A 57,671-nucleotide genomic window follows, 5' to 3' on the forward strand; every position below is an offset into this window, starting at 1 on the left:
GTTTTTCGACGTACAGTGAATTACAAAAATTATTTATAGTTGCATAATAGTTAGTGAGAAATTTCTCATCTCATTTGATGTTAAGAAACTTTGTAACAGTACCTACAGAGATATATTTCTTAAGTTTTTAACACAACACATAATATACATTATGCGTTGTGTTTCTATTGATATTGCATTTAAACTCGTCGTATAATGTATAGGGGAGTGCTTATTTTTTATAAATTTGTTAACTTATAACTCAGCATATAATATAAGAAGGTGGGAAGATGCTACATAAATATCGTAATTATTTAATTGATAAAGGAAAATCTCAGAATACATTACTATCCTATATCAACGATTTGCAAATTTTCTTTCAAGAAATGAGATTAAATCCTGATAGTTATGTAATAAGTAATGATATTAAAAAATGGATAAGAGATATGTTAAATCCTCGAGAAGGTAAAGCATTGTCCGTAAGTACGATAAATCGTCGTTTAAATACTCTGAGGAGTTATTTTAGTTGGGCTGAAAGAGAACAGTATATTAAAGTAAATCCTATGACAGATATTAAAGATTTAAAAGTAGCAGATGAAGAATATGAAAAGATCATGTGGCTGACAGAGAAAGAGTTTGAAGCCTTATTGGAGCGAATGAGGAAGTATCCTGTAAAGACTAGAGGAGTAAACCCTGAAGAAAAGTATCGGAGAGATAGAGCTATTATTTATATTCTCACTTATGGAGGATTACGTGTGGAAGAGTTATCAAGTTTAAAGATTACAGATATAGATTTAGATTTAAAAAAGATTAGGGTAATTGGAAAGGGGACTAAGGTAAGAACCATACCAATGTCAAACTTTCTTTATAATGAAGTATTGGATTGGCTTCAATTCAGAAATAAGATAGCAAAGGACAAAGAGATAGTTAACCAATCACCATATGTTTTTTATAGTCAAAGATCTGAAAAATTTTCAATCCGTGGAATTCAGGCTATGATTGAAAATTACAGTACATCAGATAAAAAATTAACACCTCATATGTTTAGGCATACTTTTTGTAAATGGATGTTAAAGGCAACCAATAACGATATAGAGAAAGTTCGTCGTTTAGCAGGTCATAGCCATATTTCCACAACAACGAGATATTTAAAGAATTCTTTTGATGAATTGACAGATGCTGTAGAAGCAATGCCAATCTTTTAAATTTACTTACTTATATTATTTAGGAGGGATTCATTTTGAAGGCAGTAATTATAGCAGAGAAACCTTCCGTCGCTAAAAACATTGCTGATGCATTAAAGATTAGAAATAGAAATGATGGGTATTATGAGGGAGATAATTATATTGTCACTTGGGCATTTGGTCATTTGCTTCAATTATATGATGCAAAAGACTATGATGAAAAAATGGCTAAATGGCAAATGGATAACTTTCCTTTTATTCCAGAGAAGTTTCAATATAAAGTAAAAAGCAGTCCGAGAGATAGAGATAAGGCTGATAGTGGTGCGAAAAAACAGCTAAATATAATTCGCTCTTTACTTTTTAGAGAAGATGTTGATGCTATTATTTCAGCATGTGATTATGATCGTGAAGGGCAAGTAATTGGTGATAGTGTCATTTATAATATAAAAGCACCGAAACAAGTCTATCGTCTATTATTGAATGAATGGACACCAGATGAGGTAAACGCAGGGTTAAAACAAATTAGACCAAACTCGGATTTACGTCCGTTGCAAGATGCGGGAGTAAGTAGACAATGGGCAGACTGGGCGATTGGAATAAATTTAACTTCTGTTGCTACACTTAAGTATCAAAAAGGAAAAGGGCAAGCGTTAAATATTGGGCGCGTTTTATTGCCTACCTTGAAAATTATTTATGATCGAGATAAAGAAATCGAAACGTTTGTACCGGAGAACTATTACAAGTTAGTTGCTACATTTAAAACACAAAGGGAAGAAGAATTTGAAGCAACTTATCTGGAGGAGCAAGAGGAGAAGTTTAAAAATAAGGCTACCTTAGATGAAATATATAATATATTGCAACGTTCTTCAGGCGAAGTTATAGATAAACAGGTTGAACAGAAAAGAGAATATCCTCCTTTTCTATTTAATTTATCTAATTTACAAGGATATGTTACAAGTAAATACAAAGGGTGGACATCAGATAAAGTATTAAAAGTAGCTCAGTCTTTATATGAGAAAAAATATATTACTTATCCCCGTACAGGAAGTACAGCTTTAGAAGAAAGTTTAGTTGGACGAGCAGCTAAAGTATTAGAAGCAGTAAAAAAAGGATTACCATACGAAGATGAAATCTCTTTTGTTAAAACAAAACGAGTATTCAATAATGCAAAAGTTGAAAGTCATAGTGCTATCATGCCTACGTATGTGCTTCCTAAATCATTAACAAGTGACGAGCAAATTGTATATACAGCAATCAAGAATCGTTTTATCATGCAATTCATGCCTGTAGCAGAGCATGAGGAAACGCGTATTCAGATTAAAATTAGAGATTCTTCAATAAAAGGCTTATTTATTGCAAAAGGTCGTGTCCAAATTGTTGAAGGATGGCGCAAAGTCGAGAAAATTGAGTCAAAAGATAATATGTTACCATTTGTAGAAGTTAGAGAAGGCCTTGAAATTACAAATGCGGAAGTTACTTCTCATGTTACAAAGCCTCCAAAGCATCACACGGAGAAAACTTTATTACGTGTGATGGAGACTTGTGGGAAAAATTATGATGAAGAAGAAGCTGTGTTAAGTGGTTTTAGCATAGGAACCCCAGCTACCAGAGCAGAAACAATTAAGAAATTGAAAGATATTGGTTATATTTTTTCAAAGGATAAAAGTTTGTTGTGTAGTGATTTGGGGCGAAAGATTGTAGAAACTTTTCCTGTGAAAGAACTATTTGATTTGGAGTTTACGGGTAAATTGGAGAAAGCACTGTCGGATATGGAGAAAAAGATAGTGAGTAGAAGTGTCTTTCTAAACTTTATTTTTGATTTTACAAGAAAATCAGTCGAAATGATTAAAAATGATCAAGATGTTATCTTGCATCATGTTACGCAAGAACCGAAAAAGATAGAGGTTTTAGGGAAGTGTCCAATTTGTTCTAGCGCCATTGTGGAAGGACAAAAAGGTTTTGGATGTTCAGATTGGAAGAATGGGTGCAAGTTTGTTATTTGGAAAAATGATAAATTTTTAGCAACAATGAAGAAAAAGCCAACAAAGACAATGGTTAAAAAGTTGTTGAAAGATGGGGAAACATTAGTTAAAGGTTTAACAAGTAAAAAGGGAAATAAGTTTGATGCGATATTGAGATATGAAAAAAATCCTGAGAATGAATTTTTTAGTTGGAAAATGACATTTGCAGATAATATTTCTCAGAGTAATAAACAGGATGCATAAAATTAGCAGTGTAAATAATTAACTTATCTCTTTATGTGCGGTGCTATTAAAGTTGTTTAATTTTATTTCTAGAAATCCAGTAACCTTCTACCTGTTAATTTGGTAGGAGGTTATTAAAATTGTTGCTGTATTACTTAAAGGAATGACTTTATCATTTTAATGGACAATATGAATTATAATTATAGAGTAGGTTTTATTAAATTTAGAGCATAAATAAACTTTAACTAACAGGTGCTGCTGTCTATATCTTAAGTCTATTAAAGCCAAAGGAACTGTTTTTTGAACTAAAGATGGGGCTTGGTAAAGGAATTTTAACTTTGTTCCAAGTACTACACTCTATTTAGAAAGTAATAGAGTCATTTAAAAGGTAATATAGTTGTAAAAAAAGATGGTGTGACTTGGAATTTTGCACTGTCTTTTATTATTATTATGTATAATAATAATAATAATAAAAGTATTTCGATAGTTATTAAGTATAAATAAAGGTAGTTATTTGAAAGGAGTAATGTTTTGATGAATAAACAGAAAAAATAAAATTTGAGGTGAAAACAATTTGAGCATGCATATCATGCCTTTATAAACTATGATCGCTCAAAGGTAGGAAAGGTGCGTACATAGATAGAATAAATAACCGGAGGTTAGTATGGAGGAATTAGATTTATACTCTGAGTATATAGAAAGAATAGCTAAAATAAAAAAATGGGAATTAATCGATTTAGCTTATTTCTTTAAGGAAGAATTAAAAACTAATAATCAATTGAAAGATTCAATTATTCCAACTAGACAAATTTTAATAAGTGAAGATGATAGAAATGGTGTTTTTTTCTTTTTACAAAACAATATTCTTGAAGGAGATGAATACATACAATTAGTTGTTTCTTCTATAATTCAAGATGTACTATCGATTAGTAAAGAACATCATGCCTATCTATCATTTGAACAATATCATTCAGAACAAACGGTATTTAAGAAATTTCCTGAGTTATTAAATGAATTGCGTGAAAAATCAAACAGAAATAAAGATTTAGAATTAATTAAGTTAAATGTAATTAATTTTAATCCCATGCCTAATCTTCCTAAATATAGAACTTGTAAATATAAAGAGCATTTTTTATTTATAAATGAATATTTAGATAGTAGAATCCCAAGGTATTTGATTGATAAATATGGTACGGAGGATCTGTACATTCGTATAGAACCTTATATGCTAAGTAATGATGCACCACCAATGGCATTAGAAGAAGAGTTTTTAAGACCCCCAAATCCAAAATGGATAGAGAGGTTAAAAATCTATCCTGGGAAACATGAAGGGTGTGAAATATTTCTGCCGGATTTAAATGGTGAGGATATTGCAAAAGATGAGAAGAAAAAGATGCAATATTGGGAATACAACATCAAAAAGATAAGAAGATTAGAAACGAATGCTACTATGAAAAATGAGGGGATTCGGAAACATTTTAGTATGTCTTTAGAAGAGCTATCCGAAGAAAGTTTATCTGAAGGAATACTAGTCGGAAGAATGATTCATCTAGATGCTATAGATTCTTATGATACTTCATTCGATAAAATACGATTAAATCATTTAGATTTAGCAATTAACATTTATAAAAACGAAAAAATTAATGAAAGAAAGGAGAACAGCTTGGCCTCTGGTGGGGTTATAACTGATGCATCTTATAGAACGCACTTAATAAGGGCAGATAATATAATGTTTTCAGATTTATTGGATATAGCAAGATTATTTTTTAAATCTGAAACTATGGTAGAAGAATGGATTGATAAACAATTTGAATTTATGAAAAAATAAATTCAAATTGTTTATCAATGAAGAGTAAGAGCTTGGACTTCTTTATAAAAGTAGTGAATTTTTGATATTTATTAAATTTAAAAAAGACAGAAGTAAGAATAGGTGATTAAATGGATAAACTATATTTTGAAGGCAGAAATTTAAAACCAGGTATCTATAAAATTAGTGGACAAAGCTTTTTGGGGAATTTCGTTAATACTGAGTATAGGAAAAATTTCGAAAAAGCTATAACGGATATTTTTGATTTTGCTTATGAAACTAATGCAGAATACTTGTTTTTCGGTGGCTCGTTTGTAAGTCTTATTGATGAACCAAATGATATTGATTGTCTCATAGTTTATAAAAATAGTAATCTTATTCCTCAAAGGTCTGAAGTTTTGTTAATAGATGATGTAACAGTAGACATTATGTTTGCCTCTTTAGATTACAAAACGGCTGTTGACGCTTACGTACATTTATTTACACATAATCAATACAATAAAGAAAAAGGTGCAATACAAATAATTTTAAACAATACGAATGAGTGTTGGGAAGTTGTACATCCTAATAATGTAGATTATGAGCTAATAAAATTAGCTTATATAAATAGACATGTAAGAGTGCTAAAAGAACCCAAAGGAATAATTGTCACTATCCACGGTTTATTAAGTTCAGGTGTTTGGAACCGAGAGATTGCTCCGATTGTAAGTAACGATGGCTGGATTTTTGCACCGTACTTTTATGAAGAGAATACACCTATGTCACTGCTAGATAAAAAACAAAAAGATAAAGCTATAGATAATTTTAGATCATGGATTTTTGATTTATCGAAAAAGTATGGAAAAGACATCTCTGTAATAGCTCATTCATTTGGTACATATATTTTAACTAGCTACTTAGAAAAATTCGCTGATCCTCCAGTAAAATTTGATGTTATTATTTTAACTGGATCGATAATAAATGAAAAATTTGATTGGGAAAAACATAGAGGCAAGAACGTTGGGAAAGTTTTAAATGAAATAGCGCCTAATGATAACTGGGTATCAAAAATGGGGATAGGTAACCTAGTATTTAATGATCCTTTATTTGGAACTTCAGGGAAAATTGGATTTGCTAATCAATCAAGTATTTTGGAACAATCCTCAAATGAAATCTTTGATCATAATAATGTTATCAAAAAAGATGTTATTGAATATAAATGGTTACCATTTTTAAATGCAAATAGAAATGCTCTTCGTAAAGAATTTATTCTTGAGGCAATAAGGTCAATTGAAGTGATTGAATAAATTAGAGATAGTGAAGTAAGGTATCAAGTCGATAATACTTTTGATGATAGGATTAAATTTTGTAAACTTGTATTAAACATTGTGTAGTGCTTTACGAAAAAAGTCCCTATGGTACAGATGAAAAGTGGGGACTTTTTTTGCTTTTTAATAGACTTAGGAGAATTAATAATTTTTTTACTTATTTAAGAAAAGCACCTGTTAGTTGAACAAACAGTATATTAAAAGGTTTTCACAATCACTGATTTGCTTCTAGTAAGAAACAATAAATTAATATCATTTAAAAGGGTTAAACAAAAAAAATTTGTTCTCATAACCACAATTTTTTAGTTGAATTAAAAATCATATAGAATCATTTAATTGAAAAGGAATAAAATGGTGCAATGTTTTTGCAGACGGTATAACTTTCTTTAAAACGGTACGACTATATTTTAAATCACATCATTTATTTTAAATAAAGTATAAGATTACTATTAGAGAGAATAAAATAGTCAAAATTAGATATCTCTAAATTATTATAATAAAAAAGAGAAAGTATTTGTTTTTTAGGTATTTTGGTGCACTGTTTTACAGTGATATATAAATTGATGAATTTTAGTTAGAATATAGAAGCAATTTGATGTTTAATGATAAACGTACTTATATAAAAAGTATGTAATATTATGTATAAATGAGATGTCTTTACTTTGTACAAGGAGGCTTTACATATAGTATGGAAATTGAAAAGTTGTATCAAGAAAAATTAGATATGTATCCACATCTTAAAAATATACGTGCTAAACTGTGGGCAAGTGAAGGGAAAAGTCGTGTCTCACTTATGGTTGGTGCTGGCTTTAGTTTAAATGCGGAAAAAATTGAAGAATCTATGGAAGGGATGGCTGTTTGGAATGATTTAAAGAGAAGGTTAATACAAGATTTAAGTCATCATAAAGATATTGAAGAAAAAGATGTATTAGAAATTGGACAAATATACGTAAAAGAATATGGTAGATCGAGTTTAGATGAAATTTTGAAAAAAGCCATACCAGATGATAATTATGAGCCCAACGAATTACACAAAAATTTATTAAAGCTTCCTTGGACTGATATTTATACGACAAATTATGACACACTATTAGAACGAGCAAAAAAACATGTATATGAGCGCAATTACCAAGTTGTTTATGACATTAGTGATATTCCTAGCTCCGTTTCACCTCGAATAATCAAGCTTCACGGTAGCTTTCCTGCAAACAGACCGTTTGTTTTTACAGCGAATGATTACAAAGAATATCCAAAGAAATTTAGTCCTTTCGTTAATATGGTTCAACAATCTATCATGGAAACGGTTTTTGTTTTAATAGGTTTTTCCGGTGACGATCCGAATTTTGAAAGATGGACAACATGGGTGTCACAAAACTTAGGAGAACACATGCCAAAAATTTATATGATTGGCTATGGACAAAAAGATCGCAAGTCTAAACTTGCAGAAAAAGGGATTACATTAATTGATTTTGAATGTATTTATCATAAATATGAAAAACCATTTCATCAAATGTTTACAGATGTATTTAAGTTTTTTGAATATCAAGAAAGAGAAGAAAAAATGAAATGGCCTCATCGTACATATAGTGAATTTAATGGGAATATCGAAAATTTAAAGTATAATCGTGAAACATATCCAGGCTGGATAGTTATGCCTGATGAAATCAGAAGGGTACATGCGAAAAGGATTTGTGATTTTGGGAGAGATTTCTTATCCAATATCCAAGAAGAAACACCCGAAAGTGAAATCTTTGCTGATTTAAATGAATTTTTATGGTGTTATGAAAAATTTTCTGTTCCACTGGAGTATAATACACATAAAAAAATTCAAAGTTTAGTTGATAAACAAATGGAAAGTGAAATTGATAAAATACTATATCCATCAATCCTTCGATTACTTAAGGAAGCTAGATTAGATTGTGACCAAAAGAGTTTTGAGAAATACAAAAATATATTAGAAGCTCTATGTTTAGATAAAGAACAACAACATTATTTTACATATGAACAAGTACTTTACCACCTGAATTTTGGTGATATTGAAACCGTAGAAAAATTGATACAGGAATGGAATGTGGATTCAAAAGAAATAGAATGGGGCATTAAGAAAGCGGTAATCATTGCAAGAATAAATGGGGAAGACAAAGCAAAGAAAATGTTTGAAGAATATTTACAAATCATTCGAAGGTTACTATCTATTAAACCGGATGACTATCGTTTGCTTTCATTAGAAAGCATAGCACTCCATAATCGAAACAGAATTACAAGAGAATGGGATTATGGATATGATAGATTAAGATATTTAGCTGGAAAGTATTGTAATGCAAATAAGGAATTTGATCGAACAGTTATATCAATTAAAAAGTATGAATATACCTTTGGGACGAAAAAACAGAGAGGGTTTGATCCAGGAACAAAGAAGTCTACAACTAGCTATGGTGACTATATGAAACAAGAACTTTTAGATTCGTATGCTGTTTTACAGATGCAAGAGAAGTATGCTCTGACAATAAATGATATATCGCAGTATGACTTAGCTCTTAAAAATATTAAGTTATTTCATTCATGCTATTCACAAATTAAAAGAATGGCTCGTGCGACAGTAAAAAAGGTGGATGAAATATTTTCTAGAGAAGACATATATGCATTAGATAATCACAATCTGGATATTTTAGTATGTATACTAAAAAATGTAATTTCTCATAAGAATAAATCAAATATGGATATCGATGTAGCACTAGAAATTTTATCAAGAATTTATCTTGCTTTGTCATTAGAAACACAAAAAGAAATAGATAGCGAAGTATTAAAGTTTTTAGACAGTAAAGAAATCTATTGGGAAATTGATACAATAGTTTTGAAAAAACTTATTAAAAGAATTTTCTATGCTAAAAATAGGGAGCAATCTAAAATTTTTTGTGAAAAGTTGATAAATACTAAAATAAAAGTTCAAAGCTATGCTGATAAATCAATATATCTGAGAAGATTTTTTGAACCTTTATTAGAAATTTTGGATGAAAGAAAGGATATTTTTAATATAAGTGTTTCAGAAGAACAACTAGAACTATTATTTAAGTATCTTAATAATGAAGTGGATTATAGTTTACGAGAAAGTGCTTTAATTAGGCTAACATTTCTTGAATTAACTAGGAGCTTATCTGAAAAATATCGTAGTCAGTTCATATCTAATATTCAAAAGCTGTCAAAAAATAAAAAAAATGGGATTAGTGATTTTATATTTAGTATCACTTTTGATAAAATTGCTTATTCTAATGAATTACCAAGTAAAGAGGCACAAGAGGAGTTTTTGAAAAAAGCCATTCCACGATTTAATGGTAATGGTATAGGTATGGAAAGTTATTTTCAAGAGTTGACAGGGATTTTTATTGATTATATTGGCAGTAAAGAAAAACAAATACCTGAGAGTACAGTATATAAACACTGGTTAGAAAAATTTTATGTCTGGTGGGAAAGTCATAAAGATGGTCTGTTAAAAAATTATGATGCAGAAGATTTGTTTGTAGGGAATCCAGATTATTTAAAAACAGTCATTATTGTTCTTGGAAACAATATATGGGGCACTATACCTAAAGAATATTTAGATGTGAACGATAAAAATAAAGCAATTCAAATTTTTTATGAAATCTATGAGAGACGAGTGGATTTATCGCTTTACTTAATACCGTGTTTGCGAAGGTTAAGTATTAACATTGATTGCTCATTAGTAGACGTTTTAAACGGATTATGGGATAGCGATATTACTAGGGTAAAAGCATCAGTAAAAGTTTTATATGACTATTTAGTATTTATTGATAAAGGTGAAATTGTAGAAGATATTACTGCTATAAAGAAAGAATTGTTTAGTATGATGAAATATGGATCGAGAGAAGTACGAAAAGCGGCGTTCAATTCAATTTACTATATAATGAAAAATACAACGGCTATATTTGATGTCAATGATTATAAGATAATGATTCAATACGCTAATAATTATTTACAGAGATTTAAAGAAGGGCATGTTAAGGTTTCAACAAGAGATGACTTTGAATTAATTGCTAGTTTTGCTAATCTTGTTGCATATATGTGTAAAAGTAAAGTTGAAGTTGTGGGAGACAGTTTTGATGATTGGAAAGATTACATCTGTACTCATCGTTTACCAGAAGTACGAACCCACGCGGATTTGTTTGATGAGATTATAGGTGTTTAACATACTATATCTGTAAGGGTATACAAGAAGTAAGGGAAATATTAATTTTAAATCATGTAACGGTTAGTATAGTTACCGTTACATGATTTAAGAAAATGGATTATTATTTCATTTTAAAAAGATATTTGGAAACATCTTTTTAAAATTTAAACTTACTGCGCTTTCTTTATTATTATTATTGATAGTAAGTAGATTACTTTGAAGTTGGTTTTCTTCTCTATTATCTTTATATACACTTCCAGCTACAATGTCCTCATATTCCCTTAAAGTAATAGTCAGCTCTTTTATTTTGTTTTGTTGTTGTTCATTGTTTGATTTGTATTGTTCAATTTTTTTCCGTGATTGTAATAGATCATCGTAAAGGGATTGAATCACTTCATTGACGTGCTTTAAAGCACCTGACAAAGCCTTTGTATCATTACCATAACGTTCAATTATAAATTCGATATTAGGTAGTGGAAGAGGGGGGGCATCATTCTTTTTACTTAATAAAGGTGTATTTAATCGTTCGATATCTTTACGTTTTCTTCGAGACCATACATGTCTTTTTATTCCCGTTGCATCTTCTAGGTTTGAAAAATTTATTTTCCCAGGTGTTTTTGATACATAATCTAGTAAAATTTTAGTTAATTCCTCATCGGTATATTTTGGTGGTCTTCCTTTTTCTTGTTTATTCAATGTGATGTATTCTCCTTTTATTAGTGATTTATTTATAAAACATAATTATTCAATTGTTTTAGGTAATTTGGCATCTACAATAGCTTTTTGATTTAATAATTGATTTAATTCATTGGCACTTGAAGATAAATTTTCTTGATCAATTAAAGAGTAATTTAATTCTTCTAGATTGTAATTCATGTTTTTAGAAAGAAATGTTAACATGCTAACTTGTTCGTTAATCTTTCTTTTTAATAGCTTCGAATAGTCATTGAGCCAGGCAAGCCCTTCGTCGATTTCATCTGTCTCAGGTGAAAATAGATAATGACTACAATGGCGACAATCTCCAGTACAATTGAAAGGGTATTTGATATCAGTGCAATATCCAAAATCAACGGGCAAAAAGTTATTTGTATTATATATATCTTTATATAGTTTATATTTATTAATAGTGTCTCTAGTATGTTGAGTGAATGATGAATCTGGTAAGGAAGTATTTACGTGCAGTAATCTCCTATGTTTCTCAGTTAAATTATATACCCATGATTCAGTGAAATAGGTAAGATGGCTCCAGTAGCCTTTTTGCTTATCCAAACGTTTATGCCCACCAATAATAGCAATAGTAAGCATGTTAAAGCCTTGTAACATCATGTTGCAAAATGCTAAGTGACGGGTATCCCCAGGAGAAATTTGTTCTATTTGATCATAATTGTACTTCTTTTTTAATATTTCGCGGTAGAACTGATCAATAAGAGAATCAAATTGTCTTAAAGGGAGAAATTCAGTACGCCTTGTACGCTCACTTCCAAAGTGTTCTTTATACATTTCATAGTATTTATAGGTAAATAAATACTGACTATTATTTTCTTTAGGCAAGAAGGATTTAAAGGTTTGAACTAAATCATAGATAACTTTATTAATTTGAAGTGTGTCTGTAATATCGATATCTCTTAGTAAAGTGCCTTTTTCTTTATTTCTAGGAAGTGTAATTTCATATTTATTTGAATTGTTTTTTGGTTGATCTACACAACTCTTTTTAAGTTTTAAGAATTCTGTAGGGCGCATGGGAATAACGGTAGTTATTTTCCACCAAAGCACAATAGGAAAATATTTTTGTAGTTCAAACTCATTTCCCTCAGTCAAAAATTGTTCAATTTTTTCATCAAAATATAGTATATGGCGATAATTGGGTAAATCTCGACTTTTTTGAATATTATTAATGAAAGGAGAACAAATATCAATAAATTTATTTGAATTAGCAATTTCAATGAAAGAAAAAAAGTCTATAGTATATCTGGCTAAATCGTTTCTTTTTCCATAGTTTTGTTTACTTATGTATTCTTCCAAATCAGTAAGGTGATTTAAGTTAAATGCTTTTGATATTTGAATTGATTCTTTTATAGAGTGAATGACATTTTGTATATGATTGACAGAGAAATGCTGATTAATTAAGTGAATTGTATAACACTTTAAAGCGATGTTTAAAGTGCTATACAATTCTATATCAAATAAAATTCCACGACGGTTATAGTCTTTGTCTTTTATGAACCATTTTGTATCATAAAAGGATTCATTTTCAATTATATTAGCGGCTTTCCATTTGTTGAAATTTTGCAGGAATGTTTCTATATCTTCTTTTGAGCCATGAAAACGTGTCGGCTTTATGGAGATTAAGTTAATATAGTTATCTTTATCTAGGAATTTGGTTTTGTTTAGCATTCAATGAGTACCTCACTTAGTAGAAATGTGATAATTTGGATAATCGAAGAGAAAATATTTACTTGTCTCGGTAATGATATTTTCAAGGACTTCGAAGTTAATAAAGGTCTCTATATGGGATTTTCCAAATTCTGAAATAGCTTGATTAATTACATCTAAAATCAAAATAAACCTTATGGTGTCACGGTATCGAATTGTATCAAAGCTAGTGCTTTTTATAGAAGTGTGAATATTTTTTAATTCTTCAACAATGTTAATCAATAAATACATATTGAATACTGCATTAGGGCAGTTCAAACAAGAATCGAAGTTTGGAAAAGAGCAATGTGGATAGGTAATGCATTGTACATGCTTAGTTTTGGAAGGGCTTTCTCCCTTTAAGATTTTAATAATAATCTCTATCACTTGATCTTTTGGAAGTTGTATTAATTTATCAATAATTGGTGTTCTCTCATTTTGATATTTAAGGAGTAGAAATGATATATCTTCCAATTGGGAAGGAGAATATTCATTTTTTAAAACTTGTATAATAGATGTACGATTTTCTAATAAATCATTTTCTGTAACTTTATCCATTGTCAAATCGATGATGAAATTATAAAGCCATCCAAAAGTTCCGCGATTAAATAAGTTAAGTGAGACGTCATCCAAAGTTCCATCACGATTTGTAGACTGAACATAAGCAGTAATTGAATTCATATTTCTATGGTTTCTTAAGTTTTTTGTTAATTCATGAGATATTTCTGAGTGTTTTTCATAGTTAGTTACAGTATAAAAAAAGTGAGTGAGTAGAGAGCGGTTCATAATTAAACTATTAAATTTTGGTAAATTTTTATTTTTATTAAAAAATGTATTAAAACGTGTGTGTGAATTACTATATTTGCTTATCGAGCCGAGTAGACGTTCTTGTTTTTGGGGATTTCTACGATGTAATTCGCAAATTAGCAATGCTGTTGCAGCCGGCATAATCATGTTTTCATTACATAGAAATTGACCTAAAGAACCCGTTTTAGAAATGTGAATATTCTTACATACCATATAATAATAATTTACAATACTTTGAGATTGATTAATTGAAAGTCCACTATCTTTAAGTTGTTCTAAATCGTAAATTTTTAAGCCTTCTATTTCTTCTAAAGGTAAGTTTGGAAGTTCGGTAACTATTGTGGATTTTCTCCATCCGTTAATCATATGCATAATAACAAAAAGCCAAGTTTGGGCATATTGCTTATTATGTTTTGCCATTGAAATATGTAATTCAATGTTATTCACATATGTATAAAACTCAAGAAATGTTTGTTTATCATATATTTCTTTATCTCTTTTAAGCTTTTCATTATATTGAATCTTATAGGTATTTTTAAATATACATTGTACTTTACTACAACAATAGTTCAAAAATTGTATAAAGTTTTGCTTATGGGTAATTGGGATGCTCTTTGTGTTTAAAACTTCTTCGATCTCTTCATCAGTTAATAAGGTGATTCCTGTTCTTAAATTAAGAATAATGTTATTTAGAGCGTTAAATAAAGAGCGTACTTTATCTGTAAAAGAGTCTTCTTGGCCTCTAGTTTGAGAGATTTTTAATAATACAAATTCGGTATATAAATTTACAGTGCTTTTGAGGTCTTCTCTGTAATGTAATGTTGCAATTTTTTTGTTATATAATTCAAGAGCAGTCGTAGAAAAAGTCTTTTTTTTACTTGCTTTAATAGAGTCTATACTATCTTTAGGAATTAAAAATTTAGTATTTGAATTTAATTTGGATGAGTTAGTATCAGAAAAAGAAGAGAACTCCAACTTCTCGTTTTGAATTAATTTGAGAAGTGCTTTTCTTGGCAGCTCTAGTTCTTTAGAAGCTTGCTCTAGGGTTAAAAGATCTTCATTAACTTTTTTAAAGTTTAAAAAAGCGAGTAGATCTTTTTTTGATATAAATGTCTCTCCCTTTAAGTTTTTTTTAGTGAACTTTAAAGTGCCATTTTTAATCATTTGTAGAACTTCTTTTTCTGTACAAGAAAGTTTATGAGCACAATCTTTAATTGAAATGTAATCTTTGAATGTTGCTTCTCTATTTATATAATCTGCTAGTTCTTGTTCCGGTATTAAATATCGTTTTTGAAATTCATTAAAATATGCATTAGGAAATTCACCATTATGAATAAGCGGCAAAATACTACCATTATCTTTATTAAGTTTCTTACAAACGTCTTGAACAGTCATAAATCCTTCAGGTATCTTGAGTATTGATTCGTAATCGGCAATATCTGTTAAAGGTATATAAGCCCGTCTTTTTAAAATAATTCTATTTTGAAAGAAGGTACCATCACGGATATATTTTTTTACAACAGCAGGGTGTTTTGAAATTCGTGCTGCTGTTTCTTCAACAGAGATAAAATTTTCAGGGATTTTATTCTTAGCTTTTAGGTTTTCAATATCTTCTTTTGGAATAAACCATATATTTGTAGAATGCTTAAAAGCATTTGGGAATGTATCTGATTTAATATAGCTTCGAATAGTCTGTGATTTCAAATTTAATTCTTTACTTGCTTGTTCAATTGTAAGATATGAATCATTATCATAGAAAAAGGTGCGACCTTCAACATCTTCCTTTGGGATATAATATCTTTTATCAGAAGGGAATTTAAAAGCATTTGGGAAGAACTCTCTTTTTATAAGGTTACGAACAGCTGGGATAGTTAGATTAAGTTTTTTACTTATGTCTTCTATAGTATAGGAAGAGTTTTTTTTATGTAGTAAATTTGTAAATGAAACTATATCTTTTTTTGAAATATAATATTGTTTACCTTGTTTAATTGAATTTGGAAATGTACCAAGTTTGAGCAGTCTGCGTGTTTTCTCCAAGGGTATATTTAACTTTTGGCTAGCTAAAGACATAGGGTAGTGTGTTTTTGCAATATCATTTTCTTTAAATTTCGCTATATCTTCCTCTGCAATTCGCATCTCTTTTTTTGAAATCCATTTCGCATACAATTCTCCGTTATTAATAAGTTTATATACGATTCCACGGGATAAGGATAATTGTTCGGATGCTTCTTTTACTGTGAAAAACTTCATATTAGTTCTCCTTAAATATTTATTGTAATTTATAGTTTTATTTTGGTATTAATATAAAGTTGATTAAGGTAATGCTCTAAATTGGTTTTCATTCGTTTCGTATTTGACATATACTCAAGTGAACTTGATAGATTATCATCTCCGCGTAAAAAAGCGACATCTTGAGGGTTCTTTGCAACTTCTGCAAGCATGTTGGTAAAAATTCCTCTACCTATATGTGTAGACCAATCGGTATTACTTAGGGCGATGGACGCTATTTTGTCATTTGGGTCCTGGGAATGTTTTAAATAATTAATAAAGGCTTTCTTTGCCTTAGTAAAATAATAACGATAACTAGCGCCAGTCATTGGTAAACCTTTTTTATTAAGGAAAATAGCATTAATATCGGAGTCTTTTACATATTGCTGGTAGTGTAATTTATATAATTGTCTTAGCCAATCCCTAAACCCGAGAATTAATTGATCTCTTGGCTTTTTGACATAACTTGAACCTGATCCATCTTTAATATCAACGCGATTAATACTATTTTTAACATTTAAAAGCAAACCATCTTGACCGTAAGGACCTATGAGTTTAATATCGGACGTTCTAATATTCACCACTTCTCCAACACGTAAACCACCAAATATTTGCATGTAGACCCCTAATGCAATAGGATTTGCTATTTCAAATACAATTTCTAAAAATCTTAAAATATAAATATGCGGTATATCATGTTCAGTGTTAGTTTTTTCTGGTGAAGGGACAATGATGCTTTCAAATTGCGTGCTAATGTAATCTGCAATAGAATTTTTAGAACTAATTAAATGTGCATTACTTGTTGATAGAGTATTGTTTAAATTATTTTTTGAAAGGTAGATGAAAAACTCTTTTATAGTACGCCGATAACTTAGAACAGTTGCTCTAGATTTCCCTTCCAAAGTCAAATTGTTTAAGAAACAAATTGCATGCTCGTAATTTAAATGTTCTAGAGAATATAATTTGTAATTCTTTTGCTTTCTTAGAAGAAAGTTCAAAAATACTGCTAAATTTTGTGTATGTATTTTCATAGTATTGTAGTTTCTATGTTTCCATTTGGAAAATATGAAATCCGTTAGAGGATGAATAATAGCATGCTTAGTCATAGATGTTTTTATAGCTAATGTGGCATGTTTCTTTTGTATAGGTTTTCCTTGTACATTCCTCCCAATACTAATCCATACAGGATACATAATAAACTTTATTCTTTTTGTTATCTCTTCATTAAAAGGAAGAATGTTATTATTTTTATCCATTAATTCTTGTATGAGGAACACCCCTTATAAAGTAGTAGATGACGAATCATTCTCTATGTAAATTATAAATAATATTTTGTATATTGAAAATAATCATTTGATTGTGTGCATAAAAGATTTTAAAAATCTTATTATAGCTATAACTGTAACAATTATTAATGTACAATATATTTAAGCTCATTATTTTTTTTATATGGTACAGAAGCAACTCGTGCAGGTATTATTACGATGCTAAAAGACCGTAAATATATAGATGTGAAAAAAAACCAAGTGTATGCGACTGATAAAGGAAAAGTATTAATTACCGCAATCGGTGACAAAATACTAGCTTCACCAGAAATGACCGCAAAATGGGAGCAGCGCCTTGCGGAAATTGGTGAAGGCACGGCTTCACCAGCTACATTTATGGAACAGACGAAAAAGTTATCAGCTAAAATTATTGAAGATGCGGTTGAAATGTCTGAGAAGTGGGATTTCACCGGATTACATGTTGAATCGATTGAGCGAAAAGGATCGAAATTTACAACGGGTAAAAAGGTTGGTAGCTGTAAAAAATGTGATGGTGATGTAATTGATAAATCAACGTTTTATGGTTGTTCTAATTACAACACGACACAATGTGATTTCACCATCTCGAAGAAGATATTAAGTAAAACAATTTCGCAAAAGAATATGACAAAGCTCTTAAAAGATGAAAAGACCGATTTAATTAAAGGTTTTAAAAAAGGTGAGAAAACGTTTGATGCGAAGTTAGAGTGGAAAGATAATCAGATTAATTTTGTGTTTGAGAATTAAGTTGTTTCAACAAATAAAACAATATGATAGTTAAATTGTACCCTATAGAATAGACGCTTAAAAAAGTCTATTCTATAGGGTATTTTTTTGCATAAGGAGTACTTTTTAGTTTTATTAAAAATAAAATATACAATAAAATATTCTTTATATTTGATAATTATTTATTGTAAAACAATAAATAATGTATTAGAATCAATATCGTACTAAATTAGTGAGGAGCTTTTGATAGAAAAGGTAACAACGCTGTTTTTTTATTAGAGGAGGTAAAACTATGAACAATCACAATTTGATTATTGAAAATATTGACAACCCTCATGAGTTGGAGAAGATGTATAGAAAAGACCCGAAAGCTTTTAAAAAATCATTCTCACAAGCATGGGCTCAAAACCCTGATTCTCAGGTTCTAGGTGCTTGGTATGAAAGGTTACATTTCAAGGAGACGGCAAATACGGAAAAAAAGTCGTTGTTTCAAAAAGGTTTCTTATTCATGGGCATGTTAGCTATTCTGGCTGGGATAAGCACCAGAATCATTTTCTACTTTGTCGAACAAGAAGCAATTGCTCCAATTAACCTGGCTTTTGGTGTAATTCCCTTTATTGTCGCTTATTTTATCTACAATAATACGCCAAAAAAAAGTATTATTTATTCCCTTATAGCATTGTTCCTAATTTCCGGGATATATCTTAATACGTTGCCATTAAATTATAAAGACAGTATTATCCTTGCTTATTTACATCTTCCTATATTCTTATGGGTCTTGGTAGGGCTTGCGTTTACAGGAAATGAATATTCAAAAGGTAGTACAAGATTAGCTTATATTAAATTTAATTTGGAATATGCCCTTCTCTACGCCAGCATGGCAGTTAGCGGAATAATTCTAGCAGTATTCACCATGCGTTTATTTAGCTTTGTTGACTTGGATATAGGAGAATTCTATTTTAGTAATGTTGTTTTATTTGGTGCTGCTGCTCTCGCTATTGTGGCTGCATATTTAGTATCAATGAATCTTAAACTTGCTAAAAATATTACACCATACATATCTAAAATTTTTAGTCCTCTCGTCCTGATTACGTTACTAATCTATCTTATAACGGTTATATGGGTCGGGAAAAATCCTTTCTTGGACCGCAATTTCTTAATGGCCTTCAACGGAATACTCCTTGGCGTATTGGCTGTTACCATATTTTCTATTGTTGAGAGTGACTCAGATGAGAAAAAGAACATTTCAGATTATATAAATTTTGCCTTAATTGTTCTTGCGCTTATTATTGACACTGTGGCTTTGTCAGCCATCATATTCAGACTTTCTTCTTACGGGATTACACCTAATAGACTTGCTGTTTTAGGGGTAAACATACTGATCTGGGCAAATTTAATTTGGATTATGTTTTCCTATATGCGTTTCTTGCAAAACAAATCAGGACCAACAGCTATCCAAGATGCCGTTACGAAGTATTTACCAATTTACGGACTTTGGGCAGCTTTCGTTATATTTACTTTTCCTATAATGTTTAATTAGAAAGACATTGTAAATGTAACGACAAGCTAATTTTCTATCACGTATAAAATCCTTAGAGCCGATAATTATCGTTACTTCTATAAGTTCTCGAAAATAAAAAAACGTCCCAAAGTAGGACGTTTTTTTATTATGTATATTGCTTTTTTTTCTTAATAAGTAATAACACTTGTGACACACAAGCAAGTACTGGTAGTTCTATTAATGGTCCAATAACTAACGCAAGAGCGATAAGTGGTTCGTCTGGAAAAGCTGTTATGGCAATAGCGAGTGCAACAGGCGAGTTTCTTGCTAATGTTGTTAAGTTTAGACTTACTGTATCTTTATAAGATAAACGCATAATACGACCGATAAATTGTCCTAGTACAAAATTAATGATGAAGAACAATAGAACAGGAATGAGTAATAATAAAACGACATTCATATTTTGTAGTAAATATTTCCCTTGTGATGCAAACATCGCTACTATTGCTAAACTTAAAAATACAATTTGGGTAGAGCTGAAAAACGGAATGAGTTTATTCTCAAGTGTTTCAGCTTTTTGCAATTTATTCATAATGAATTTTGTAGCGTGTGCAAGTAAAAATGGTAAGACGATTACGATAATAATACTTTCTACTAAAACAGAAACCGCTACAGTCTTCATGACACCAGCGAATAAAAATAAATAAATTGGAAGGAGTAGTACTTGCAAAATTAAATTTACCGGTAAAATCGCAGTAGAAAGTGCTACATTTCCTTTCGCTATTTCAGTAAAGATTAAGTACCAATCTGTACATGGAGTAACCATTAACATGATAAATCCAATCCAAAGCGCTGGGTGATCCGGAAGAAATAGTGCTCCTAATCCCCAAGCGAGTAAAGGTGTCCATAAAAAGTTAATAGTAAGACTTGTTCCAGCAAATTTTAAGTTGCGAAATCCATTTTTTATTTCTTTCAATGGTATGCTGAGGAATAATCCATATAGCATGAAAAATAAGAAGGGGACAATAAATTGCTCTGAATACATATGTATGAAATTAAATTGCCCGAGTATGATGCCGCATGTAACAGCAAAAAGAATAATAAAAGTTTGAATCTTTTCTATAGTGCTCATGAGTAAAACCTTTCTAAATATGAATTTTCCTTTCTAAGTTTATTATACAAGTAATATAGAGGTATTTGGTGTTCAATTGAGTTTCGGTTAATGTTTTTAATCCGAGATATTATTTTATATTCAAAGTTACTTGACTAAAGTAAGTAGATATATTACAATCACTTACATAAGGTAATTAAATAACAAAAAGTTTTAATTACCTTTACTTAAGGTATCAATTGGAACTTTTTATTAGAATAAGAATTTTTATGATGATGAATAATGAATATGATAAGAAAGTTTAGGTGAAGAAAATGGGATTATTTAGCTCGTTATTTGGTAAAAAAGAAGAAAATACAAAAGTAGAGGGGAATAAAACAATGTCAAAAGTATTATTTGTAAAAGCAAACGATCGTCCAGCGGAGCAAGCAATTAGTTCAAAAATGTATGAAACATTTGTAAGTACTTATAAAGAAGCTAATCCGAATACAGAAATTACAGAGTTAGATTTATTTGCATTAGATCTTCCTTATTACGGAAATGTCGCTATTTCAGGTGGATACAAACGTAGTCAAGGTATGGAGTTAACAGCTGAAGAAGAGAAGGCTGTTGCTACAGTAGATCAATATTTAAATCAGTTTTTAGAAGCTGATAAAGTTGTATTTGCGTTCCCACTATGGAACTTTACAGTACCAGCACCATTAATCACATATATTTCATACTTATCTCAAGCTGGAAAAACATTTAAATATACAGCTAATGGTCCAGAAGGTTTAGCTGGTGGTAAAAAAGTAGTTGTATTAGGTGCACGTGGTTCAGATTACTCTTCAGAACAAATGGCTCCTATGGAAATGGCAGTGAATTACGTAACAACTGTACTTGGATTCTGGGGAATTACAAATCCAGAGACAGTTGTAATTGAAGGACACAATCAATATCCAGATCGCTCACAACAAATTGTTGAAGAAGGTTTAGAGAACGTTAAGAAAGTAGCGGCGAAATTTTAATTAATAGTAAATGTAAAAACCAACATGGATGACCATGTTGGTTTTTTAGTCTATTTCTATGTTAAAAAATGTATATTTATAAAATAAATGAAAAGTTTGAAAATAGTATTGCAAAATATTATATATCAAACTATAATGAGTTCAAGAATAGTTGATAATCGAATTAAATATTCAGAAAATTCAATTAGTTAAAAATGGAAAATGAGATAAGGAAATTTGAATGGGGGTTATATTATGGCGAATAAAGTACCGTTTTCGTTCATAGTAGTTATTGGATTAATGTTATTTGCACTATTTTTTGGAGCAGGAAATTTAATATTCCCGGCAATGCTTGGTCAATCGGCAGGAGAGAATGTGTGGATTGCTAACGCTGGATTTTTAGTAACTGGTGTTGGATTACCGTTACTAGGTGTACTAGCATTTGGTTTTTCAGGTAAAGATGATTTACAGTCATTAGCAAGTCGTGCTCACCCAGTGTTCGGGATTGTGTTTACAACAGTTTTATACTTAGCAATCGGTCCGTTATTTGCAATACCGAGAACAGGAAATGTATCTTATGAAATTGGTCTTAAGCCGTTTATGCCAGAGGGATTAGGTTCTACACCTTTAATTCTTTTCACAATTGTATTCTTTAGCATCACTTGTTTTTTTTCGCTAAATCCCGCGAAAATTGTCGATATTGTTGGAAAAATCTTAACGCCAATTAAATTAACATTCATCGGTATTTTAGTAATCGTTGCTTTTATTCACCCGATTGGAGAAATGCAAGCACCAGTTGAAGCTTATACATCACACGCATTCTTTAAAGGATTCCAAGAAGGATACTTAACGATGGACACGCTTGCATCATTCGTATTCGGAATCATCATCATTAATGCAATTAAAGAAAAAGGTGCGAAAACGAAAACGCAAATTATGGTCGTTTGTGCAAAAGCGACAATCATTGCAGCATCTATTTTAGCAATTATCTATACAGCTCTTTCTTATATGGGTGCTTCAAGTGTTGCAAAGCTTGGACATTTAGAGAACGGCGGAGAAGTATTAGCGAAAGTTTCTAACTACTATTTTGGATCATATGGTGGAGTATTATTAGGATTAATGATTACAGTAGCTTGTTTAACAACTAGTGTAGGACTTGTATCAGCATGTTCTTCATTCTTCCATAAGTTATTCCCAAATGTTCCTTACAAAGCAATTGCAGTCACGCTATGTGTATTTAGTGCAATTGTTGCAAACGTAGGATTAACACAATTAATCGCAGTTTCTGTTCCAGTATTAACAGCAATTTATCCACTAGCAATCGTATTGATTTTCTTAACATTCTTCCATTCATTATTCAAAGGAAGAGCTGAAGTTTATCAAGTGAGCTTAATCGTAACATTTATTATCAGCTTATTTGATGGATTAAGTGCAGCTGGAGTTAACATTGAAGTAGTAAGCCAAGTGTTTACTAAATTCCTTCCGATGCAGGAAGTAGGATTAGGCTGGATCTTCCCAGCGATTATCGGTGGATTTATCGGATATGGCATTAGCGTTTTAAAACCAAAAAATCAAATTCAACCAGCAGCAAATACGAATAAGAAAATAGGTTAAGTAAAAAAGTTATAGAACTTGTTTCTATAGCTTTTTTTGTTACTATTAATAATGAAAGAAAATAAAGTAGTAGGGGAAATAAAATGAAAAAAACAATTGATCATATAGGAATCGCAGTTCGAGATATAGATAGTACGATACGTTTTTATGAAAAGGTATTGTTAGGGACATTAATAGATCGTTACGTAAGTGAAGCACCGGGTGTGGAAAGTGAAGTAGCTATTCTTGAAGTGGATGGAGATAGAATTGAATTACTTGCGCCGACAAATAACACTACTTCACCAATTGCCCGATTTATAAAACAAAAAGGTAAAGGTGTACATCACGTTGCGTATCGTGTAGATGATTTAGATATAGCTTTAGAAGAATTAAAAGAACAAGGAATTCGAACGTTAGAGCATACACTTCGAATTAATAAACACGGCAGAAGATTAATCTATCTTAACCCAGCGGATACAGAGGGAACAATCATAGAGTATTGTGATTATCCGGAAGAGAAATAGAAGAAAGATATTTTTAAAAAGGTGTTACATAATAACGTAATACCTTTTTATTTATGTATTTCACACTTTCTTCACAAATGATTCACGATAACTTTTCTTCTTCAGGAACTTACGTAAATATATTTTATGATATAATAACAATCGGCCTTAAAAATGTAAGTAGTATCTATGAAGGTAGTTACTATTATATTAGAAGTTTAGAGGTGAGAGAGAAATAAAGAGTTATACTGTATAGAAGTTTATATTTAATCAAGTTAATATTTCGCCGATGGATTGAATTTGGAAGTAGATGTAATAAAAGTATAGCAATGAGGAAGAAAGAAGTGAAATGATTGTGAAAGTAATGAGAAGGTTAGGGGCATGGCTATTACTTGCGTGTGTGCTTATCATATTAATACCGAAAAGTGCATCTGCTCATGCGTACGTTGTGAAATCAAACCCTGCTGAAAATGAAACATTGAAGAAAGCACCATCTATTGTGAAAATCGAATTCGATGAGGACATACAAGTTTCAAGTTTTAATATATTGTACGTGAGAGATACATCAGGTAAAAGGGTCGATTTAAAAGATGCTCATATTGATAAAAAAAATAAAAAGCTATTAGAAGCTGGATTAAAAGAGAATCTCAAAAAAGGTCTCTACTCTATTCAGTGGAAAGTGATTTCAGCTGATGGACATCCAATTCAAGGAGTTATTCCATTCCGTATTGGATTAGCTGAAGTGGGAGCAGACGATGTACAAGTAGAAGAGATGGGGTATGTCCCGCAAATTGATATGATTATGGAACGTGGAATTTTATATACAAGTTTCTCACTATTTATAGGAGTTCTATTCTTTAATCTTATTATGTATAAAGGGAACGTAATAGAAGTTCAATTAAGAAGTAAAAAAATAATATGGATTTCATTAATTGGTATATTCGTTAGTTTATTATTCAATCTACCACTGCAAGCGAAAATAAATGCTGATGTTTCATGGCTAGAAGCATTCAATCCTTTATTATTAAAAGAAACGTTACAGCTTTCTGTTTTTGGTTATGTATGGATTACTCAAATGGCTCTTATAAGTGTACTTATAATCGCTTCGTATTTTGCGATGAAGCGTGAGAAGCTTTCGTCGTTTAAAGTATGGAGCATTCCATTGCTATTGTTTATCGGGATACTTGTTATGAAAGCCTTTAATAGTCACGCATATGGTTTAAAGTTTAAAGATATTGCTGTCGTTATGGATTTTCTACATTTATTCGCAGCTTCATTATGGGTGGGTGGTTTATCATCTATTATTCTTCTTTTACGTAAAGAGGATAACAAGTGGAATATGTATTGGGATATGATTAAGCGTTTTTCACCGTGGGCAACAGGTGCTGTCATCGTGATTTTAATAACAGGTCTTTTTAACAGTACATTTTTTATTCCAACAATCCACTCGTTATTTGATACAAAGTATGGATTAGCTTTATTAGTAAAGATACTTTTATTCATTTTCATGGGGATATTGGGAATTGTTCATTATGTGAAAGGGAAAATGAGAGCGGAGCAAGGATTAGGCGCTACGTTGAAAGTAGAGTTTATCATTGGAATTATCATTTTTGTAATCGTAGCTTTTATGACAAACGTACAAACACCACCGATGCCTCCTACTGGACCTTTTACAGAGAGTAAACAAGTAGATAATGGATATGAAATTACGCTAAATGTGAGTCCTAATAAGGTAGGACAGAATACATTTCATGTTACTGTGAAGGATGAGAATGGCCAACCTGTTACTGATATGGAGCAAATTACACTAACGACTCAATCGTTAGATATGAATATGGGAAAAGGATCATTTAAAGTTTCGGCAGTTTCACCGGGAGAATATGAAGCAGAAGGTATGTATATTAACATGACAGGTAACTGGAATATACAAGTACACGGATTAACAAAATCGCTTGATAGCTTTGATACAGATTATAAATTTATTGTAGGTGGCAGATAAAGTGAAACTTTAATCAGTGGGGGGTATCCCCCACTGATTATTAGCCCGCCCCAATTGTGCTTTTACGGGCAGTTGATCCCCGCCTAACTTCTTTGCCTTCGCTGAATTTTGAAATAGGGGTCATACTGCCCGGCGAATAGCGGGGTAAAGAGGCATTATAGATAAAAGGGAGTAAATAGAAAATGAAACGTATAAAAAAATTAGGAACAATAATGATCGCAACAATAATTGCAATGGGAATGTTTTCGTTACCTGTTAGTGCGCACGTAACTGTGAAGCCAGCAACTTCTGACATTGGCTCTTGGGAGACTTACACGATAAAAGTACCAGTTGAAAAGAATATAGCAACAACAAAAGTTACACTGAAAATACCGTCTGGTGTGGAATTCCAACAGTATGAACCAGTGCCAGGATGGAAAGTGGAAGAGCAAAAAGATAATGCTGGAAAAGTGAAAACTGTAGTATGGGAAGCAACAGGAGAAGGAATTTCACCTGGTCAGTTCCAGCGATTTACTTTCGTCGCTAAAAATCCGGATAAAGAACAAAAAATAGCTTGGGATGCATATCAACAATATAAAGACGGAGAAATTGTTGAATGGACAGGCGATGAAAAAGCTGAAAAACCGCATTCACTTACTACAATTGCAAAAGGTACGTCATTAACAGGAGAACATGGTGAAGTGTCTAGTGTAGAAAAGAATGAAGGTACTAGTAATGTACAAGTAATAGCAATTGTTTTATCTATTTTGGCGATTGTATCGTCGGTAGGTACGTGTGTTTTTGTAGTACGTCGTAAAAAATAAGTAACATTGAAAGGTCTCATTGAAAGTAATGAGACCTTTTTTATTAGTTTTAGGGATTAGTAAAATGAGGATAGCAACATTGTTGTAGTCACTATATAACAAAATTTATTGATACGTGGAAATCAATTGATGGTCATTACGTCTTCCGGCACGGAATCATGTTCTAGCCAGTTTTCAATTAAAGTATTAAATAACTTAGGGTCCGCTAAAGAAATTCCATGACCGATTTTAGAAATAATAACACCTGTGCAATTGGGATTACTTTCAAGGATTTCAGTCAACGAGTCTTTCATGATTCTTTTTTCGTTTTCTCCAACAGTTACTAATATATTACCATTAGCATTCTCAAAGTTTTTTGGTATTGTAAACGACATGTTTTCTTTTAGCATCCTTATGAAGGTATTTTTACTTATTTGACAACTGTCATGATAATAGTGGTCAAAGTATTCTTTATCTATGTATATTGATTTGGCTTGTATTTTCGAAAACGTCCTACTCTTTATAAGAGGGTAGGTTAGCCCAATAGATTTTATAAATGTGCTAGCAAAAGGAATGGATTTGACTAAGGCACTGTTTATCATAGCATATTGGATTAAGTCAGGTTTCATGCTAAGCATCGCAATTAACACTTGAGCACCTAATGAAAACCCAATTGCTATAATAGTTTTACCTTGTCCTTTTTCTTCAATTAGTTCAATGATTTTTTTAGCACTAAAATGTATTGAGAAATGATCTTTATTTCTGTTTTTTCCTTGATCAGGTAAATCAGGAACAAGGCAGTGAAAGTTAGTAAAATGTTTAATTTGTTTGTCCCACATCCATCCACTGACTCCGCCCCCATGAATAAAAACCATAAGTGGAGAACTTGTATCTCCAAATTCTTTATAGTGTAAAACCATATAACTCCCCCCTTATAATTGGAATTGTAAATCCACCCATCTGTACTAGAGATAATATTTTTGCTACTTAATTATCATCATACAATAAAAAATTTTCATCTGTTAAAATTCTAAGTGACTTTACTCATGAAATGATAAGAAAGAGCCTACAAACAGTAGGCTCTTTCTTATGTTTATTTATTTCACTTCAACCCGCTGTCCTACAGTAAGTGTTTTCGGCTTTATATTTACGAAACAAATACTCACTACAATAAATAATAGTCCGATGAATAGGCTAATAGTAATGGCCTCATGTAAGAAAATTGAACTTACAATTATAGCGATTAGAGGAATGAGAAATGTATAAGCCCCAACTTTACTTGCTTCACCAGCTCCAACGAGTGTGAAGTATGCAAGCCACCCCATTGCAATAACAAAGAATGAAATAAATAGTAGTACACTAACAAATGGCATACTCCAAGCGATACTAGACCAACTTTCAAATTCTGAGCCAAATCCGACTAAACAAAGACCGCCGATCAGAAGCTGAAGTGTTACCATCCAAATGGCATTCACACGGTGACCAGTTTTCTTAATAAATACTGTTCCAAGTGCCCAGCCAATAGCACATCCTAATGCAAGAAGGATTCCAATGACAGAAATATGTCCAGTTAAACTACTAGAGCTAATAACTCCTACACCAATAAATCCGAGTACAAGCCCGAAAATTTTTAAACCGTACATTGATTCTTCAAGCCATATCCACGAGAAAATACCAAGTAAAACAGGTTGTAGAAATACGATGGCGGAAAATAGACCAGCAGGCATATATTGAAGACCAACAGTTTGTAACCCGTAAAATATAATGATGTTAAGTAAAGAAGAAATAACGTATAAATGCCAAGTTTCTTTTAAATGTAATTCTTTATATTTTGGTAGAGCGAAAAGGAGTAAAATGAATCCTCCAATTAAAGTTCGAATGCCTGCAAATAAAACGGGTGGTGTATAATGCAGGGCAAACTTAGATAAAGGCCAATTGATTCCCCACATAAAAACGAGGAAGGTAAGGATTATGGCCGTCTTAGTTCGAGAAAGCTGTGTCACTGTAAGACCTCCTTGATGTTATTCATTTCATTATGATATGATATCGGCTGTGATAAATAAAATGAATCTTTTTTATGAGGAGTATAAGTGATTAGTTATGACCATTACACAACTTCAAGTGTTAATAAAAACTGTTGAGTTAGGTAGTTTTACGAAGGCTGCCAGAGTGTTAAATATGACGCAGCCCGCGGTTAGCCATGCGATTTCAAGTATTGAGTTAGAATTAGGGGTTACGATTCTTATACGGGATAAACGAAAAGGGCTAATCGTTACCGATGTTGGAAATAGAATTCTTGTACATATTAGAGAAATTTTGAACGGTGTTGAGAAGATTGAACAAGAAGTTGCGATGGAGAAGGGGCACGAAGTTGGGACGATTCGAATTGGGAGTTTTCCGAGTGCTTCTGCCCATTTTTTACCCAAAATGATAAACCTTTTTAAGGAGAAGTATCCGAACTTAGAAGTCGTTCTTTGTGAAGGAACAATTAAAGAAGTTGAAGATTGGTTAGTATCGAGAGTTGTTGATATAGGAATTGTTATTTTGCCTAATAAAGATATGGAGATTGTCCCATTAACAAAGGGGAAAATGGTTGTTATCTTAAGAGAGGATCATCCTCTTTGTAAGAAGGACTCTATTGCAATTAATGATTTAGAGAATGAACCGATCATATTATGTAAGGGCGGATATGAACCACCCATTATCGATATGTTTAAACAAGCCAACGTACCACTTCGAGCTGAGTATATAATTTCGACAGTTACTACAGCTTTAAATATGATTCAAGAAGGATTAGGCATTGCAATATTAGCTGAATTATCTTTAACGAATTTACCCAAAAATGTGCAAACAAGAGAATTGGAACCACAAGTATGGAGAGAAATTGCTTTAGCTGTTCCTTCATTAAAGGATTCTTCAATCGCTGTGCAGCTATTTATTGAAGAATTTCAAGCGCTATTTGCAGAATAAAAAGAGGTGTCTCATATATCATAATGGGACACTTTTTAATTTGTTTATAAAAAATCTATGAAAAGGATTGACTTATCTTCTTGTTGTAACTATAATGATTACATCGAGGTGGTGATCATGATGAAAATTAGTAGCCGCTTTTCTATAGCTGTTCATATTTTATCTATTTTGAAAAACAATCCATCTTCAGTTTGTACTTCAGACTATATAGCTGAAAGTGTAAATACGAATCCAGTAGTCATTCGTAAAATTATGTCGTACTTGAAGCAAGTTGGTTTTGTTTACGTAAACCGAGGTCCAGGTGGCGCAGGGTTATTAAAGGATTTACATGAAATCACGTTGTTAGATGTGTATCATGCGGTAAATGTAGTGGAAGAGGATAAATTATTTCATATTCATGAGCAACCAAATCCAGATTGTCCAATTGGAGCAAATATTCAAGCTGTATTAGAAGTTATATTAATACAAGCGCAATCCGCGATGGAAGAAGTTTTGAGAAATATTACGATGGAGCAGCTGTTTGAAACTTTGCAAGAAAAAATGAATGCTTAAATAATATTTATATTTTTTTAATATAAATGTAACCTATACGGTTACAACTATAAAGGTAAGGTGTAAAAGTTATGACTGTAAAAATGAAAGTATACTCAGATTTTATATGTCCATTTTGTTTTTTAGCAAAAGGTCCATTAGATGAAGTAGCGAAAGAGAAAGATGTAGAAATTGAATGGATGCCATTTGAGTTGCGCCCAAGTCCCTATTCAAAAATAGATCCATGGAATGAGCCAGAAAAATTAGGTTCATGGGATGCTTTCATTCTTCCAACTGCGAAGAAATTAGGAATCGATATGCGTTTGCCACGTGTTTCTCCGCATCCATATACACATTTAGCTTTTGAAGGGTGTCAATTTGCGAAAGAACGTGGACTAGGAAATGAATATCATCACCGCGTATTCACAGCATTTTTCCAAGAAGAGCAAAACATTGAAGATATTGATGTGTTAACAAAATTAGCAGTAGAAGTAGGACTTCCTGAAGCTGAATTTAAAGATGCTTTAGTAACTCGCAAATATAAAGAAAAGCATCAAGAAGCAATACAGCATGCATATGATGAAGCGAATATTATGGCTGTTCCAACTGTCATGATTGGGGATGAAGTCATTCAAGGTCTTGCTAGTAAAGAAACGTTACAAAGAGTTATTGATAAAGAAATTGAAAAGGATAAAACAAATTCATTTGAAGGCATGCAATGTAGTACAGATGGATATTGCTAATTCGCTTGTTATGAAATAACAAAATAAATAATAAAACAAATATTTGGAGGAATTATTATGTCAGCAACTACAACAAACTTAAAAGAAGCAATCGTGAACCGTCGTTCCATTCGTAAAGTAACAAAAAATGATGCAATTACGAAAGAAAGAATTGAAGAAGTATTAAAAACAGCTTTACACGCACCAACATCTTTCAATATGCAAAGTGGTCGTATGGTTGTATTAATGGATGGAGAGCATGAAAAGTTTTGGGATATTGTTAAAGAAACACTAAGAGCCCGCGTACCAGCAGAAAACTTTGAAGCGACTGTAGAGAGATTAAAAGGTTTCCATGCAGGTGTTGGGACTGTGTTATTCTTTGAAGATCAAGCTACTGTAGAAAAAATGCAAGAAAATGCACCATTATATAAAGATCAGTTCCCATTCTGGTCTCATCAAGGAAATGCGATGTTACAACATACTGTGTGGATGCTATTATCTGCTGAAGGAATTGGGGCGTCATTACAACATTACAACCCAATCGTAGATACTGAAGTGAAAGAAACTTGGAACATTCCGGCAGAGTGGAGCTTAGTAGGACAAATGCCATTTGGTGAACCAAACGAACAACCAGGAGAAAGAACGTTCTTGCCTACTGAAGATGTAGTGAGATTTTATTAAGAAATACAATATGTAACGAGAAGGAAGCTGTGCTTAAAAACAGCTTCCTTTTTTGTAGTGGTGTTAATTTATGCGCATTTAGGGAAGAAATATAAGAAATAATCCGGTGAGAAGGGAATTAGAAAAATGAATGATGAGAAAAAATATACAGTGGTAGGTACTGATGTTGAGGAAGTAAAGCGTTTAAATAAAAATGCAGGGTTAACGTATAATCAAGTGAAAGAAATGTTAGCGAAGCAAATGCAAAAAAAGAAGTAATTAGATTGAAATCTTTCATTTTTTCATTTAGCATTTTGATTGGAGAGAGTTAAGTAAAAGGTAACTCTCTTTTTCGTATAGCTAAGCATCTTATAGAGTGGAGGAAGCAACATGAAGAAATGGGTAAAGGTAACGCTGTCTATCGCTGGAGGCATTGTCTTATTAGTGTGTGCCGGCGGATATTACGTGTATAAAAATTTTTTTCCAAAGGAACCTGAGCGTATTGTATATGATAAAGAAAGAGTGTTGAAACCGATACATAATCAGCTTAAAGGAATCAATATAGAAAATGTAAAGATAAAAGAAAAAGAAGTCGTAAATGCGACTGTAGATGAGCTTCAAAAAATGATTGATGATGGAAAGTTGTCATATGAAGAATTAACGAGTATTTATCTCTTTAGAATACAAGAACATGATCAAAATGGAATATCATTAAATTCTGTTACAGAGATAAACCCTAATGCGATGGAAGAAGCAAGAAAGTTAGATCAAGAGCGAGGTAGAAACAAAAAGTCGAATTTATATGGTATTCCTGTCGTTGTAAAAGATAATGTACAGACGGAAAAAGTGATGCCGACTAGTGCAGGAACGTATGTATTAAAAGATTGGATTGCAGATGAGGATGCGACGATTGTGAAGAAGTTGAAAGAAGAAGGTGCTTTTGTTTTAGGAAAAGCGAATATGTCTGAATGGGCAAATTATTTATCCTTTACAATGCCTAGCGGATATAGCGGGAAAAAAGGACAAAATTTGAATCCGTACGGTCCGATTACGTTTGATACATCAGGATCAAGCTCTGGATCTGCTACAGTAGTTGCGGCAGATTTTGCGCCGCTTGCAATCGGGACAGAAACGACTGGATCAATTGTAGCACCAGCGACGCAGCAATCAGTAGTTGGATTACGTCCATCACTAGGTATGGTGAGTAGATCAGGCATTATTCCGTTAGCTGAAACGCTTGATACAGCAGGGCCGATGGCAAGAACGGTAAAGGATGCGGCAACGTTATTTAACGCAATGGTAAGTTATGATGAAAAAGATACTATGACAGAAAAAATGAAAGAAAAAGAAAGAATTGATTATACGAAGGATTTATCAATAGATGGATTGAAAGGGAAAAAAATAGGGGTTCTTTTTTCAATAGATCAACAAGATGAGAATAGAAAGAAAGTAGCAGAAAAGATTAGAAAAGACCTTCAAGATGCAGGTGCGATATTGACTGATGATATTCAGTTAAACAGCGAGGGTGTAGATAATCTGCAAACATTAGAATATGAATTCAAACATAATGTTAACGATTATTTTTCACAGCAAAAAAATGTACCGGTAAAATCGTTAGAAGAGATTATAGCGTTTAATAAAAAGGATAGTAATAGACGAATAAAATATGGACAAACATTAATTGAGGCGTCTGAAAAATCTGTTATAACGAAAGATGAGTTTGAAAAAGTAGTGCAAACGAGTCAAGAAAATGCAAGAAAAGAGCTAGATAGATATTTAGTAGAAAAAGGTTTGGATGCTTTAGTTATGATTAACAACGATGAAGTTCTTCTATCAGCTGTAGCTGGCTATCCAGAATTAGCGGTGTCAGCAGGATATGATAACAATGGAGAGCCAGTAGGTGCAGTGTTTGTCGGGAAGCAATTCGGTGAGAAGGAACTGTTCAATATTGGTTATGCGTATGAACAGCAGTCTAAAAATAGAAAACCACCTGAATTGTAAAAGGGTAAACGAAAAAAAGAGCTCCATTGAAGTAAGTAGGTGGCTAATGTAAATAGAATCTAACAATATAAAAAGAAAAAAAGGATTCTTTCTAATTAGTAAGAAAGATTGTCTATAGAAGTTCATAAAATGTAATATATTCAATTTCCATCCACTGAAGGGGGAGGTTAAATCTTAATGAATGAAGTGAAAAATTTCTTTCGAAGTAGAGGGTTTCAACGGTTTCTCGTTTTAATAATAGTAGCGTTAGTATTATATGGATTAAAAAGTATGATCAATTTAATATTAATTACGTTTATACTGACATTTTTAATGGATCGTTTTCAACGTTTTATTTCAAAGAAATTGAAAGTGAATCGGAAAATTGTTATCGCCTGTTTGTATATCATATTAGTTTCCTTTATTGGCACGACATTGTATAAATATTTACCTGTGTTAACGATACAAATTTCACAATTGATTTATCAATTTAAATTGTTTTTTCAAAACCCACCTGATAATGAAATCATTAAATATGCACTTTCGACAATTAACGGAATGGAAGTATCAAAATATATAGAACAAGGTGTAGATGTCATATATCAATCGATTGCAAATATAGGAAAAGTCAGTTTGCAAATATTACTCTCACTTATTTTAAGTTTATTTTTCTTGTTAGAAAAAGAACGCATAATATCATTTACTTCGAAATTTAAAGATAGTAGTCTGAAGGTTTTTTATGAGGAGATTGCATATTTTGGTGAAAGGTTTGCAAGATCGTTCGGTAAAGTAATTGAAGCGCAGTTTTTAATTGCAGTTGTAAATTGTATTCTTACTGTCATTGCATTAATTGTTTTAGGATTTCCGCAGCTTCTCGTATTAGCTGTCATGATTTTCTTACTTGGATTAATCCCTGTTGCCGGGGTAATCATTTCCTTGTTTCCACTTTGTATTATTGCATATAACGTAGGCGGAGTTATGTACGTTGTATACATACTTGTGTTCATTACAGTAATCCATGCTCTTGAAAGTTATTTTTTAAACCCGAAGTTTATGTCTGCGAAAACGAATTTACCAATCTTTTATACATTTATGATTCTCATCTTTTCAGAACATTTCCTCGGAATCTGGGGGCTTATTATCGGGATACCAATCTTCATCTTTTTCTTAGATGTACTTGATGTAAATAATGAGGAATCGATTAAAAAATAGAAAATAAACAAAAAAGCAATCCAAAATAAATTGGATTGCTTTTTATTATGCATATTAAAGAACTGGAGCCATTGTTTCTTTCAGCACTTGAACAGAGTGATCGAATTTTAATTCTTCTTCTTCGCTTAATTCTACTTCTAAAATTTCACGAACACCGCTGCGATTTAATACAGCAGGTACACCGATATACACATCTTTTTGACCGTATTGACCTTCCAAATATGCTGAGACAGTTAATACACTATTTTCGTCGTTTAAAATCGCTTTAGTAACACGTAAAAGTGACATACCAATACCATAGTAAGTTGCGCCTTTTCGCTCGATAATATGGTAAGCTGCATCACGAACGTTTATGAAGATTTTGTCTAAATCTTCTTGTGTGTATGTGTTGTCTTTATCAAGAAGCGTTTGTAGTTTTTGAATACCAACTGATACGTGACTCCAAACAGGAAGTTCGGTATCACCATGTTCACCGATTATATAAGCATGAATGTTGTGTGGACCAATATTGAAGTACTCACCTAACATATAGCGGAAACGAGCAGAATCAAGTGTTGTACCAGAACCAATTACGCGTTCTTTCGGTAAACCAGATTCTTTCCAAGTTACGTAAGTTAAAATATCGACAGGGTTAGTTGCGATTAAGAAAATACCATCAAATCCGCTATCCATAATGCTACGAACGATTTGTTTGAAGATTTTCGCGTTTTTCTCAACTAAATCTAAACGTGTTTCGCCTGGTTTTTGTGGTAATCCAGCCGTAATGACTACAAGATCAGCATCTTTACAATCTTCGTAGCTGCCTTTCCATACTCTAGTTGGAGCTGGAGCAAATGGAACTGCATGACTTAAATCCATTGCTTCTCCTTCAGCTTTTGCCTCGTTTACATCAACTAAAACAAATTCTTCAGCTACAGCTTGGTTAATCATGCAGTAAGCATAACTACATCCAACTGCTCCTGTTCCTACTAATACAACACGGTTAATACCTTTTTTCATTTCAAAATTCCTCGCAATTTCATTGATTTTATTATGTAAGATAATACGTCTTACTTCTATAGATTTATATCTAGTTTATTACATTTTATAAAAGATATTCAAGTATTTGAAAATGTATCCGTGCAATTTCTTGCATAAAACATAGGAAGTAAGTTAACCGAATATAATGCAATAAAATCCTTTATTGAAGGGGAAAAGGCCATGATGCAGCCATTAACGATGGAAAGAATGCTTCATATTATTAATGTGGGGCTCGTTAAAACGAAGAATCCAAAGCAGATTATTATTGTTGGTGCAGGAATTTCAGGATTAGTTGCAGCATCGTTATTGAAAGAAGCAGGGCATAAAGTAACAATTTTAGAAGCGAATAATCGAATAGGCGGAAGAATATATACGATCCGTGAACCGTTTAGCAGAGGTTTATATTTTAATGCAGGACCAATGCGAATTCCTGATACACACAAGTTAACTTTAGCTTACATTCGTAAATTCAAATTACCGTTAAATCTTTTTATAAATAAAACCGCTTCAGATATTATTTATACGAATAATATTAAAACGAGATTAAGCATATTCGAAAAAAATCCAAGTATACTTGGATATCCTATTTTAGAGAGCGAAAAAGGTAAAACGGCAGAAGAGTTAATGTTAGAGGTATTAGAACCGATTCTAAATTATATTAAGAAAGATCCTAATAAGAATTGGAGTATTGTTGAGAAAAAGTATAAAGCATATTCGCTCGGCACATTTTTAACTGAATATTATTCAGACGGTGCAATAGATATGATTGGTGTACTTCTTGATATGGAAGCGTATATGGGAATGTCTTTAATTGAAGTATTACGAGAAATGGTCTTCTTTACTTCAACGACGAAATATTATGAGATAACGGGCGGGATAGATGCATTACCAAAAGCATTTTTATCGCAGTTAAATGAGAATATATTTATGCGGTATAAGGTTGAAAAAATTATACAAGAAAATAGCAAAGTGATGATGCAAGTAAACCATGAACAAACTATTGAGAGATTTATGGTTACAGGTGATGTTGCAATTGTTACGATCCCATTTTCAGCTTTACGTTTTGTTGAAATTCAGCCTTACAATCTATTCTCTTATTATAAAAGACGAGCAATTCGTGAATTAAATTATATTGCTGCAACTAAAATTGCGATAGAGTTTAAAAGTAGATTTTGGGAAAGAGTGGGGCAATGTGGCGGTAAATCTATTACAGATTTACCTATACGGTTTACATATTATCCGAGTTATGGCATTCATACATCAGGGGCAGCTACCGTTTTAGCGAGTTATACGTGGGCAGATGAGGCGTTAACATGGGATAGTTTACCGAATAGTAAACGCATTCGTTATGTATTAAAAAATTTAGCGGAAATATACGGTGACATCGTTTATAGTGAGTTTGTTACAGGGGCATCTTTTAGCTGGAGTCAAAATCCGTATTCTTGCGGCGCATTTACAGCTTTCGAACCGGGCCAAGAACTCGAGTTATTTCCGTATATTACACCACCATCTGGGAAAGTGCATTTTGCCGGAGAGCATACGACATTAACACATGGGTGGATGCAAGGAGCAATAGAGTCTGGAATTCGAGTTGCATATGAAGTAAATGAACAGTGAAGATATATTTACAAATCACCACTCTTTTAATAAAATAATAAATATAAATCGTAATTATTACGCTTTGAATACGTTTTGAAATAAAGAAATGGATGGTTGATCAAATGAATAAAGTAGAAATTCATATATTAGGTGGCTTTTTAGGTAGTGGAAAATCAACATTATTACAAAATTTATTGTTAGCGGAGAAAAAGAAGAATAGAAAAGTTGCAGTGTTGATGAATGAGATTGGTGAGTACTCAGTAGATACAGATATTATTGGAAAAGAGAATGTTTTAAGGGAGCTTCTTAAAGGGTGTATTTGTTGTACGCTAAAAGAAGAGCTTGAAATACAATTACATTCGTTATATCAGCAAGAAAGACCAGATGTCATTTATATAGAAACGACAGGTGTTGCGCATCCAATTGAAGTGTTAGATGCATGTGTATCACCAATTTTAGCACCTTTCCTAGAAGTGAAATCAATAGTAGTCGTTTTAGATGCAGTAAGGTGGTTAAATCGAAGTGTATTAAGTGCAAACGTTCAGCAATTATTACATGAGCAATTGAAGTTTGGTAGCCATATTTTAATTAATAAATCAGATTTACTAACATTTGCGGATAAGAACAAAGTAATTGAAGAAGTGAAAGCAATAAATAATCATGCGAAATTGTTTGAAACAAAGTATTGTAATATATCTTTAGAGGATATAGAAGAAGTTGAATTTACGAATGATGGGGAACATGAGACACTACATGTAAAACAGCATTTACATATACAAACGATGACATATCAATTTACGAAATCAATTGATCAAGATAAATTATACGAATGGCTTTCGAATTTACCAGATAGTATTTATCGTGTGAAAGGTTTTGTGAAATTTCATGGGGACAAATATCCTCACTTATTCCAATACTCGTTCGGGGTACCGACTTTACTGGAACAAGACTTCGGTTTCCCAACGAACCTGGTAGTAATAGGGGAAGGGCTAGATAAGAAACAATTGGCTGAAGGGTTAGAGAAAGTGGAACTTAATTCTAATTAAGGTTAAAGGAGCTGCTCCACAAGTCGGTGAAACCGACTTGTGGGCAGCCTTTTTATTTCTTATGAGTAACCATTTAGCTACTTGTATTCATGTTAAATAGTCACTCTTTTAGTATTTTCGTTTTCCAAGATAAACATTTACACTAGTACTAGAGTCTCTTCTAAATTCAATTTTGCGACCATCTAATTCTATTGTTCGAGAGCTTGCAGTAGGATTTTTAATTAGACTATACAGATAATCTGCTTTAGTTGGTAGTAGTGTATTTAGGATTTTTTTCACCGGCTCGTTTAATACAGGATCATCACTATGAATAGACATTCTATATGCACTGTCATCATAGGGAGAAAAATTAAAATGCATAATGCCATCATATGTTTGACCAGTTTTACTGAATACATAGCTATAATCGGTTTTTAAAAACCCAGAATCAATCAGTATATTCTCAATTTCTTTATACTTATCCTCATCTTTCGCAGGAATAGAATCAGGAACAAAATGAGGACTTACATTAATTGTGCTATACATAAACTTTGCAAATTGTTCTCTTGTTACATTCAGTTTCCCGCCATATTGATAGTTTCCAATTCCGTTTGTAATACCATTACTATACAATGAACGAACAGAGTTTGTTGCCCAATGATTATTTGGAACATCATAGAAAAGATCGTTTGTTTTTACAGGTAAATGAAACGCTTTTTGTAAGATAACAGCCATTTCATATCGAGTTAATGTATCATCAGGTCTAAACTTGTCAGTGTTATTGTCCCCTGTCATGATTCCTTTTTGAGCAACTGCTTTAATATTGTTTTCAAACATATGCCCATGAATATCAGAGAAATGTTTACTTATAGATCCGGTATTTTCTAGTTTTAAGTATCTTGAAATAATCGCAGCTACTTGCCCACGAGTTACATTGTCCCCAAATCCAAATTTTCCGTTACCATAACCATTCATGACCTTTTGTTCAGTTAAATGGTCAATCGAATCTTCAGACCAATGCCCTTTTGGTACATCGATGAAACGTTCAGTTTGTGCATGAGCATTCGTTGCGCCGAATAATGTGGCGGTAATTAAGCCTGTTGCAAGTACATGTTTAAAATTCATTATGATTCCTCCTAAGTATATAAAACAATAGTTTCTCACTCATATCCGATGCTTATAAGTGATAATCAATCATATATTATATTACTATATTACGGTTTTGTAAAATACGGATTTACTTTCATAATATTGCTTAAATGTATATGTTGTTATGAGAGGGCGGGAAGTGTAAAAAAGTCAACTGACGAGGCATTTATATGTTCTGATTAGGAATGCGTTATAAAATTCTCACTAATTAATAGCTAGTCAAAAAAAGCCAATCTTTATTGGGTTATAGAAAAACAGTTGTAGATTTTGTCTAACGATAATAATTGTAAAATTCAGAAATATATTTATAATCAAATCTAAGAGGTGATTCAGGTGTCAGAAAAAACAATAATGGATGTAAAAAACTTAACAACAAAAGGGTTAGAAACGAGAGAGAAGTTATTGTGTGCTGCAGAAGAGGTGTTTGGTAGTAAAGGGTATTACGAGGCTTCTATCGTGAATATTACACAAGAAGCAAAGGTAGCGCACGGAACTTTCTATAATTACTTTCCATCTAAAAAAGATATATTTGATGAATTAATTCGCAGATTGAACCGTGAGTTACGCTTAATTATTAAAGAAGAAATGAAGGGGATATCAAGTTACGAAGAGGCACAAAGAAGAGGTTTTCAAGCATTTTTTCGATGGGTGAAAGATCGTCCTAATCTATATAACATTGTACAACAGGCGGTAGTTGTTGATGATAACTTATATAGATGGTACTATGCAAAGCTCGCAAATGGATTTTTAAAAAGTTTATCAGCTGGTATGGAAGCGGGAGAGTTTAAACAACTTGATAAAGAAACAATTGCGTATTGTCTTATGTCAATTGGTCAATTTCTAGGAATGCGATGGGGTTATTGGGAAGAGAAAGATGTTCCGGAAGATGTATTTGAAGCAGCGATGTCATTAATATTTGAAGGATTGAGAAAGAGATAAGGGAGTGGGGAAAATATGCAAGGCATTGCTTATTGGATTGAAAAACGGGCCTATTTACATCCAGATCGCATTGCCATTATTACAGATGAGGAGGAAATGACATATAAACAGTTACATGAGTATGTAAATAAAGTAGCCGCATATTTAATTTACGATTTACATGTGCAAAAAGGAGAAAGGATAGCTATTTTATCGCAAAATAGCTTGGAATATATTGTGCTTTTGTTTGCTATTGCAAAGGTAGAATGTATTGCTGTTCCACTAAATATACGGTTAACAGAAAATGAGCTTATATTTCAGTTGAAAGATAGTGGAACAACAGTTTTATTTGTAGAGGAAACATTTCAAAATATGGCATTGTCAATGCAGAAGGTATCGTATGTACAAAGAGTTATTTCGATTACAAGTTTAAAAGAAATAGAAGATAGAAAAATTGATAACTTTGAAGAGATAAATGAAAGCGCATCCTTTATTATATGTTATACCTCAGGGACAACTGGAAAACCGAAAGGAGCTGTACTTACACAAGAAAATATGTTTTGGAATGCGCTAAATAATACATTTGCGATTGATCTAACTATTCACGATCGCTCCATTGTATTACTGCCTTTATTTCATATTGGTGGGATTGGCTTATTCGCATTTCCAACTTTATTTGCAGGTGGTGTAATCATTGTTCCGAGAAAATTTGAGCCAACTACAGCTCTTTCCATGATAGAAAAACATAAAGTGACTGTAGTGATGGGAGTACCTACAATTCATCAAGCATTAATGAATTGTGAGAATTTTGAAACTGTAAATTTGCAATCAGTTCGCTGGTTTTATAACGGTGGTGCTCCGTGTTCAGAAGAGTTGATGAGAGAATTTATAGATAGAGGATTTTTATTTGGTCAAGGCTTTGGTATGACTGAAACATCACCAACCGTATTTATGCTTTCAGAAGAAGATGCAAGACGTAAAGTAGGCTCAATTGGAAAACCAGTTTTGTTTTGTGATTATGTACTTATTGATGAAAACAAAAATAAAGTTGAGATTGGTGAAGTTGGAGAGTTACTTATAAGAGGGCCAAATGTAATGAAAGAGTATTGGAATCGGCCAGATGCAACAAAAGAAACGATTCAAGATGGTTGGTTATATACGGGAGATTTAGCTAGAGTTGATGAAGATGGTTTTGTATACATTGTCGGTAGAAAAAAAGAAATGATAATTTCCGGTGGTGAAAATATTTATCCACTTGAAGTAGAGCAAGTCATTAATAAGCTTTCGGACGTATATGAGGTAGCGGTCGTTGGTAGGCAACATGTAAAGTGGGGAGAGACTCCAATCGCCTTTATTGTGAAAAAGAGTAGCAGTGTATTAACTGAAAAGGAAGTCATTGAACATTGTCGTTTATTTCTAGCAAAATATAAAATACCGAAAGAGATTATTTTTCTAAAAGAATTGCCTAAAAATGCAACTGGTAAAATTCAAAAAGCACAGTTAGCAAATCAATTGAAAAGTAGGTGAAGAGATGACGATGTACAGCACGGGTCAAAAGGCGTCATGTAGTAAAACAATAACAGAAACGGATTTTGTATTATTTGCAGGTTTAAGTGGGGATTTTAATCCAATCCATATTGATCATGAGTATGCGAAGCAAACTAGATTTAATCAAAGAATAGCACATGGTTTACTAACTTCTAGTCTATTATCGCAATTGCTTGGTATTCATTTACCTGGAAAAGGATCCGTTTATATGGAGCAAACTATTAAATTTACAGCGCCAGTTTTTATAGGAGATACAATTACAGCAACGGCTACAGTACAAGAATTTATGATAGAAAAGAGAGTTTTGAAATTGTTAACGGAGTGTCATAACCAAAAAGGAGATTTAGTATTAACAGGTGTAGCTACTATGATGGTGCCAAAAGAAGGAGGAGTAGTCTAATGAATATTGGGATTGAAGCGACTGGTGTTTTCTTCCCCAAAGACGTAGAGACGGCTGCAGACCTATCTAAAAAAACAGGTATCCCTGAGCACATTATTATAGAAAAGTTTGGATTATATGAAAAACATGTGGCAGATGAAACGATGCATGCATCAGATTTAGCTATTGCTGCTGCAAAGCCAATATTATTACAAGTAGATCCTCAATCTATTGATGTAGTCATTTATTTTGGCAGTCCACATAAAGATTACCACGTATGGTCTAGTGCCCCAAAAATTCAGCATGAACTTGGATTGAAAAATGCTTATGCTTTTGAAATTATGAATGTTAGTTCTTGCTTTCCGATCGCTCTCAAAGTCGCAAAAGACATGCTTTACTCCGATAACTCAATTGAAAATATATTATTAGTAGGTGGATGCAAAGAATCTCAAATTGTAGATTATGATAACCCACGATCGCGTTTTATGTTTAATTTCGCTGATGGCGGAAGCGCAGCTTTAGTGAAAAAAGACGCTAAAAACGGTGGAATATTAGAAAGTGCGATTATAACGGATGGTTCATTTCATGAAGATGTTCGTATCCCAGCTGGTGGATCGAAGCAGGTTGCGAGCTATGATACAGTTGAGAATCGACAACATTATATTGATGTAATAGATCCTATTAATATGAAAGAACGTTTAGACCGGGTTTCAACTCCTAATTTCGACAAGGTGATTCGGGAGGCGTTAAGAAAAAGTGGATATACTCTTAAAGATATTAAAGTATTGTTACCATTGCATACAAAACGTTCTATGTTAATAGAATTGATACAGGGGCTAGGGCTAGCGGAAGAACAAGTCGTATATTTAGATCATTATGGGCATATGTCAGCGCTTGATCCGTGTATTGGCTTACACTTTGCAAATGAACAAGGAAAATTACAGGCCGGAGATATTGCAGTAGTAGTTAGTGCAGGGACTGGGTATACGTGGGCAGCTACTGTGATTAGGTGGTAGTAAAGATGAATTTTATCAAAAAAATTATATGTTGTTTTTTCATTGTTACTGTGAGTCTAGGGATATTTGCTTCTTTAGGAAGTGCCTCTGCTGTAAAATATGTGAAATCATGGGGGAGTGAGCTAGATACTTTTAAGTTATTAAGGACACCAGTGGCGATGGCAAGGGATGCAAAAGGATTTTTGTATGTTGTTGATATGGGGAATAATAGAATTTTGAAAATAGATAAGAATGGAGAAGTTGTTGATGCTATAGGAACTTTAGGTGAAGGTCCGGGACAGTTTAATATGCCATTTGGTATTGCTGTTGATAAAGAAAGTAATATTTTAGTTGCGGATACAGCGAATTATCGTATTCAAAAATTTAATGAGGAGTTTCAATTTATTAAAAGTTGGGGTAGGAAAGGTAAAGGAAGTGAGCAGTTCTCGTTTCCTAGGGAAATTGCAGTAGATAGCGATAACAATTACTATATTACGGATGAATACAATCATCGTATTCAAAAATATAGCCCAGATGGGCAGTTTATTCAAACAATAGGGAGTTATGGAAAGGCGAATGGAAAAATGGCTTTACCACAAGGAATCGCGATAAATAAACAAGACGAGGTCTATATTGCAGACACATATAACAATCGTATTCAAGTGTTTGATAAAAAAGGAGAGTTTCAGCGAGTAATTGGAACAGGAATTGCAGGATTAGGTCCATATCAATTCTACCATCCAAGAGGAATAAATTTTGACTCAACATCTGGATCGCTATATGTAGCAGATACGTATAACAATCGGATAATGAAATTTACAAATAAAGATCAATTTTTATATACAGTAGGTAACTTTCCACAGTTTGTTTATCCTAATCAAGTTCTTCCGGATGGTAAAGGGAATATCTATATAACGGATACGGGAAATAATCGTGTGCTTTTATATAATGAGGTAGGCCTAACAGCGGTAATGAAGAAAACCATAGGTAATGAAAGGAATGGAAATACACAATATGCAGGACCTTATGATGTTGAAAGAGACAAGAATGGAAATGTTTTTGTATCTGATTCCTTTAATCATCGAATATTGAAATATGATATATCTGGGAAGATTGTTGGGAAGTGGGGAAGTTTATTTGGTATTGGTGGGCCACTTGGGTTTGGAAGTCTTCCAGGGCAATTTTTTGTTCCAAGACAAATTGCAACGGATCGTTACAATAATGTGTATGTATCTGATTCTGTAAATCATCGCATCCAAAAATTCACTAATTCAGGAATAGTGCTTGCTTCATATGGCTCATTTGGAGTATTACCAGGTTTTTTTCAATTTCCATCTGGAATAGCAATTGATAGTAAAGGAAACATATTTATAGCTGATGCAGAAAATCATCGTATTCAAAAATTCAATCCATTCTTTGTATATATGAAAGAATGGGGGAGAAAGGGAAGTGGAGAGGCAGAGTTTTTTCAACCTATGCAATTAGCAATTGATTCAAAAGATAATGTTTATGTTGTTGATCGGATTAATAATAGGATTCAAAAATTTGATAATGAGGGTAAATTTATTACAAAATGGGGTACAAATCATGGGGCTGGAAACTTAGATCCACTAGAAAATTGGAGAGAGGGTCCAGGAGATCTTTTTTTGCCAATAGGGATTGAAATCGATATAAATAATACGGTTTATGTCACAGATGCTTCTAATAATCGTGTGAATATTTATAATGAAAATGGGGATTTTTTAGAGTCTTTTGGAAGTTTTAATGGTATGTCAGGACAGTTTTTCTCACCACAAGGAATAGATGTAGATAGCCAAGGAAATATAATTATTACAGATGGTTTACTCCAAAGAATTCAATTTTTTAAGAAAGCTAATTAATATTGGAGACTCAAAACACTTGTTAGAAAGGATAGAAGTTTAATAGAGTGGGAGTGCGGAATATGTAGGAATAAAATATTTATATCAAATTGTAAAGGGGTTTAATGGAAAGCGGAGAAGATACATTTATGCTAACAATCTTGTCTATATTATTTGAAGAAAAAGTCATAATTACGGGTGGATAACTTTGGCGTGTTTGACTCTATCAGAAAGAAAAGTATGGGGAGGATCACAATGTCGATGAAAAAACGTAAATGGCTAAGAATGATGGCTACTGGTTGTGTTTTAAGTTCGTTATTCATAACGGCAGCTTGTTCAGGAAAGAAAACAAGTACAGAGGATGAAAAGACGATTAAGGTAGGGGTTCTTGCTTCATTAACAGGCCCATTAGAATCATATGGAAAACAAACAGTGAACGGATTTGAATTAGGGTTAGACTATGCAACGGCTGGAACCGGGAAAGTGGAAGGGAAGAAGATTAAGTTTGTTGTAGAAGATACGGAAACAAAAGCTGATGTAGCAGTTAAAAAAGCTACGAAATTATTAGAAGAAGAGAAAGTTGATTTTTTAGTCGGATCGTCTAGTTCAAGTGATACATTAGCGGTTTTACCATTAGCTGAAGAGTACGAAAAAATAATGGTTGTAGAACCAGCAGTGGCGGATAGTATTACCGGAAAGAACTGGAATAAATATATTTTTAGAACAGGTAGAAATTCATCTCAAGATGCAGTCGCTGGTGCTGCAGCAATTGCAAAAAAAGATGTGAAAATAGCAACGTTAGCACAAGATAATGCTTACGGCCGTGAGGGGATTGCGGCATTTAAAGCTGGAGCGAAGAAATTAGGGGCAAATATTGTAAACGAGCAATACGCAGATACAAATTCGACTGACTTCACTGCAAATATTCAAAATATCATTAGCTCAAAACCAGATTATTTATTTATCGTTTGGGCAGGGGCAAACTCACCTTGGAAACAGTTAAAAGATATGAATGTGGAAGCGCAAGGTATTAAAATTTCTACAGGTGCACCAGATATACCGGCATTAAAAACGATGGATGCGTTAGTAGGAATGCAAGGTTTTTCTGTTTATTATCATACACTCCCGAAAAATAAGGTGAATGATTGGTTAGTGGAAGAACATAAAAAACGATTTAATGGTGCGGTGCCAGATTTATTTACAGCAGGAGGAATGTCAGCGGCAATTTCAATTGTAGAAGCTTTAAAGAAAACAAAAGGTGATACAGATGTAGATACATTAATTAAGAAAATGGAAGGAATGGAATTTGATACACCGAAAGGAAAGATGAAGTTTAGAGAAAAAGATCACCAAGCGATGCAGACACTGTATTCTATCACATTGAAAAAGCAGGATGGTGTTGATTATCCAGTGCCAGTATTAGAGCGAGAATTAACGATGAAAGAGACAGAACCACCAGTTCAAAATAAGTAGACTGAATTTTCTGTTGTTTTTGTATAAAGAGGGGCACACCCTCTTTATACGTATTTCTTTCATACTTAAAGCTTTATAGGGAGGGATTTCGTGACACATTTGCTAGAAACGAAAAATCTTAGCGTATCTTTTGGTGAGCATCATGTTATTAAAAATGTGAATTTAACAGTACAAAAAGGAAAGCTCATTTCCATTATTGGACCAAATGGTGCAGGAAAGACAACGTTATTTAATTTACTAAGTGGACAAATTTCTCCAACAAAGGGTGAAGTATATTTTAAAGGACAAGAGATTACAAAGTTATCAATTTCAGATCGAACTCGATTAGGAATTGGTCGTTCTTTTCAACTTACAAATATATTCCCGGAGTTAACGGTACTTGAAAATGTTCGTTTAAGTGTTCAATCATTCGTGCAAGATTACTATAGTTTTTTTCCGAGTTCGGCAAAATTTAAGCAACAAGTTGGAGAGGCGAGACGTTTCTTAAAAACAGTATTACTTCAGGAGAAAGAACATGTATTAGCGAAAGATTTAGCGCATGGAGAAAAACGAAAGTTAGAGCTTGCGATGTTATTAGCTTTGAAAACGGATGTGTTACTACTTGATGAGCCGACGGCAGGTATATCAGTTGAAGAGGTACCGGCTATTTTACAAGTGATTGAAAACATTAAGAAACATCCAGAGAGTACAATTGTACTTATTGAACACAAAATGGATATGGTACTAGGTTTGTCAGACCATCTTATCGTTTTATTCCATGGAGAGTTATTGGCTGAAGGTTTGCCCGAAGAAATTATGAAAGATGAGCGTGTACAAAGTGCTTATTTAGGAGGATTATATAGTGGCACTATTACAAGTGAATAATATAGAGACGTATTTAGATCAGTTTCATATTTTACAAGGGGTATCTCTTGCTGTTGAAAAAGGAACGATTACTGTACTGTTTGGAAGAAATGGGGCAGGGAAGACTACGACATTACGTTCGGTTATGGGATTTCATCATATCGCACAGGGTGAAATTTATTATGATAGTGCACAAGTAAATGGACTATCTACACATTTAATTTCAAGAAAAGGAATAGGGTATGTACCAGAAAATCAAGGTATTTTTCACGATCTGACAGTAGAAGAAACATTCGCTCTTGCCAGAGGGAAGGGCAAAGAAGCGGAAGAGAAAATTGAGTGGATGCTTGAACTATTTTCAGATTTAAAGCAGTTTTGGCATAAAAAAAGCGGACTATTAAGCGGAGGACAAAAGCAAATGCTAGCAATTTCAAGAGCATTTATTAATAGTGATGGTTTATTACTTATTGATGAGCCGAGTAAAGGCTTGTCCCCCATTATGATAGAAAAGTTAATGATAGCTATTTTGAAAATGAAGGAGAAAACAACAGTTTTACTCGTTGAACAAAATTTTATGATGGCTAGTCAAATTGGTGATTACTTTTATATTATGGATAACGGAAGAATTGTTCATAACGGTTTTATGCATGAATTAAAAGAGGATAAGGAAATGTGTCACAAATATTTAGGAATCTCTTAACATGAATCCGGGGTGAGAAGGATGGATGTGTTAATCAATTTATTTGTAAATGGGATTTCAACAGGGATGCTCATTTTTTTATTAGCATCAGGTCTTTCACTTATTTTCGGTTTAATGAGTGTTCTAAACTTTGCACATGGTGGTTTATTTGCATGGGGAGCGTTTACAGGTGTTTGGCTATTTAATATGACAGGTAGTTACGTATTAGCGTTAATTGGAGCAATTGCTATGGGGATGTTTCTTGGATTCATTTTAGAAAGATTTCTTATTAGACCAGTATATGGAAATCATGTTCGCCAGCTTCTTGTGACGCTTGGAGGAATGCTTGTACTTAGTGAATGTATTAAAGTATTTTGGGGACCAAATCCAATTGGGGCAAAGTTACCGTTATGGCTACAAGGAAGTTTTACATTCGAAGGCGTTATATTAATTAAATATCGTCTATTTGTTATTTTAATTGGGATTATTATTTACGTTGCCTTACTAGTATTGCTCAAAAAAACAAAGATAGGTCTTATGATACGCGCAGGTGTAATAGATAAAGAGATGGTTCAAGCGCTCGGTATTAACGTAAAAGCGATATTTTCTTTCGTCTTTTTATTAGGAGCAGGGATGGCAGCGTTGGGAGGTTTCTTATTAGCACCGTATTCAGGTGTTATTTTCGCCGAAATGGGTATGCAGTATGCGATTTTAGCTTTCATAGTAGTAATCATTGGAGGATTAGGAAGCGTACAAGGTTCAGCAATCGCTTCTTTAATTGTCGGATTAGCTGGTGCTTTTACAGCGTATTTTATACCGGATTTATCACTTGCAATCAATATGTTAATGTTACTATTTTTCTTAATAGTGAAGCCAAATGGACTTGTTGGTGAAAAGGGGTGAAATGGTGAACAGCACATCAAATCGAATTAAAGTATACTTCGGAGTATGTATGCTCATTTGTTTAAGTGTATTTCCATTCGTAAATGATTCACGGAGCTTGTTAATTTTGTTCACTCAAATCTTCATCTTTGCTATTTTTGCAATGAGTTTTGATGTATTGCTTGGATATACCGGAATTGTATCGTTCGGCCATTGTATGTTCTTTGGTATAGGAGCATATGGAGTAGCACTTTTATTTGATCGGCAAGGAGTATCCATAACGAACTTTTTAACAGGGATAGTAGCTGCAATTATCATTTCAGCAATTGTTAGTTATATAATCGGTTTGCTTTCTTTACGGCTGAAAAGTCATTTTTATGCAATGTTAACACTTGCTATTTCACAGTTGTTTTTCGTACTTGCTGAAAAATGGCGTGGGCTCACTCACGGAGGGGATGGTTTTACATTTGGTGTACCAGACTTATTCCGTGATCGTTTTACGTTTTATTATGTAACACTTATATGTTTAATTGTCATTTTTATTCTGTTACGTCTTTTCACAAAATCTTCTATTGGAAAAGTATTAAAGGCAATTTCGCAAAATGAGCAACGTGTTGAAGCATTAGGATATAAAGTTCTTCATTATAAAATTATTGCTAGTATTGTTGCAGGAGTAGTAGCTGCAATTAGCGGTGGTTTATTTGTTATTACACTGCGCTTTGTTAATACAACTGTATTTTCAATTGAAATGACATTAAATGCATTATTGATGACAATGATTGGAGGTGTGGGAACGTTAATAGGGGCAATTGCTGGGGCTGGAATTATTGAATCACTGAAATATTATTTATCAGAACTAGCTACAGAGTATCCGATTTTTGAACGATGGACGATTATTCTTGGTTTATTGTACATTATCGTATTGCTAGCTTTTCCGAAAGGATTAGTTGGCTCGGTTAAGCGGTTGAAGAATATGAAACGGAGTAAGAAGGAGAAAAGTGCAGAAGTGGAGCAAAACGTTTGAAAAATCGATTGCATAAAATATGAAAATCCCTCTTTTAGATTCGTAAAGGAGGGATTTTTATTGGTGTATGTAATTAGTTAGTTTGATAGCTATTCTATTAATCAAATAGTTCATCAGGGATTTGTTTTAAAGAGTTTTGATTCGTAAAGAAATGAACAGCTAATTTCTCAACTGGAACATCTTCAATTGGTTCCAATTTATCATTTCTAATCGGTAAAAAGGCTATTCCGTTGCCATCGTTTATAAAATCTTCAATGAGTGAATAAGAATCTAATTGTTGAAGTTGATGCTGAGATAGATTATTTTCTTTTAGAAATTGTATAGTCTTATTTCTAAAAGGGCACTTTTTGTCATTGCTAACGAAGAAGAGTTCCTTTGAATAGTCAACTGTACACTTTTCTTTCGCTTTTAATAAACCTATAGAAATTGAAGTGGAAAATACTTTTTTAAACGCTGTGTCCGAGTAATCCTCATAAGTAATGACCATATCAACTTTTTGTTGCTGCAGTAATTTTTGCAAATGACTACTATTTTCTACATATATTTGATAATTCCTGAAATTTTCTTTAATGCGCTTACTTAAATAATTAGTCAAAATCGATTGTGACGTCGCGATTATATAAGAAGAACCACACATTTTAATTTTATCTTTCGCTTCTTCTACTAGCGTTAATATTTGATTTGTGTAGTCTAGTAAAATGTCACCAGAAGGTAACAACGAAACGCCTTTGTTATCTCTATGTAGTAAAGGTGTTTCTAATTCTAGTTCTAATTTTTTGATTCGCTCAGTTACGTTTGGTTGAACATATCCTAACTCTTTCGCAGCTTTACTAATAGAACCTTCGCTAGCTACAGTTTTGAATATAATAAGATCATTTATTTCCATTTATCACAGCTCCTTATACGATATCATTATAAATGATACCAAGCATAAGTTATACCTATTTTACGTTAGTCAGTCATCGCTTTATCATTATGTATATAGGATAGAAAGTGAGTGATAAACATGATTGGAATGCAATATAAGGTCATTTTGCCGAAAGATTATGATATGGAGAGTATTAGAAATAGGGTAAAGGAAAATGGGCATAAAACTGATGGTTTTCAAGACCTAAATTTTAAAGCCTATTTAATTACTGAGGCAGGTAAGGACGGGAATTTCTATAACTGTTATGCACCTTTATATATTTGGAATGGTCATGAAGGGATGAATAAATTCATATTTGAAGGGTATTACGATAATATTTTACAATCGTTTGGGTGGCAACAAATAAATATAGGCGTTCCATTAGTTGTCAATGTAAAGGATGATTTTAAGAAATGTAGATATGTTGTTGAATATGAAGGAAGTATTTCTCAAAGTGAATCATTGATTGGGACTCAATCTACCATTATGGATCAAAATGTAGAAAATTGTTTAGGTAATGTAAAAGTATATAATCCAGATAAGTGGGGATATAGTCAGTTTAATTTTTATGAAGAGAAGCCTAACATTACAGCGAATAAGGGTGTTACAATATATGAGATTTTACACATTTCACGATAAAATTTGGTTCCAAATTAAAAATAAGAAAAGGAATGAAAATCTATGCCCTTTGTGAATATTCATTATCCTGAAAACATATTAAATAAAGAAGGGTTGAAAAAGATAGGTGAATGTATCCATCTTTCATTAATTGAACATTTTAACATCCCTGAAAATGATTACTTTCAAATGTTTTTACCTTATCAAAAAAATCAATTTTTATATAATCCATATTATTTGTTGGAAAGAGGAGAAAAGAGAACAGAGAATATGATTTATGTTTCTATTACATGTGGACCTGGAAGAACAGTGCAACAGAAAAAAAGTTTGTATCAATCTGTATCCTTAAAGATTTCGGAATGTTCCGACGTTTTTATTACACTAAATGAGACAGTTGCTGAAAATTGGTCATTTGGTCAAGGGATGGCACAACTGGTAAAAATGAAGGGAGCAAAATGATGAATGAACCAATTGAATTTTATATTCAAAAGAAAATGAGAGAAATAGCACCTGCATTTGCTCAGTATAGTGAAAAGATATTGTTTGAGGAAGTGTGGCGTGATGCTACTTTAACATTAAGAGAAAGAAGTTTATGTACTGTGTCGGCACTAATCAGTCTCGGTAATACAGAACAATTACCATTTCACTTGAAGTTAGCTAAACAAAATGGGATTATGGAGAATGAATTGGTTACATTAATAACACATATGGCTTTTTACGTTGGTTGGCCAAAAGCTGTGGCAGCTTTAAATCTAGCAATGAATGAAATGAAAAGTTAAGTATAAAGATAAGAAAGAATTCATGTTTATATGAATTCTTTCTTATCTTTATTTATGCAAAACTCTATTGCAATATTTTTTTGCATTTTTCCTTGCTTTTTTATCACTTGCGTAGTAAAGTGATAATAAGATTCACGATAGGAAGTGATCAAAGATGCGTGATAATACGATTGGATCATTAATATGGTTACGTTTAATACGATTTACGAACCAAAGTAATCAGATGTCAAATGAGTTTTTAAAACGTTTTGATTTAACGACAGCTCAATTTGATGTGCTTTTGCAAATACGTACGTATCAGCCGCTAACACAAATGGAGTTAGCTGAAAAGGTAACTGTTACACAAGGCGGTATTTCTAGAATGTTAACTCGTCTTGAAAAAGAAGGATATATTGTACGAAAACAAGATTGGAAAACGAAAACAATTAGTCTTACAGAGCAAGGAGAAGCGGCCTTAGAGAAAGCATTGCCAGAGCAACTTGCATTTCAATCTTCGTTTTTTGATGATGTATTAAATGAAGAAGAGCAGAAAATATTATACGAGCTAATGACGAAAGTTCATAAGCATAGTGAAAAAAAAGAATTACCGCAAGAGTAATTTTTTTTACAACATCAATTGACTAATCAAGTGATGTTGTAAGTAATAGAGAAACATTTGAATTACCAACGTTTTTAGAAGAGAAACTAATAGGGCATCATTAAAGGAGAGAGTAATTATGGAAAAATACCGTATGGATACAAGTAAAGGAATGGAGTTTGGATTATATTCAATTGGGGATCACGTTTTAAATCCGCATAATGGAGAGAAAATTAGTGCAGAACAAAGAATTCATGAATTAATTGAAACAGCTAAGTTAGCGGATGAAGCTGGACTTGATGTATTTGCTGTCGGTGAAAGTCATCAAACGCATTTTACAACGCAAGCTCATACAGTTATTTTAGGAGCTATTGCACAAGCTACGAAAAATATAAAAATTGCAAGTTCAGCAACGATAATAAGTACTTCTGATCCGGTACGAGTATATGAGGACTTTGCTACAATTGACTTGATTTCTAATGGACGTGCAGAAATCGTAGCTGGTCGTGGATCGCGTATTGGGGGATATAGTTTACTTGGTTATGATGTAAATGATTATGAAGAGTTATTTGAAGAGAAGATGGATCTTTTATTAAAAATTAATAAAGAGGAACATGTAACATGGAATGGACAGTTCAGAGCACCGCTTGCACACGCATCGGTTATTCCAAGAGCTAAAAATAATAACTTACCAATTTGGCGTGCAGTTGGTGGCCCGCCAGCTAGTGCAATTAAAGCAGGACGCGCGGGTGTACCAATGATGATAACAACACTAGGTGGTCCAGCTATTAACTTTAAAGGATCAGTAGATGCTTACCGTGAGGCTGCTGAGCAAAGTGGATTTGATCCAGCAAGCTTACCAGTTGCAACTACAAGTTTATTTTATACAGCAAAAAATTCACAAGATGCATTTAGCGAATACTATCCTCATATTAATGCTGGTATGCTTACACTACGCGGTGGTGGGTATCCGAAAGAACAATTTACAAATGCAGTAGATTACCGTGACGCATTAATGGTTGGTAGCCCGCAACAAATTATTGAAAAAATGCTTTACCAATATGAATTGTTTGGACAACAACGTTTTATGGCACAAATTGATTTTGGTGGTGTACCACTTAATCAAATTGAGAAAAATATCGAATTAATTGCTACTGAAATTTTACCGGCTGTTAGAAAACATACAGCAAAATAATATAAAAAATACCGAGAGTCTAATCGATTCTCGGTATTTTTTTATGTATTAATTTAGTTTGGAAAAATGACAAAAAAATGAATTTTCAGGTCTAGGAAGAGGGGAGGGTTTTCTATTTTTGAATAACATTATATTGTATTTGAATTTTGGGAATACATTTTTCTCTTGACAAAAAACAATTGATTTTCTATTTGTTTCAGAGGACATTTTTTAGGGTGAAAGTCAAGCGCATGAAGAGAAATATGATTATTTTATTGATATGAAAGTAAGTCTTATATTAAAAAAACACATTTTATTAATGAGAAAAATCTAATTCAAAAAAATACCAAAAGACATATTTCAGACAAAATGATGTCAATAATACGTCAAAAATCAGCTGAATTTACTATGCAGGTATATTATACAATTCGATTAACGGATAAAACACTACTGAAATAGTGAAAAGGTAAATTTTATGAAAAAGTTCTTTTGTAATTATCTCAAAAACTGAAAATTTATATTTTCTAAAAGTACATAAACAAATTTATCTTTCTATATTTCTAAGATTTGGGTTGTTTTATTCATACAACTCAATTGAAATTACGATATAAAAAATTATGAAGGAAGTGATTGTAGTATGGAAACGCTTGAATTGGCACGAATACAATTCGCATCAACAACGATTTTCCATTACTTTTTTGTTCCGCTGTCTATTGGTTTAGCTTTTATCATTGCGTTAATGCAAACTTTGTATGTGGTAAAGGGACAAGAAATTTATAAGAAGATGACGAAATTTTGGACACAAATATTCCTTGTAAATTTTGCGGTAGGTGTAGTAACTGGTATTTTACAAGAATTCCAGTTTGGAATGAACTGGTCAACCTATTCACGTTTCGTAGGTGATGTGTTTGGTCCATCACTTGCTATTGAAGGTTTATTAGCATTTTTCATTGAGTCTACATTCTTAGGTTTATGGGTATTCGGTGAGGATAAATTACCGAAGCGCATTCACCTATTATGTATTTGGCTCCTTTCAATTGGAACAATGTTATCAGCGTTTTGGATTTTAACTGCAAGTGCATTTATGCAATCGCCAGTAGGATATGAAATGGCAGCAGATGGACGTGCACAAATGAATGATTTCTTAGCAATTATCCAAAACCCACAATTATGGGTACAATTCCCGCATACAATTACAGCGGCGATTGCAACTGGTGCATTCTTTATTGCAGGTGTGAGTGCATGGAAAATAACGAAAGCGCAAGAAACTGAAGTGTTTAAAAAATCGTTCCGCATTTCTATCATTGTTGGAACACTTACAACTGCGCTAGTATTATTCTTCGGTCATGCGCAAGCACAACAATTAATTAAGACACATCCAATGAAAATGGCAGCAGCTGAAGCGTTATGGAATACGAGTGAAGATCCAGCGCCATTTACAGTATTTGCGAAAATTGATGCAGAGAAGCAAGAAAACTCGTTTGAAATTCAAATCCCTTATATGCTAAGTCTATTATCATTTGATAAATTTAGCGGTCAAGTAGAAGGGATGAATCAAATTCAAAAGCAATATGAAGAGAAATATGGGCCTGGAGACTATATTCCACCAGTACACACTATGTTCTGGAGTTTTAGAGCGATGGTAATGAGTGGAACATTTATGCTTCTTCTAGGAGCGTACGGATGGTTCTTATCAAGAAAAGATCGTTTAGCTGAAAAAACGTGGTATTTAAAATTAATGGTGTATGCAATTTCACTACCGTTTATCGGTAATACAGTAGGATGGATTATGACTGAAATGGGACGTCAGCCTTGGGTAGTTTTCGGTGTTATGAAAACGGAAGATGCTGTATCTCCAAATGTTACGTTCGGAGAAGTATTATTCTCTTTAGTTTCGTTCACATCACTATATTTAATTATAGGAGGAATCACTGTTTACTTATTCGTTCGTATCATTAAAGGACATGAGAATAAGAAAACGAAACAGGATTCTCAAAGCCATGATCCATTTGATAAGGAGGAAGAGTATGTTATCTCTTAATGAGTTGTGGTTTATCATTATTGCAATTTTATTCGTAGGCTTCTTTGTACTTGAAGGTTTCGATTTCGGTGTAGGTATAGTTTCAAGGTTTTTAGGGGAAAACGATTTAGAGAAAAGAATATACTTAAATACAATTGGTCCATTTTGGCACGCGAATGAAGTATGGCTTGTTTGTGCCGGTGGTGCTATGTTCGCGGCATTCCCACACTGGTATGCAACTTTATTTAGTGGGTTTTACATTCCTTTTGTGTTTATGCTTCTTGCTTTAATTATAAGAGGTGTTTCCTTTAAATTCCGTGCGAAAATAGATAATCATAAATGGAAAGGTTTTTGGGATGGGGGTATGTTTTTAGGAAGTTTACTACCGCCTATCCTTTGGGGAGTTGCCATTGCTAACTTTATGGTAGGTATTCCAATTGATGAGACGAAAAATGCTGTAGGTGGATTCTTACAATTACTTCATCCATTTGCATTACTTGGAGGAGTTATGTTCCTTCTGCTATGTATTGTTCACGGATTGCAATTCCTTACTATACGTACAACTGGTAAGTTAAGAGAACGTGCACGTATTGCTGCGTTGAAAATTGCACCGCTTGCAATTACAGCACTTCTTATTTTTGCCGGTGTAGGGTTATGGAAAACAGATATATTCACTGGTCATGGTACAGAGTGGATTATGGTTCCGATCGGAGCTTTTGTAGCATTATGTGCGTCAACATTATTAAATAAAAGAAGAAGAGATGGTTGGGCTTTCGTTATGACGAGTTTAACAATCATTTTACTAAGTGCGAGTGTGTTTGCCGGCATGTTCCCACGTGTCTTAATTAGCTCGTTAGGGTCAATATACGATTTAACAATTTATAATGCAGCATCGGGAGATTATGCACTAAAACTGATGACGTATTTTTCAATTGCTATATTGCCATTTGTTTTGGGAAGTCAAATATGGAGTTTCTATGTGTTTAGACAACCTGTTAAGTCAGATAAAGATTTGGAGTACTAATGAAAAGAAAAAGAGGACTTCCGTCGTATCCTGGTAGCCGAGTTTTATATGTAGTGTTAACAATCATTAGCGTTTTAGAAGCTATTAGTATTATTGCACAAACAGTGTTTTTAGCGCGGGCTATTACGTTTTTATTTCAGGGAGAAACAGTGCAATCTGTGTTAAATGAAACGGTGTATTTTGGAATCACGTTTGCAGTTCGTCACATGCTGGTTCGCATATCGCAAGTATTAGTTGAACGTTTTGCTGAAAAAACAGGGTCACTACTGAGAAAACAATTAATAGAGGCGTATTTCACATTAGGTCCACGGTATGTTCAAACTGCTGGAACAGGTCATCTGGTTACCTTATCGATAGAAGGTATTGAGAAATTTAAAACATATATTGAATTAACAATTCCTAAAATGATTAGAAGTAGTATCGTACCGGGGCTAATTGTACTATA

48 protein-coding genes and 1 pseudogene (1 of these 49 running past the window's edge) are annotated in these 57,671 nt (G+C 32.7%); 39 read left to right on the forward strand and 10 right to left on the reverse strand.

All coding sequences use genetic code 11. The features are described 5' to 3' along the window. The first annotated feature begins 269 nt into the window (after positions 1 to 269). The 5 genes from V7S50_RS26335 to V7S50_RS26355 all read left to right on the forward strand — a co-directional run bounded on the left by V7S50_RS26335 (position 270) and on the right by V7S50_RS26355 (position 10,685). Entirely contained in the window at positions 270 to 1,184 is a 915-nt protein-coding gene (locus V7S50_RS26335; RefSeq protein WP_242251507.1) for a tyrosine-type recombinase/integrase, read from the forward strand. Between the two features lie 35 nt (positions 1,185 to 1,219). Further along, positions 1,220 to 3,388 carry a type IA DNA topoisomerase gene (locus V7S50_RS26340; protein ID WP_242251508.1) on the forward strand — a complete coding sequence of 723 codons (2,169 nt, stop codon included), beginning with the start codon at positions 1,220 to 1,222 and terminating at the stop codon, positions 3,386 to 3,388. Between the two features lie 643 nt (positions 3,389 to 4,031). Further along, positions 4,032 to 5,195, forward strand: a complete 1,164-nt coding sequence (locus V7S50_RS26345) for a hypothetical protein (protein WP_242251509.1) — start codon at positions 4,032 to 4,034, stop codon at positions 5,193 to 5,195. Between the two features lie 110 nt (positions 5,196 to 5,305). Further along, positions 5,306 to 6,460 (forward strand): DUF6932 family protein, encoded by a 1,155-nt coding sequence (locus V7S50_RS26350; RefSeq protein WP_242251510.1) that lies wholly within the window; start codon positions 5,306 to 5,308, stop codon positions 6,458 to 6,460. Between the two features lie 709 nt (positions 6,461 to 7,169). Further along, positions 7,170 to 10,685: an SIR2 family NAD-dependent protein deacylase gene (locus V7S50_RS26355; protein ID WP_242251512.1), complete on the forward strand. Its 3,516-nt coding sequence runs from the start codon at positions 7,170 to 7,172 to the stop codon at positions 10,683 to 10,685. Positions 10,686 to 10,793: 108 nt separating this feature from the next. Here the strand turns inward: V7S50_RS26355 and V7S50_RS26360 are convergent, their stop codons facing one another. The 4 genes from V7S50_RS26360 to V7S50_RS26375 are packed head-to-tail and all read right to left on the reverse strand — an operon-like array spanning position 10,794 to position 17,410. Further along, the gene (locus tag V7S50_RS26360; RefSeq protein ID WP_336376430.1) at positions 10,794 to 11,363 is read right to left on the reverse strand and encodes a hypothetical protein; all 570 of its coding nucleotides are present in this window, start codon (positions 11,361 to 11,363) and stop codon (positions 10,794 to 10,796) included. Positions 11,364 to 11,408: 45 nt separating this feature from the next. Beyond that, positions 11,409 to 13,061, reverse strand: a complete 1,653-nt coding sequence (locus V7S50_RS26365; protein ID WP_242251514.1) for an integrase — start codon at positions 13,059 to 13,061, stop codon at positions 11,409 to 11,411. Positions 13,062 to 13,073: 12 nt separating this feature from the next. Beyond that, the gene (locus V7S50_RS26370) at positions 13,074 to 16,136 is read right to left on the reverse strand and encodes a helix-turn-helix domain-containing protein (RefSeq protein WP_242251515.1); all 3,063 of its coding nucleotides are present in this window, start codon (positions 16,134 to 16,136) and stop codon (positions 13,074 to 13,076) included. A 29-nt stretch (positions 16,137 to 16,165) separates the two neighbouring features. Beyond that, entirely contained in the window at positions 16,166 to 17,410 is a 1,245-nt protein-coding gene (locus tag V7S50_RS26375; RefSeq protein ID WP_242251516.1) for a site-specific integrase, read from the reverse strand. A gap of 195 nt (positions 17,411 to 17,605) precedes the next feature. On the opposite strand from V7S50_RS26375, the pseudogene topB reads away from it, so the two are divergent. Further along, positions 17,606 to 18,205, forward strand: a pseudogene (gene topB, locus V7S50_RS26380) (DNA topoisomerase III); the annotation flags it as partial. Between the two features lie 271 nt (positions 18,206 to 18,476). Then, on the forward strand, positions 18,477 to 19,724 hold the full coding sequence (locus V7S50_RS26385; protein WP_242251517.1) for a DUF4153 domain-containing protein: 1,248 nt from the start codon (positions 18,477 to 18,479) through the stop codon (positions 19,722 to 19,724). 127 nt (positions 19,725 to 19,851) lie between these two features. Here V7S50_RS26385 and V7S50_RS26390 read toward each other — a convergent pair whose 3' ends face one another. Beyond that, positions 19,852 to 20,817 (reverse strand): arsenic resistance protein, encoded by a 966-nt coding sequence (locus V7S50_RS26390; RefSeq protein ID WP_242251518.1) that lies wholly within the window; start codon positions 20,815 to 20,817, stop codon positions 19,852 to 19,854. 293 nt (positions 20,818 to 21,110) lie between these two features. Here V7S50_RS26390 and V7S50_RS26395 point away from each other — a divergent pair, with 293 nt between their 5' ends. The 5 genes from V7S50_RS26395 (at position 21,111) to V7S50_RS26415 (ending at position 26,680) form a co-directional block, all read left to right on the forward strand. Then, positions 21,111 to 21,803 carry an FMN-dependent NADH-azoreductase gene (locus V7S50_RS26395; RefSeq protein ID WP_063224235.1) on the forward strand — a complete coding sequence of 231 codons (693 nt, stop codon included), beginning with the start codon at positions 21,111 to 21,113 and terminating at the stop codon, positions 21,801 to 21,803. Between the two features lie 234 nt (positions 21,804 to 22,037). Next, positions 22,038 to 23,396, forward strand: coding sequence for a branched-chain amino acid transport system II carrier protein (brnQ, locus tag V7S50_RS26400; RefSeq protein WP_063224234.1), 1,359 nt, complete (start codon positions 22,038 to 22,040; stop codon positions 23,394 to 23,396). Positions 23,397 to 23,479: 83 nt separating this feature from the next. Then, the gene (locus tag V7S50_RS26405; RefSeq protein ID WP_060630450.1) at positions 23,480 to 23,899 is read left to right on the forward strand and encodes a VOC family protein; all 420 of its coding nucleotides are present in this window, start codon (positions 23,480 to 23,482) and stop codon (positions 23,897 to 23,899) included. Positions 23,900 to 24,227: 328 nt separating this feature from the next. Further along, positions 24,228 to 25,877 carry a copper resistance CopC/CopD family protein gene (locus V7S50_RS26410; RefSeq protein ID WP_242251519.1) on the forward strand — a complete coding sequence of 550 codons (1,650 nt, stop codon included), beginning with the start codon at positions 24,228 to 24,230 and terminating at the stop codon, positions 25,875 to 25,877. A 182-nt stretch (positions 25,878 to 26,059) separates the two neighbouring features. Continuing rightward, complete coding sequence (locus tag V7S50_RS26415) at positions 26,060 to 26,680, forward strand: YcnI family copper-binding membrane protein (RefSeq protein WP_242251521.1); 621 nt, start codon at positions 26,060 to 26,062, stop codon at positions 26,678 to 26,680. A 122-nt stretch (positions 26,681 to 26,802) separates the two neighbouring features. Here V7S50_RS26415 and V7S50_RS26420 read toward each other — a convergent pair whose 3' ends face one another. Continuing rightward, the gene (locus tag V7S50_RS26420; RefSeq protein ID WP_242251523.1) at positions 26,803 to 27,579 is read right to left on the reverse strand and encodes an alpha/beta fold hydrolase; all 777 of its coding nucleotides are present in this window, start codon (positions 27,577 to 27,579) and stop codon (positions 26,803 to 26,805) included. 177 nt (positions 27,580 to 27,756) lie between these two features. Next, the gene (locus V7S50_RS26425) at positions 27,757 to 28,662 is read right to left on the reverse strand and encodes a DMT family transporter (protein ID WP_242251524.1); all 906 of its coding nucleotides are present in this window, start codon (positions 28,660 to 28,662) and stop codon (positions 27,757 to 27,759) included. Between the two features lie 97 nt (positions 28,663 to 28,759). Between V7S50_RS26425 and V7S50_RS26430 the strand changes: the two genes are divergently transcribed. The 7 genes from V7S50_RS26430 to V7S50_RS26460 all read left to right on the forward strand — a co-directional run bounded on the left by V7S50_RS26430 (position 28,760) and on the right by V7S50_RS26460 (position 34,734). Next, entirely contained in the window at positions 28,760 to 29,629 is an 870-nt protein-coding gene (locus tag V7S50_RS26430; protein ID WP_063224229.1) for a LysR family transcriptional regulator, read from the forward strand. A 120-nt stretch (positions 29,630 to 29,749) separates the two neighbouring features. Next, entirely contained in the window at positions 29,750 to 30,181 is a 432-nt protein-coding gene (locus V7S50_RS26435) for an Rrf2 family transcriptional regulator (protein WP_242251525.1), read from the forward strand. Between the two features lie 71 nt (positions 30,182 to 30,252). After that, the gene (locus tag V7S50_RS26440) at positions 30,253 to 30,903 is read left to right on the forward strand and encodes a DsbA family oxidoreductase (RefSeq protein ID WP_063224227.1); all 651 of its coding nucleotides are present in this window, start codon (positions 30,253 to 30,255) and stop codon (positions 30,901 to 30,903) included. A gap of 57 nt (positions 30,904 to 30,960) precedes the next feature. Next, on the forward strand, positions 30,961 to 31,563 hold the full coding sequence (locus V7S50_RS26445; RefSeq protein WP_242251526.1) for a nitroreductase family protein: 603 nt from the start codon (positions 30,961 to 30,963) through the stop codon (positions 31,561 to 31,563). Between the two features lie 126 nt (positions 31,564 to 31,689). Continuing rightward, complete coding sequence (locus V7S50_RS26450; protein ID WP_277930045.1) at positions 31,690 to 31,821, forward strand: hypothetical protein; 132 nt, start codon at positions 31,690 to 31,692, stop codon at positions 31,819 to 31,821. A 111-nt stretch (positions 31,822 to 31,932) separates the two neighbouring features. Continuing rightward, positions 31,933 to 33,543: an amidase family protein gene (locus V7S50_RS26455; RefSeq protein WP_242251527.1), complete on the forward strand. Its 1,611-nt coding sequence runs from the start codon at positions 31,933 to 31,935 to the stop codon at positions 33,541 to 33,543. A 177-nt stretch (positions 33,544 to 33,720) separates the two neighbouring features. Further along, on the forward strand, positions 33,721 to 34,734 hold the full coding sequence (locus tag V7S50_RS26460; RefSeq protein WP_098721736.1) for an AI-2E family transporter: 1,014 nt from the start codon (positions 33,721 to 33,723) through the stop codon (positions 34,732 to 34,734). A gap of 54 nt (positions 34,735 to 34,788) precedes the next feature. Here V7S50_RS26460 and V7S50_RS26465 read toward each other — a convergent pair whose 3' ends face one another. Continuing rightward, positions 34,789 to 35,733, reverse strand: a complete 945-nt coding sequence (locus V7S50_RS26465; RefSeq protein WP_060630460.1) for an L-lactate dehydrogenase — start codon at positions 35,731 to 35,733, stop codon at positions 34,789 to 34,791. A gap of 201 nt (positions 35,734 to 35,934) precedes the next feature. Between V7S50_RS26465 and V7S50_RS26470 the strand changes: the two genes are divergently transcribed. Both V7S50_RS26470 and V7S50_RS26475 read left to right on the forward strand, forming a co-directional pair. Next, positions 35,935 to 37,371 carry a flavin monoamine oxidase family protein gene (locus V7S50_RS26470; protein WP_242251528.1) on the forward strand — a complete coding sequence of 479 codons (1,437 nt, stop codon included), beginning with the start codon at positions 35,935 to 35,937 and terminating at the stop codon, positions 37,369 to 37,371. Between the two features lie 104 nt (positions 37,372 to 37,475). Beyond that, on the forward strand, positions 37,476 to 38,399 hold the full coding sequence (locus V7S50_RS26475) for a CobW family GTP-binding protein (RefSeq protein ID WP_063224222.1): 924 nt from the start codon (positions 37,476 to 37,478) through the stop codon (positions 38,397 to 38,399). A gap of 108 nt (positions 38,400 to 38,507) precedes the next feature. Here the strand turns inward: V7S50_RS26475 and V7S50_RS26480 are convergent, their stop codons facing one another. Then, positions 38,508 to 39,503 carry an S-layer homology domain-containing protein gene (locus tag V7S50_RS26480; protein ID WP_242251529.1) on the reverse strand — a complete coding sequence of 332 codons (996 nt, stop codon included), beginning with the start codon at positions 39,501 to 39,503 and terminating at the stop codon, positions 38,508 to 38,510. Between the two features lie 357 nt (positions 39,504 to 39,860). Between V7S50_RS26480 and V7S50_RS26485 the strand changes: the two genes are divergently transcribed. The 10 genes from V7S50_RS26485 to V7S50_RS26530 all read left to right on the forward strand — a co-directional run bounded on the left by V7S50_RS26485 (position 39,861) and on the right by V7S50_RS26530 (position 50,127). Beyond that, positions 39,861 to 40,466, forward strand: a complete 606-nt coding sequence (locus V7S50_RS26485; RefSeq protein WP_242251530.1) for a TetR/AcrR family transcriptional regulator — start codon at positions 39,861 to 39,863, stop codon at positions 40,464 to 40,466. Between the two features lie 15 nt (positions 40,467 to 40,481). Next, positions 40,482 to 41,972: an o-succinylbenzoate--CoA ligase gene (locus V7S50_RS26490; protein ID WP_242251531.1), complete on the forward strand. Its 1,491-nt coding sequence runs from the start codon at positions 40,482 to 40,484 to the stop codon at positions 41,970 to 41,972. A 4-nt stretch (positions 41,973 to 41,976) separates the two neighbouring features. Next, complete coding sequence (locus V7S50_RS26495; RefSeq protein ID WP_029141103.1) at positions 41,977 to 42,393, forward strand: MaoC family dehydratase; 417 nt, start codon at positions 41,977 to 41,979, stop codon at positions 42,391 to 42,393. After that, entirely contained in the window at positions 42,393 to 43,388 is a 996-nt protein-coding gene (locus V7S50_RS26500; protein WP_242251532.1) for a 3-oxoacyl-ACP synthase, read from the forward strand. The genes V7S50_RS26495 and V7S50_RS26500 overlap by 1 nt, the downstream gene beginning before the upstream one ends. A 62-nt stretch (positions 43,389 to 43,450) precedes the next feature. Next, a complete protein-coding gene (locus V7S50_RS26505) occupies positions 43,451 to 45,247 on the forward strand; it encodes a 6-bladed beta-propeller (protein ID WP_242251915.1) in 1,797 nt (598 codons plus the stop codon). A 234-nt stretch (positions 45,248 to 45,481) separates the two neighbouring features. After that, entirely contained in the window at positions 45,482 to 46,699 is a 1,218-nt protein-coding gene (locus V7S50_RS26510; protein ID WP_242251534.1) for a substrate-binding domain-containing protein, read from the forward strand. Positions 46,700 to 46,789: 90 nt separating this feature from the next. Continuing rightward, entirely contained in the window at positions 46,790 to 47,563 is a 774-nt protein-coding gene (locus V7S50_RS26515; protein WP_242251536.1) for an ABC transporter ATP-binding protein, read from the forward strand. Next, complete coding sequence (locus V7S50_RS26520; protein ID WP_242251538.1) at positions 47,541 to 48,242, forward strand: branched-chain amino acid ABC transporter ATP-binding protein; 702 nt, start codon at positions 47,541 to 47,543, stop codon at positions 48,240 to 48,242. Before V7S50_RS26515 ends, V7S50_RS26520 begins: the two co-directional genes overlap by 23 nt. 21 nt (positions 48,243 to 48,263) lie before the next feature. Next, on the forward strand, positions 48,264 to 49,124 hold the full coding sequence (locus V7S50_RS26525) for a branched-chain amino acid ABC transporter permease (protein WP_075309957.1): 861 nt from the start codon (positions 48,264 to 48,266) through the stop codon (positions 49,122 to 49,124). A 49-nt stretch (positions 49,125 to 49,173) separates the two neighbouring features. Then, positions 49,174 to 50,127: a branched-chain amino acid ABC transporter permease gene (locus tag V7S50_RS26530; protein ID WP_242251917.1), complete on the forward strand. Its 954-nt coding sequence runs from the start codon at positions 49,174 to 49,176 to the stop codon at positions 50,125 to 50,127. Positions 50,128 to 50,224: 97 nt separating this feature from the next. Here V7S50_RS26530 and V7S50_RS26535 read toward each other — a convergent pair whose 3' ends face one another. Continuing rightward, a complete protein-coding gene (locus V7S50_RS26535; RefSeq protein ID WP_242251540.1) occupies positions 50,225 to 51,013 on the reverse strand; it encodes a LysR family transcriptional regulator in 789 nt (262 codons plus the stop codon). Between the two features lie 120 nt (positions 51,014 to 51,133). Here V7S50_RS26535 and V7S50_RS26540 point away from each other — a divergent pair, with 120 nt between their 5' ends. From V7S50_RS26540 to cydD, 8 genes are all read left to right on the forward strand, one after another. Beyond that, complete coding sequence (locus V7S50_RS26540) at positions 51,134 to 51,673, forward strand: DUF4865 family protein (protein WP_242251541.1); 540 nt, start codon at positions 51,134 to 51,136, stop codon at positions 51,671 to 51,673. A gap of 42 nt (positions 51,674 to 51,715) precedes the next feature. Continuing rightward, positions 51,716 to 52,111 (forward strand): tautomerase family protein, encoded by a 396-nt coding sequence (locus V7S50_RS26545; protein WP_242251542.1) that lies wholly within the window; start codon positions 51,716 to 51,718, stop codon positions 52,109 to 52,111. Continuing rightward, on the forward strand, positions 52,108 to 52,431 hold the full coding sequence (locus tag V7S50_RS26550) for a carboxymuconolactone decarboxylase family protein (protein ID WP_242251543.1): 324 nt from the start codon (positions 52,108 to 52,110) through the stop codon (positions 52,429 to 52,431). The genes V7S50_RS26545 and V7S50_RS26550 overlap by 4 nt, the downstream gene beginning before the upstream one ends. 154 nt (positions 52,432 to 52,585) lie before the next feature. Continuing rightward, entirely contained in the window at positions 52,586 to 53,029 is a 444-nt protein-coding gene (locus tag V7S50_RS26555) for a MarR family winged helix-turn-helix transcriptional regulator (protein WP_001205517.1), read from the forward strand. Between the two features lie 118 nt (positions 53,030 to 53,147). Further along, positions 53,148 to 54,203 carry an LLM class flavin-dependent oxidoreductase gene (locus V7S50_RS26560; RefSeq protein WP_242251544.1) on the forward strand — a complete coding sequence of 352 codons (1,056 nt, stop codon included), beginning with the start codon at positions 53,148 to 53,150 and terminating at the stop codon, positions 54,201 to 54,203. Positions 54,204 to 54,819: 616 nt separating this feature from the next. Then, positions 54,820 to 56,223, forward strand: a complete 1,404-nt coding sequence (cydA, locus tag V7S50_RS26565; protein WP_242251545.1) for a cytochrome ubiquinol oxidase subunit I — start codon at positions 54,820 to 54,822, stop codon at positions 56,221 to 56,223. Continuing rightward, on the forward strand, positions 56,210 to 57,226 hold the full coding sequence (gene cydB / locus V7S50_RS26570; RefSeq protein WP_242251546.1) for a cytochrome d ubiquinol oxidase subunit II: 1,017 nt from the start codon (positions 56,210 to 56,212) through the stop codon (positions 57,224 to 57,226). The genes cydA and cydB overlap by 14 nt, the downstream gene beginning before the upstream one ends. Next, positions 57,226 to 57,671: the 5' portion of a thiol reductant ABC exporter subunit CydD gene (gene cydD, locus V7S50_RS26575; RefSeq protein ID WP_309260022.1), read on the forward strand. The gene runs 1,279 nt beyond the window's last position; 446 of the gene's 1,725 nt are visible here — the first part of the coding sequence; its start codon is at positions 57,226 to 57,228; its stop codon lies off the right edge, out of view. Before cydB ends, cydD begins: the two co-directional genes overlap by 1 nt.

Source organism: Bacillus sp. CCNWLW194 (genome assembly GCF_037120585.1).
GTDB lineage: Bacteria > Bacillota > Bacilli > Bacillales > Bacillaceae_G > Bacillus_A > Bacillus_A basilensis.

Excerpts from the sequence above, each read along its gene's own strand:
- V7S50_RS26335 (WP_242251507.1), top strand. The coding sequence starts at position 270 with ATGCTACATAAATATCGTAATTATTTAATTGATAAAGGAAAATCTCAG.
- V7S50_RS26345 (WP_242251509.1), top strand. The coding sequence starts at position 4,032 with ATGGAGGAATTAGATTTATACTCTGAGTATATAGAAAGAATAGCTAAA.
- V7S50_RS26350 (WP_242251510.1), top strand. The coding sequence starts at position 5,306 with ATGGATAAACTATATTTTGAAGGCAGAAATTTAAAACCAGGTATCTAT.
- V7S50_RS26355 (WP_242251512.1), top strand. The coding sequence starts at position 7,170 with ATGGAAATTGAAAAGTTGTATCAAGAAAAATTAGATATGTATCCACAT.
- V7S50_RS26365 (WP_242251514.1), bottom strand. The coding sequence starts at position 13,061 with ATGCTAAACAAAACCAAATTCCTAGATAAAGATAACTATATTAACTTA.
- V7S50_RS26370 (WP_242251515.1), bottom strand. The coding sequence starts at position 16,136 with ATGAAGTTTTTCACAGTAAAAGAAGCATCCGAACAATTATCCTTATCC.
- V7S50_RS26375 (WP_242251516.1), bottom strand. The coding sequence starts at position 17,410 with ATGGATAAAAATAATAACATTCTTCCTTTTAATGAAGAGATAACAAAA.
- V7S50_RS26385 (WP_242251517.1), top strand. The coding sequence starts at position 18,477 with ATGAACAATCACAATTTGATTATTGAAAATATTGACAACCCTCATGAG.
- V7S50_RS26390 (WP_242251518.1), bottom strand. The coding sequence starts at position 20,817 with ATGAGCACTATAGAAAAGATTCAAACTTTTATTATTCTTTTTGCTGTT.
- V7S50_RS26395 (WP_063224235.1), top strand. The coding sequence starts at position 21,111 with ATGGGATTATTTAGCTCGTTATTTGGTAAAAAAGAAGAAAATACAAAA.
- brnQ (WP_063224234.1), top strand. The coding sequence starts at position 22,038 with ATGGCGAATAAAGTACCGTTTTCGTTCATAGTAGTTATTGGATTAATG.
- V7S50_RS26405 (WP_060630450.1), top strand. The coding sequence starts at position 23,480 with ATGAAAAAAACAATTGATCATATAGGAATCGCAGTTCGAGATATAGAT.
- V7S50_RS26410 (WP_242251519.1), top strand. The coding sequence starts at position 24,228 with ATGATTGTGAAAGTAATGAGAAGGTTAGGGGCATGGCTATTACTTGCG.
- V7S50_RS26415 (WP_242251521.1), top strand. The coding sequence starts at position 26,060 with ATGAAACGTATAAAAAAATTAGGAACAATAATGATCGCAACAATAATT.
- V7S50_RS26420 (WP_242251523.1), bottom strand. The coding sequence starts at position 27,579 with ATGGTTTTACACTATAAAGAATTTGGAGATACAAGTTCTCCACTTATG.
- V7S50_RS26430 (WP_063224229.1), top strand. The coding sequence starts at position 28,760 with ATGACCATTACACAACTTCAAGTGTTAATAAAAACTGTTGAGTTAGGT.
- V7S50_RS26435 (WP_242251525.1), top strand. The coding sequence starts at position 29,750 with ATGAAAATTAGTAGCCGCTTTTCTATAGCTGTTCATATTTTATCTATT.
- V7S50_RS26440 (WP_063224227.1), top strand. The coding sequence starts at position 30,253 with ATGACTGTAAAAATGAAAGTATACTCAGATTTTATATGTCCATTTTGT.
- V7S50_RS26445 (WP_242251526.1), top strand. The coding sequence starts at position 30,961 with ATGTCAGCAACTACAACAAACTTAAAAGAAGCAATCGTGAACCGTCGT.
- V7S50_RS26450 (WP_277930045.1), top strand. The coding sequence starts at position 31,690 with ATGAATGATGAGAAAAAATATACAGTGGTAGGTACTGATGTTGAGGAA.
- V7S50_RS26455 (WP_242251527.1), top strand. The coding sequence starts at position 31,933 with ATGAAGAAATGGGTAAAGGTAACGCTGTCTATCGCTGGAGGCATTGTC.
- V7S50_RS26460 (WP_098721736.1), top strand. The coding sequence starts at position 33,721 with ATGAATGAAGTGAAAAATTTCTTTCGAAGTAGAGGGTTTCAACGGTTT.
- V7S50_RS26465 (WP_060630460.1), bottom strand. The coding sequence starts at position 35,733 with ATGAAAAAAGGTATTAACCGTGTTGTATTAGTAGGAACAGGAGCAGTT.
- V7S50_RS26470 (WP_242251528.1), top strand. The coding sequence starts at position 35,935 with ATGATGCAGCCATTAACGATGGAAAGAATGCTTCATATTATTAATGTG.
- V7S50_RS26475 (WP_063224222.1), top strand. The coding sequence starts at position 37,476 with ATGAATAAAGTAGAAATTCATATATTAGGTGGCTTTTTAGGTAGTGGA.
- V7S50_RS26480 (WP_242251529.1), bottom strand. The coding sequence starts at position 39,503 with ATGAATTTTAAACATGTACTTGCAACAGGCTTAATTACCGCCACATTA.
- V7S50_RS26490 (WP_242251531.1), top strand. The coding sequence starts at position 40,482 with ATGCAAGGCATTGCTTATTGGATTGAAAAACGGGCCTATTTACATCCA.
- V7S50_RS26495 (WP_029141103.1), top strand. The coding sequence starts at position 41,977 with ATGACGATGTACAGCACGGGTCAAAAGGCGTCATGTAGTAAAACAATA.
- V7S50_RS26500 (WP_242251532.1), top strand. The coding sequence starts at position 42,393 with ATGAATATTGGGATTGAAGCGACTGGTGTTTTCTTCCCCAAAGACGTA.
- V7S50_RS26510 (WP_242251534.1), top strand. The coding sequence starts at position 45,482 with ATGTCGATGAAAAAACGTAAATGGCTAAGAATGATGGCTACTGGTTGT.
- V7S50_RS26525 (WP_075309957.1), top strand. The coding sequence starts at position 48,264 with ATGGATGTGTTAATCAATTTATTTGTAAATGGGATTTCAACAGGGATG.
- V7S50_RS26530 (WP_242251917.1), top strand. The coding sequence starts at position 49,174 with ATGCTCATTTGTTTAAGTGTATTTCCATTCGTAAATGATTCACGGAGC.
- V7S50_RS26535 (WP_242251540.1), bottom strand. The coding sequence starts at position 51,013 with ATGGAAATAAATGATCTTATTATATTCAAAACTGTAGCTAGCGAAGGT.
- V7S50_RS26540 (WP_242251541.1), top strand. The coding sequence starts at position 51,134 with ATGATTGGAATGCAATATAAGGTCATTTTGCCGAAAGATTATGATATG.
- V7S50_RS26545 (WP_242251542.1), top strand. The coding sequence starts at position 51,716 with ATGCCCTTTGTGAATATTCATTATCCTGAAAACATATTAAATAAAGAA.
- V7S50_RS26550 (WP_242251543.1), top strand. The coding sequence starts at position 52,108 with ATGATGAATGAACCAATTGAATTTTATATTCAAAAGAAAATGAGAGAA.
- V7S50_RS26555 (WP_001205517.1), top strand. The coding sequence starts at position 52,586 with ATGCGTGATAATACGATTGGATCATTAATATGGTTACGTTTAATACGA.
- V7S50_RS26560 (WP_242251544.1), top strand. The coding sequence starts at position 53,148 with ATGGAAAAATACCGTATGGATACAAGTAAAGGAATGGAGTTTGGATTA.
- cydA (WP_242251545.1), top strand. The coding sequence starts at position 54,820 with ATGGAAACGCTTGAATTGGCACGAATACAATTCGCATCAACAACGATT.
- cydB (WP_242251546.1), top strand. The coding sequence starts at position 56,210 with ATGTTATCTCTTAATGAGTTGTGGTTTATCATTATTGCAATTTTATTC.